Annotated in this window: 49 protein-coding genes and 5 pseudogenes (1 of these 54 only partly in view); 29 read left to right on the top strand and 25 right to left on the bottom strand. The window is 68.0% G+C overall.

The genetic code is table 11. The features are described 5' to 3' along the window. Positions 1-200: 200 nt before the first annotated feature. Positions 201-713 carry a hypothetical protein gene (locus ACF1BE_RS29820; RefSeq protein WP_392202103.1) on the top strand — a complete coding sequence of 171 codons (513 nt, stop codon included), beginning with the start codon at positions 201-203 and terminating at the stop codon, positions 711-713. A 16-nt stretch (positions 714-729) separates the two neighbouring features. Here the strand turns inward: ACF1BE_RS29820 and ACF1BE_RS29815 are convergent. Beyond that, positions 730-1,586, bottom strand: a pseudogene (locus ACF1BE_RS29815) (IS5 family transposase). A 927-nt stretch (positions 1,587-2,513) separates the two neighbouring features. On the opposite strand from ACF1BE_RS29815, the gene ACF1BE_RS29810 reads away from it, so the two are divergent. Next, positions 2,514-3,170, top strand: coding sequence for a hypothetical protein (locus ACF1BE_RS29810; RefSeq protein WP_392202102.1), 657 nt, complete (start codon positions 2,514-2,516; stop codon positions 3,168-3,170). Positions 3,171-3,367: 197 nt separating this feature from the next. On the opposite strand, the pseudogene ACF1BE_RS29805 reads toward ACF1BE_RS29810, so the two are convergent. The 6 genes and pseudogenes from ACF1BE_RS29805 to ACF1BE_RS29780 all read right to left on the bottom strand — a co-directional run. Then, positions 3,368-3,872 (bottom strand): annotated as a pseudogene (locus tag ACF1BE_RS29805) (transposase); the annotation flags it as partial. 231 nt (positions 3,873-4,103) lie between these two features. Next, a complete protein-coding gene (locus tag ACF1BE_RS29800; RefSeq protein ID WP_392202101.1) occupies positions 4,104-5,276 on the bottom strand; it encodes a ParB/RepB/Spo0J family partition protein in 1,173 nt (390 codons plus the stop codon). Then, positions 5,273-6,538, bottom strand: a complete 1,266-nt coding sequence (locus ACF1BE_RS29795; protein WP_392202100.1) for a ParA family protein — start codon at positions 6,536-6,538, stop codon at positions 5,273-5,275. Before ACF1BE_RS29795 ends, ACF1BE_RS29800 begins: the two co-directional genes overlap by 4 nt. A 998-nt stretch (positions 6,539-7,536) precedes the next feature. Then, positions 7,537-8,351 (bottom strand): annotated as a pseudogene (locus tag ACF1BE_RS29790) (transposase). Between the two features lie 184 nt (positions 8,352-8,535). Next, positions 8,536-8,907, bottom strand: a complete 372-nt coding sequence (locus ACF1BE_RS29785) for a VOC family protein (RefSeq protein WP_392202099.1) — start codon at positions 8,905-8,907, stop codon at positions 8,536-8,538. Positions 8,908-9,124: 217 nt separating this feature from the next. Then, a pseudogene (locus ACF1BE_RS29780) lies at positions 9,125-9,633 on the bottom strand (IS5 family transposase); the annotation flags it as partial. A 120-nt stretch (positions 9,634-9,753) separates the two neighbouring features. Between ACF1BE_RS29780 and ACF1BE_RS29775 the strand changes: the two are divergent. Continuing rightward, on the top strand, positions 9,754-9,954 hold the full coding sequence (locus ACF1BE_RS29775; RefSeq protein ID WP_392202107.1) for a hypothetical protein: 201 nt from the start codon (positions 9,754-9,756) through the stop codon (positions 9,952-9,954). Between the two features lie 476 nt (positions 9,955-10,430). On the opposite strand, the gene ACF1BE_RS29770 is transcribed toward ACF1BE_RS29775, so the two are convergent. Then, a complete protein-coding gene (locus tag ACF1BE_RS29770; RefSeq protein WP_392202098.1) occupies positions 10,431-11,009 on the bottom strand; it encodes a hypothetical protein in 579 nt (192 codons plus the stop codon). A gap of 393 nt (positions 11,010-11,402) precedes the next feature. Between ACF1BE_RS29770 and ACF1BE_RS29765 the strand changes: the two genes are divergently transcribed. Continuing rightward, positions 11,403-11,552 carry a hypothetical protein gene (locus ACF1BE_RS29765; protein WP_392202097.1) on the top strand — a complete coding sequence of 50 codons (150 nt, stop codon included), beginning with the start codon at positions 11,403-11,405 and terminating at the stop codon, positions 11,550-11,552. Positions 11,553-11,597: 45 nt separating this feature from the next. Here the strand turns inward: ACF1BE_RS29765 and ACF1BE_RS29760 are convergent, their stop codons facing one another. Then, positions 11,598-11,885 (bottom strand): hypothetical protein, encoded by a 288-nt coding sequence (locus ACF1BE_RS29760; RefSeq protein ID WP_392202096.1) that lies wholly within the window; start codon positions 11,883-11,885, stop codon positions 11,598-11,600. A 10-nt stretch (positions 11,886-11,895) separates the two neighbouring features. Between ACF1BE_RS29760 and ACF1BE_RS29755 the strand changes: the two genes are divergently transcribed. From ACF1BE_RS29755 to ACF1BE_RS29740, 4 genes are all read left to right on the top strand, one after another. Further along, positions 11,896-12,171 carry a hypothetical protein gene (locus tag ACF1BE_RS29755; protein WP_392202095.1) on the top strand — a complete coding sequence of 92 codons (276 nt, stop codon included), beginning with the start codon at positions 11,896-11,898 and terminating at the stop codon, positions 12,169-12,171. 119 nt (positions 12,172-12,290) lie between these two features. Then, positions 12,291-12,827, top strand: coding sequence for a hypothetical protein (locus ACF1BE_RS29750; protein ID WP_392202094.1), 537 nt, complete (start codon positions 12,291-12,293; stop codon positions 12,825-12,827). Positions 12,828-13,195: 368 nt separating this feature from the next. After that, positions 13,196-13,423 (top strand): hypothetical protein, encoded by a 228-nt coding sequence (locus ACF1BE_RS29745; protein ID WP_392202093.1) that lies wholly within the window; start codon positions 13,196-13,198, stop codon positions 13,421-13,423. A gap of 365 nt (positions 13,424-13,788) precedes the next feature. Beyond that, entirely contained in the window at positions 13,789-13,944 is a 156-nt protein-coding gene (locus ACF1BE_RS29740; RefSeq protein ID WP_392202092.1) for a DUF4158 domain-containing protein, read from the top strand. Positions 13,945-14,593: 649 nt separating this feature from the next. On the opposite strand, the gene ACF1BE_RS29735 is transcribed toward ACF1BE_RS29740, so the two are convergent. The 3 genes from ACF1BE_RS29735 to ACF1BE_RS29725 form a co-directional block, all read right to left on the bottom strand. Continuing rightward, a complete protein-coding gene (locus ACF1BE_RS29735; protein WP_392202091.1) occupies positions 14,594-14,905 on the bottom strand; it encodes a replication initiation protein, RepL2 in 312 nt (103 codons plus the stop codon). Next, complete coding sequence (locus ACF1BE_RS29730; RefSeq protein WP_392202090.1) at positions 14,902-15,354, bottom strand: MarR family transcriptional regulator; 453 nt, start codon at positions 15,352-15,354, stop codon at positions 14,902-14,904. Before ACF1BE_RS29730 ends, ACF1BE_RS29735 begins: the two co-directional genes overlap by 4 nt. Before the next feature lie 1,120 nt (positions 15,355-16,474). Next, positions 16,475-17,692, bottom strand: a complete 1,218-nt coding sequence (locus tag ACF1BE_RS29725; RefSeq protein ID WP_392202089.1) for an MFS transporter — start codon at positions 17,690-17,692, stop codon at positions 16,475-16,477. Between the two features lie 283 nt (positions 17,693-17,975). Between ACF1BE_RS29725 and ACF1BE_RS29720 the strand changes: the two genes are divergently transcribed. The 3 genes from ACF1BE_RS29720 (at position 17,976) to ACF1BE_RS29710 (ending at position 20,547) form a co-directional block, all read left to right on the top strand. Next, complete coding sequence (locus tag ACF1BE_RS29720) at positions 17,976-18,824, top strand: DUF5937 family protein (protein ID WP_392202088.1); 849 nt, start codon at positions 17,976-17,978, stop codon at positions 18,822-18,824. A gap of 338 nt (positions 18,825-19,162) precedes the next feature. Next, the gene (locus tag ACF1BE_RS29715) at positions 19,163-20,323 is read left to right on the top strand and encodes a DUF6236 family protein (RefSeq protein WP_392202087.1); all 1,161 of its coding nucleotides are present in this window, start codon (positions 19,163-19,165) and stop codon (positions 20,321-20,323) included. Positions 20,324-20,397: 74 nt separating this feature from the next. Continuing rightward, complete coding sequence (locus ACF1BE_RS29710; protein WP_392202086.1) at positions 20,398-20,547, top strand: hypothetical protein; 150 nt, start codon at positions 20,398-20,400, stop codon at positions 20,545-20,547. Between the two features lie 216 nt (positions 20,548-20,763). Here the strand turns inward: ACF1BE_RS29710 and ACF1BE_RS29705 are convergent, their stop codons facing one another. The 3 genes and pseudogenes from ACF1BE_RS29705 to ACF1BE_RS29695 form a co-directional block, all read right to left on the bottom strand. Next, positions 20,764-21,114: a MerR family transcriptional regulator gene (locus ACF1BE_RS29705; protein ID WP_392202085.1), complete on the bottom strand. Its 351-nt coding sequence runs from the start codon at positions 21,112-21,114 to the stop codon at positions 20,764-20,766. Then, a pseudogene (locus ACF1BE_RS29700) lies at positions 21,006-21,329 on the bottom strand (helix-turn-helix domain-containing protein); the annotation flags it as partial. The pseudogene ACF1BE_RS29700 and the gene ACF1BE_RS29705, both read right to left, overlap by 109 nt. Beyond that, positions 21,326-22,297 carry an SDR family NAD(P)-dependent oxidoreductase gene (locus tag ACF1BE_RS29695; protein ID WP_392202084.1) on the bottom strand — a complete coding sequence of 324 codons (972 nt, stop codon included), beginning with the start codon at positions 22,295-22,297 and terminating at the stop codon, positions 21,326-21,328. The pseudogene ACF1BE_RS29700 and the gene ACF1BE_RS29695, both read right to left, overlap by 4 nt. A 55-nt stretch (positions 22,298-22,352) precedes the next feature. Between ACF1BE_RS29695 and ACF1BE_RS29690 the strand changes: the two genes are divergently transcribed. The 5 genes from ACF1BE_RS29690 to ACF1BE_RS29670 all read left to right on the top strand — a co-directional run bounded on the left by ACF1BE_RS29690 (position 22,353) and on the right by ACF1BE_RS29670 (position 25,353). After that, positions 22,353-22,775 (top strand): MerR family transcriptional regulator, encoded by a 423-nt coding sequence (locus ACF1BE_RS29690; RefSeq protein WP_392202083.1) that lies wholly within the window; start codon positions 22,353-22,355, stop codon positions 22,773-22,775. Positions 22,776-23,062: 287 nt separating this feature from the next. Then, positions 23,063-23,212 carry a hypothetical protein gene (locus tag ACF1BE_RS29685; RefSeq protein ID WP_392202082.1) on the top strand — a complete coding sequence of 50 codons (150 nt, stop codon included), beginning with the start codon at positions 23,063-23,065 and terminating at the stop codon, positions 23,210-23,212. Positions 23,213-23,658: 446 nt separating this feature from the next. After that, a complete protein-coding gene (locus ACF1BE_RS29680) occupies positions 23,659-24,165 on the top strand; it encodes a hypothetical protein (RefSeq protein ID WP_392202081.1) in 507 nt (168 codons plus the stop codon). Between the two features lie 697 nt (positions 24,166-24,862). Next, the gene (locus ACF1BE_RS29675; protein WP_392202080.1) at positions 24,863-25,060 is read left to right on the top strand and encodes a toxin-antitoxin system HicB family antitoxin; all 198 of its coding nucleotides are present in this window, start codon (positions 24,863-24,865) and stop codon (positions 25,058-25,060) included. Continuing rightward, complete coding sequence (locus ACF1BE_RS29670; protein WP_392202079.1) at positions 25,057-25,353, top strand: hypothetical protein; 297 nt, start codon at positions 25,057-25,059, stop codon at positions 25,351-25,353. The genes ACF1BE_RS29675 and ACF1BE_RS29670 overlap by 4 nt, the downstream gene beginning before the upstream one ends. Here the strand turns inward: ACF1BE_RS29670 and ACF1BE_RS29665 are convergent. Further along, positions 25,307-26,140 carry a hypothetical protein gene (locus tag ACF1BE_RS29665; RefSeq protein WP_392202078.1) on the bottom strand — a complete coding sequence of 278 codons (834 nt, stop codon included), beginning with the start codon at positions 26,138-26,140 and terminating at the stop codon, positions 25,307-25,309. The genes ACF1BE_RS29670 and ACF1BE_RS29665 overlap by 47 nt on opposite strands. A gap of 446 nt (positions 26,141-26,586) precedes the next feature. On the opposite strand from ACF1BE_RS29665, the gene ACF1BE_RS29660 reads away from it, so the two are divergent. Beyond that, positions 26,587-27,348, top strand: a complete 762-nt coding sequence (locus tag ACF1BE_RS29660) for a hypothetical protein (protein ID WP_392202077.1) — start codon at positions 26,587-26,589, stop codon at positions 27,346-27,348. A 350-nt stretch (positions 27,349-27,698) separates the two neighbouring features. Beyond that, complete coding sequence (locus ACF1BE_RS29655; RefSeq protein ID WP_392202076.1) at positions 27,699-28,439, top strand: hypothetical protein; 741 nt, start codon at positions 27,699-27,701, stop codon at positions 28,437-28,439. A gap of 417 nt (positions 28,440-28,856) precedes the next feature. Here ACF1BE_RS29655 and dnaB read toward each other — a convergent pair whose 3' ends face one another. The 6 genes from dnaB to ACF1BE_RS29625 form a co-directional block, all read right to left on the bottom strand. Continuing rightward, on the bottom strand, positions 28,857-30,251 hold the full coding sequence (dnaB, locus tag ACF1BE_RS29650) for a replicative DNA helicase (protein WP_392202105.1): 1,395 nt from the start codon (positions 30,249-30,251) through the stop codon (positions 28,857-28,859). Positions 30,252-30,265: 14 nt separating this feature from the next. Then, complete coding sequence (locus ACF1BE_RS29645) at positions 30,266-30,883, bottom strand: DciA family protein (RefSeq protein ID WP_392202075.1); 618 nt, start codon at positions 30,881-30,883, stop codon at positions 30,266-30,268. Next, entirely contained in the window at positions 30,880-31,443 is a 564-nt protein-coding gene (locus ACF1BE_RS29640; protein WP_392202074.1) for a hypothetical protein, read from the bottom strand. The genes ACF1BE_RS29645 and ACF1BE_RS29640 overlap by 4 nt, the downstream gene beginning before the upstream one ends. Before the next feature lie 67 nt (positions 31,444-31,510). Further along, positions 31,511-31,954, bottom strand: coding sequence for a hypothetical protein (locus ACF1BE_RS29635; RefSeq protein WP_392202073.1), 444 nt, complete (start codon positions 31,952-31,954; stop codon positions 31,511-31,513). A gap of 110 nt (positions 31,955-32,064) precedes the next feature. Continuing rightward, complete coding sequence (locus ACF1BE_RS29630) at positions 32,065-34,518, bottom strand: hypothetical protein (protein WP_392202072.1); 2,454 nt, start codon at positions 34,516-34,518, stop codon at positions 32,065-32,067. Between the two features lie 833 nt (positions 34,519-35,351). Further along, entirely contained in the window at positions 35,352-35,651 is a 300-nt protein-coding gene (locus ACF1BE_RS29625) for a helix-turn-helix domain-containing protein (RefSeq protein WP_093545984.1), read from the bottom strand. Positions 35,652-35,765: 114 nt separating this feature from the next. On the opposite strand from ACF1BE_RS29625, the gene ACF1BE_RS29620 reads away from it, so the two are divergent. Beyond that, complete coding sequence (locus ACF1BE_RS29620) at positions 35,766-36,416, top strand: HAD family hydrolase (RefSeq protein ID WP_392202071.1); 651 nt, start codon at positions 35,766-35,768, stop codon at positions 36,414-36,416. Between the two features lie 4 nt (positions 36,417-36,420). Beyond that, the gene (locus ACF1BE_RS29615) at positions 36,421-37,260 is read left to right on the top strand and encodes a DUF1932 domain-containing protein (protein ID WP_392202070.1); all 840 of its coding nucleotides are present in this window, start codon (positions 36,421-36,423) and stop codon (positions 37,258-37,260) included. Between the two features lie 7 nt (positions 37,261-37,267). Here ACF1BE_RS29615 and ACF1BE_RS29610 read toward each other — a convergent pair whose 3' ends face one another. The 3 genes from ACF1BE_RS29610 to ACF1BE_RS29600 form a co-directional block, all read right to left on the bottom strand. Beyond that, on the bottom strand, positions 37,268-37,837 hold the full coding sequence (locus ACF1BE_RS29610) for a guanylate kinase (protein WP_392202069.1): 570 nt from the start codon (positions 37,835-37,837) through the stop codon (positions 37,268-37,270). Beyond that, on the bottom strand, positions 37,834-38,871 hold the full coding sequence (locus ACF1BE_RS29605) for an AAA family ATPase (protein ID WP_392202068.1): 1,038 nt from the start codon (positions 38,869-38,871) through the stop codon (positions 37,834-37,836). The genes ACF1BE_RS29610 and ACF1BE_RS29605 overlap by 4 nt, the downstream gene beginning before the upstream one ends. Positions 38,872-39,053: 182 nt before the next feature. Further along, positions 39,054-39,806: a GntR family transcriptional regulator gene (locus tag ACF1BE_RS29600; RefSeq protein WP_392202067.1), complete on the bottom strand. Its 753-nt coding sequence runs from the start codon at positions 39,804-39,806 to the stop codon at positions 39,054-39,056. A gap of 202 nt (positions 39,807-40,008) precedes the next feature. Here ACF1BE_RS29600 and ACF1BE_RS29595 point away from each other — a divergent pair, with 202 nt between their 5' ends. From ACF1BE_RS29595 to ACF1BE_RS29555, 9 genes are all read left to right on the top strand, one after another. Then, complete coding sequence (locus tag ACF1BE_RS29595; RefSeq protein WP_392202066.1) at positions 40,009-40,407, top strand: hypothetical protein; 399 nt, start codon at positions 40,009-40,011, stop codon at positions 40,405-40,407. 284 nt (positions 40,408-40,691) lie between these two features. Further along, a complete protein-coding gene (locus ACF1BE_RS29590) occupies positions 40,692-41,351 on the top strand; it encodes a hypothetical protein (protein ID WP_392202065.1) in 660 nt (219 codons plus the stop codon). A 318-nt stretch (positions 41,352-41,669) separates the two neighbouring features. Next, a complete protein-coding gene (locus ACF1BE_RS29585; RefSeq protein ID WP_392202064.1) occupies positions 41,670-41,855 on the top strand; it encodes a hypothetical protein in 186 nt (61 codons plus the stop codon). Between the two features lie 159 nt (positions 41,856-42,014). Continuing rightward, positions 42,015-42,326, top strand: a complete 312-nt coding sequence (locus tag ACF1BE_RS29580; RefSeq protein ID WP_392202063.1) for a WhiB family transcriptional regulator — start codon at positions 42,015-42,017, stop codon at positions 42,324-42,326. Between the two features lie 110 nt (positions 42,327-42,436). Next, positions 42,437-42,796, top strand: coding sequence for a hypothetical protein (locus ACF1BE_RS29575; protein ID WP_392202062.1), 360 nt, complete (start codon positions 42,437-42,439; stop codon positions 42,794-42,796). 240 nt (positions 42,797-43,036) lie between these two features. Further along, positions 43,037-44,758, top strand: coding sequence for a DUF2637 domain-containing protein (locus tag ACF1BE_RS29570; RefSeq protein WP_392202061.1), 1,722 nt, complete (start codon positions 43,037-43,039; stop codon positions 44,756-44,758). A 124-nt stretch (positions 44,759-44,882) separates the two neighbouring features. After that, positions 44,883-45,374: a hypothetical protein gene (locus ACF1BE_RS29565; protein WP_392202060.1), complete on the top strand. Its 492-nt coding sequence runs from the start codon at positions 44,883-44,885 to the stop codon at positions 45,372-45,374. Beyond that, positions 45,371-45,607, top strand: coding sequence for a hypothetical protein (locus ACF1BE_RS29560; protein WP_392202059.1), 237 nt, complete (start codon positions 45,371-45,373; stop codon positions 45,605-45,607). Before ACF1BE_RS29565 ends, ACF1BE_RS29560 begins: the two co-directional genes overlap by 4 nt. A gap of 374 nt (positions 45,608-45,981) precedes the next feature. Beyond that, positions 45,982-47,309: the 5' portion of an ATP/GTP-binding protein gene (locus tag ACF1BE_RS29555; RefSeq protein WP_392202058.1), read on the top strand. It continues 700 nt past the right edge of the window; only the first 1,328 of its 2,028 coding nucleotides appear in the window; it begins with the start codon at positions 45,982-45,984; its stop codon lies beyond the right edge, outside the window.

Raw genomic sequence — 47,309 nt, 5'->3', positions numbered from 1 at the left:
CCCACATGCACAACCTCGCCCTCGCCGCATGACCCGACAAGCCCAGCCTCTCGCTTCCGGCTGCTTGATCACGGCCTTGTGCAACACCCTTTAGGGTCCGTCTTCAAAGTGGATACCGGGTAGCACACACCGCCACCCCCATCCCTGCCGCGAACGGCTAGACGGAGCCGCGTCAGTGCGGATGGCGATAGGGTCCGGGCATGTCAGACGCGATAGCGACCGCGATTACTGCGGCGGCGGGCCTCGGTGGAGCGCTTCTCGGCTCGGTACTCCCGCAACGCTTCAACGCCCGCGAACGCGCCGCCGAGGGCGAAGTCGCCAACCGGAGAAGGTCCTTCGAGGAGCGGCGAGAGGCATACACGGCCATGAACCGTGCCTCCGAGCAATTCCACACCCTCCTCAAGGACGCCCTGCACCGCATCCGCGACGGCGTCTATGCCGAGGAGGACCGTACCCGTCTTGAGGATTCTCGCAGGGAGTACCGCGACAGCTACGCGGCAGCCCAAATGATCGTCCCCTTGCGGATCATGGAGGCCTCGCGAGAACTCAACAAGGTGCTCGCTGGGGTCGACGCGGCGGCCAAGCGCATTGACCGCGGGCTCGCGCGTGACGGCGAGACTGCAGAGCACCTACTCGTCGAGGTAAAGCAGGCGGAGCCCCGCCTGGTAGCGATGCGGACACTGATGAGGGAAGACCTGGGGATCCGGGACTAGAGATCGTGTTCAAGGTTCAGATCCAGAGCAGGATTGAGGCGATGGTGACGGCGGTCTGGAAGGACTCGCGGGTCTTGTCGTAGCGGGTGGCCAGGCCGCGCCATTGCTTGAGGCGGTTGAAGCAGCGTTCGACAACGTTGCGGAGACGGTAGACGGTCCTATCGAAGCCGGGCGGACGGCCGCCGGTCGATCCACGTCGTCGGCGGCCGGCGGCTTGGTCCTTGCGTTCGGGGATCGTGTGGCGGATGCCGCGCCTGCGCAGGTAGGTACGGATCTTGCGAGAGCTGTACCCCTTGTCGGCGATCACGTGGTCCGGTGTGGTGCGGGGACGGCCGGGACCGGTGCGAGGGACGTGGATCGCGGTCATGACCTGCTCGAACCGAGTGCAGTCGTTGGTGTTACTGCCCGTGAGAACGAATCCGAGTGGGCGGCCGCGTCCGTCGCAGGCGAGGTTGATCTTGGTGCTCAGTCACCACGGGATTGGCCGAGGGCGTGATCATCCGCTTCGTCTCGATCACCAGCCCCTTTTTGCCGCCCGCGGCGTGTTGGTGGGCCCGCACGATCGTGGAGTCGACCGACACCAGCCAGTCGATGTCGCTGGCCGCGTCCTTCTCCGCCTGGATCGCCCGCAGCATGCGACCGAACGTCCCGTCCAGGGCCCACCTGCGGAAGCGCGTGTACAGCGTCTGCCACGAGCCGTAGCGCTCCGGCACGTCCCGCCAGGCCGACCCGGTCCGCAGCTTCCACACGATCCCGTTCAACACCACCCGGTCATCCATCCGGGGCCGCCCAAAACCGGCAGGGCGGGAGGAGCCGGGACAGCACCTCCCACTCCGCATCCGAAAGCTCATGCCGACGCACCACACGCGACATGATCTCTCATCAGATGATCCACTTTTGAAGACGGACCCTATGGGTCGTGTGGTCCGAGGCGGTCACGCCTGGGCTTCCCGGCGCTCCCGCCACACGCGCATAAACAACGCTGCGGTTCACCACACCTCGCCCATGTGCGTGCCGCCGGCCTCGGCGCCCTGGCGGACCTCGGTTTCCGCGGCCTATAGATAACGACGTACTCACCCCCGTGGTCGTCACCGGCCTCACAGCTACCCGCGTCCCACAAGCTCACGCCCGGCCAGAAAGCCGCCAAATGGGTCCGCGTCACCGGACGCGCACCGGTCGAACACGGCGTCGCCCACCTCAAGAACTGGCGGACCCTCGCCGAACTCCACACCGACCCCGCCCGCGCCACCCACCTCCTGCGCGCCCTGCTCGCTCTGACGAACATGAACCTGGAGGTCAACCGCTGAGCTTCGACCCCGTCTGCGTCGTGCGGCGCGGACGGAGGTGCGAACCGAGGTGCGAACGGCGTCAACCCGATTGACGATCTGTCGGGCCCGTGTCCGCCTCGCCGGTAGCACACCGCTCCTGATCACGCGGAAGGGGAGAGTTGTTCGCGCTCCCATGTTGGTGTGTGGCTGACCCAGCATGACGACAGTCGGCATGGGCTCATCGCCTTCATTGGCTGCCCTCACCGTTGCCACGCTAGCCGAGTCACGTCAAATGTTGACCGGAAGCACTTGGTAGGCGCTGCGGCCCAACGGGACCCACAGTGGCAGGCAGTAATCGCAGCCCGGCCGCCAGTAGACGACCGGCCGGCCGTCAACCGTGTTTCGGCGTTCTGCCTGCAACGCACCGATCGCGACGGCCGAAGAGTTCAAGCGGTTCAAGCGGTTCAACCAAAGGATCATTGCACCGCTCTAACCAGCTGGACAGTCACGGCATCGAGAGGGGAGACGGGGCATGCACGCACCCGTACAAACACGGCCGCTCAGGCCCAGTTTCGCGGCAGCTTTGCTCTGCCTGGTCACCGTGTCCTGCGGCAGCGGCGGCAGCACCACGCCGAAATCGCCTGCGTCCCGTACCACCGCCGAACGTGGCTACGAAGCGGCGTACGACGCCGGATGGCGTGAAGGCAAACAGCTCTTCAATGATGGTGGAAAGGGCGCCGCGATCCGCGAGGTGGTGTGGGGAGGGTGCGTCCGCCGGTCACTCAAGGCTGAGCCGCAGGACGTCGTGGAGAGGGACCGCGGGGCTTGGGTGTTGGGCTGCAAGCAGGCCGTGGGACGGAAAGCGGATCGACATCCGCCGACCGGACGGGTGACACGCCGCGAACCGGATCCGGACCTTCTGGCCCGGTTCCGCTCCTGGGCCGCTGCGCACGGAACGAAGCAGCCCGCGTGGCATGCCAGTCAGGTGGTCCTCGTCCACCTCGGGCAACAGGATTACGACGTCGAAGTCGCCACCAACTGCTCCGGTACGAGCGCGAAAGCCGAAGTGAAGGAGTTGGCCGACACGTTCGTGACCTGGTGGGACGGCGACGATGGCGACAACGCCAGAGCGTGGAACCTCATCGTGTCCGCCCGGGACGGCGAGCACCTGATCACCCGTAGCCTCTGACAGCGAAGACGATCCGGTCAGCTTCGTCTCGGCAGCCGCTGGCGTCGTAGATCCGCTTGAGTTGCTGTCGAAGTACGAGGAGTAGGACGTGTCGTCCGCGTGTCCGCCAATTCGCCAGCCGTCGGTGTCCCCGATGACTGGTATGAAGGGGTCACCGGAGGTGCCTGGGACGTAACCGTCTCAGTCGATCTGTGGGAGGTCGTGCTCTTCGGGCCACGCCAGGAGATGGTGGCTTCGCGCGTGAGACGGCGGGCCATGAGGTCGGTCCCCATCAGGTGAATCATGGCTTCGGAGCGGGCGGGCAGGACCTCGTAGTCGCGGGCCAGGCGGCGGCTGAGCATGAGCCATCCCTGGGCCCGCTCGGCTGCCCACCGTTTCGAAATCGGGGTGAAGCCCCTGGTCCCGAGGTTGCGGGCGGTAATCTCCAGGTCGATGCCGAGGGGGCAGCATGTTCGGCAAAGTGCTTGCGGTACCCCGCGTCGCCCCAGACCTGGCGGATGCCGGGGTGGTCGCAGCGACCTGCTCGAGCAGCTGGGTGCCGGCCACGGAGTCCTAGACACTGGCCGCGGTGGCCAGCATCGTGAGCAGGAGGCCGGTCGGTCACGATGCTCCGCTTTCGGCCGGTGATCCTTTGCGCGTCGATCACGCAGGCCGACGGGCTCGCGGATTCCGGCCCTCCTTCGGCCGCACCACCCGGCGCACGCAGGCGGACGGGGCAGTCTCACTCCCAGGTGTTCAACGCAGCGGCAGCACCACGCACGCGAGCCCCCCACCGATCCGTTCGGTAGGGGGCTCGGGCGACCCAGTCAGCTTGCGTTGCACTGCCAGCGCTGGTTGTGCCCGTGTGGAGGGCTGCTATGGGTGTCGTCCCGGGCTGTTCCGGACGTAGGTATCTCACGCTGCGCCGTGTTCACGAGTTCACGAGGCATGAGATCAACCGACCCGTTCGGCCTGGCCGTTCCTGTGCTTGATGAGCAGGTTTAGCATCTTGTCGAACTCCTCTGGCGCCATTTTGTGGATGAGGAAGTACGCCGCGTCCGCGCCGTTGTCGTAAGGGAACTTCTTCGGCTGCCGGCCCCCTGCACCAGCCGTCACATCGGGGGCTGTGGCCTGGAAGGGAACAGTTGGCGGGTCCTGCCCTGCTTCGTTGGCAGACGCCTCGTCTCTTAGGGTCGGTGATGTAGGACCCGGAGGTGCCTCGGCGGGGGCTAGTTCCTCCGGTGCTGAGGAAGGCTTCACAGCCCGCTTGCTGCTGTCAGAGGCGTCCTCGTCGTGCGTACTGCTGTGGGGGACGGTGGTGATTACGTCGTAATCACCACCGCGATTGTTCTCTGTGCTGCCTGGGTGTCTATCGGCAGTCTGCTGGTGCTGGACCTTGGCTGTGCGGGTCTTCTCTTCCTCCCGTCGGGTCCGTTCCGCCTTCAACTCCTCCAAGGCTGCCGCCTGCTGGTCGGCCGGCTTATTGCCGACGGCGCGCAGTAGGTCGATGGGCTCTTCGCCGATGCGGGCCTGCAGTTCGGGAGTCAGATTGAGCAGGGCGAGGCGTTGAGACACCCAGCCCTGTGAGCGGTGGAGGCGCTTGGCCAGGGCTCGCTGACTTCCGTGAATGGCCAGCAGCCGTTGCAGAGCGCGGGCTTCGTCGATCTCGTCGAGGTTTTGCCGGTGGATGTTGGCGACGAGGGCGGACTCGAGGAGTTCCTCGGAGGTGGCTCCCATGTCGTCGCTGACCATCACCTTGAGAGTGGCAAGTCCTGCTTCGCGAGCGGCGGCGAGGCGACTGCTGCCGTCGACCACGACGTAGGTCGTGTCCGGCTCAAGGGCGGATTCCTGGCCCGGGTTGGCTTTCACGTAGGCGTCACGGTTCATGACTGTGATCGCCTGCTTCTGTCCATGGGTCTTCAGGCTGCCGGCAAGGTCGGTCAGGTCTCCAAGAGTCGAGCGTGGGTTGTCGGGGTTGGGGCTGATGCGGTGGACGGGAAGTTCCGTGGGGACTGCAATGCCTTCGGTGGGGACCCCGGTGGCAGCGGCCACGGCCTGGCGGCGTGCGCTGACCGGGCGCACTCCCCCGCCGAAACGACCGCTGCCCAGTTGGTCAGCCTTGCTCACAAGACCTCCCTGGCCAGAGCCCGCATGCCGACGGCCTGCTGCGATTTTGGCGCGTAGGACAGCAGGGGCTTCTTGACTCGGACGGCTTCCTTCTGTTCCTTGAGGTCGCCAATGAGGCCGACGACCCGTGGATCCTTTATGTCGACCCACCCCTGCAGCGACGAGGTGGCGATGTAGCCGCGGCGGGAGTCGTAGAGGTTGACGACGATGCCGAGGTAGTCGATGTCGATTTGGAGATCGCCGCGAAGGTCGTCGACCTGGGTGGTGAGTAGCTCGTAGGCGTCTGCGGAGCTGTCCTCGGCCTGGACGACGATCAGGGCGCCGGACTGGCCAGGCTTCTCACCATCACGGCGCCGGCCGTAGTAGGCGGCGGCGTCCATGCTCAGGCCCAGGCTGGGTGGGCAGTCGACGATGATTACGTCGTAATCGGTTTCCAGGGGAGCGAGAGCGCGCTCGAGAGCGGCTTCTCGGGCGCGTACTGCGGACAGACGTACGTCGAGCAGGAAGGCGTCATTGCAAGCGGGCAGGAGATGGAGCCGGCCACCGAAATTGTCGTCGTCAATGGAGACGATGAGGTCGCGGAGGTCGCCCTTGGCGTCCCCCGCCATGTGGTTGGTGAGGCTGTCACCGCTCATGGGGAGCGGCGTGGCTCCCAGCTGGTTGGTGAGGTGGCACTGTGGATCGAAGTCGACGAGCAGCACCTTCAGGCCCGGGCCGGGAAGGCTTTCGATGTCGAGCGGGTCGTCTGCCGCCGGTGCTTCACCCGAGTGCGCTTGACTCTCCCTCAAGGCTTTGGTGAGTGCCTTTGCCACACGTACAGGGTGCAGGGCGTCGGAGTCCTCAGCCAGGGCCTCCCCGAGTCCTGCAGTGATCGCCGTCTTGCCAACACCGCCTTTCTGGTTGCAGACGACGATGCGCCGGGTGATCTCCGGCCGTTCGACTTCCGGGGCGGGGTTGGCGTCAAGCCACAGCTGGACGGACTGGGCAAGTCCTTGAATCAGTGAGACCCGTCGGTCGGTTGTGATCTGCCGGAACTCCTCCCACTGCCCGGAAGGCAGGAAGGTGGAGAAGGAGTCGGCGCCGGCGGTGTCGATGGTTGCGACGGCGGAGGCCAGGCCGCACCAGTCCCTGATGCCTTGTTCGACTGCGGCCTGGATCTCAACGCCGTGCTGGGCGGCTCTGACCTTGAGGCTTTGCCGGAGCCAGCCCGGCAGTTTGGAGACGACCTTTTCTCGGTCGCTGGAGGAGGCGGGTGAACTCATGATGACACCATACTAACGTTCATGATCATTCGCTGCATTGACACGTTAGTTTGCACGACTTGTTGTTGCGTCAGCTCTGATGATGGGCGATTACGCCGTAATCACCGACCACTGACTCCCCCGTGCCCACAGCCACTCAAGTAGTTTCCACGTATGAGGCATAAGAGGCCAGAATAGAAAATTTCGGGCATTGGTGGCACGCGGACCAGGCGGCACCTCGGCTACCCGCCCCCTCCTCGCTGCGCGAATGATTACGTCGTAATCACCACTCGTCGCCTTGCGGGCCACCGCGCAGACCGCATCGACCCGCCGGTACCCCTGTTCTGGAGCGAACCGAGCTGACACAGGCAGAGTCCACAACCGCACTTCGGCCAACAGTCGACGGTTGAATCGGGCGGGGTATCGCAACACGACCTCAGCTTGTTCTGCAACCTGCCAGCCGTTGTAGGGCGAAGAGGGTCTTCTCCCGGCAGGCGGTTTGCCCACGTCATAGCGGGGTGCCTGGTGTCTGTTCGGGGTGCCGGGTGGTCGTCCGGGTCCGGGCCGGTGGGGTTTCCGTGCTCTGGCGGGGCAGGGCAGGTGCTGACGGAGGTTCCCAAACGTCAGCTGGACCCGGGCGGGTGTGAGCCGGTGCGGTGCCGCCGGCCTCTCCCAGGGGTGCCGCAGGTCGCGGGTGAGCGGGCGGGCGAGCCGGAGCTGGGTATAGGCGGCGATGATCAGCCACGTCCACCGGTCCGCTGCCTCCGACTCCCGAAGGTTGGGGCGGGTCCAGCCGAGGGTCTGCTTGAACAGGCGGAACGTGTGCTCCAGGTCGAACCTGCGCAGGACCGCCTGCCAGGCCCGGTCGACGTCCGCACCGTCGACGCCGTTCTTGGAGGACCACAAGCACACGGCAGGGGCCGCCCGGTCCTTCGACAGGTGCTCGACTTTCAGCCGGATCAACGTGCTCTGATGTATCGGGAGTCCGCCCTCGTGTTCCAGCCAGGCGGCCCGGTGGGTCAACCGCGGATGTACCCGGTCCCATGCCTGTGTGACGGCCTTGCCGTAGTTCGCCGTGGCCGTGCGGGTGGTGACGGAGGGCTCGAGCCAGGTCTCGGGCTTGGCCAAGTGGAGTTCCGGCCCGTGCTTCGGCGGCCGACCCCCTTCGGGGAGTGAGCCCGTGGCAGTTTCGCCAGCCGCGTCACGCGGTCACCGCGGACGCGCCCTACCAGCTCGACGGGCACGTCCCGCAGAATTCCCGCCAGGCGGGTGACGTCATAGCCAGCGTCGGTCACGATGACGATGTCGGGCTCGCCCGGCGTCCCCTGGCCTGCCGCGACCAATCGTTCGACGTCCCGCCGGAGTTGGGTTGCAGTCACCGCAGTGGCGTCGTCGGCCGGACCGAGTCGGACCGTGCCCAGGACCTACGTCCAGGACGTGACGCCCATCTCCAGCACGGCGACGAACGAGTACGGCCAGCCTGGGAGAACTGCGAGGCCGTCTTCGCCCGCCCGTAGACGTGGCAAAACAGCCGGTCCGGCGAGCACGGAGCGTCCAACCGCAACCACGGTGATACGTCGACGGCCAGGACCAGGCGCCGGTCGGGGAACCCGGGGCGGCGGCAGGCCGGCAAGCCGTGACCGCAGTCGACGCCCTGATGCGTTCCTGGTTCAGGCCGGCGTATATCGCTCCGTGCCCACGTCGATGCTCTGGCAGGAGCGTGACCTCGACTGCCGAGTGCACCGCACCCGGCGTACACAGCACCGCGTCCGCCAGCTCGAACAGCTCGTCGCCCGGAACGGTCAGACACGCGTACAACTCGTCCCGGAAGCATGACGCTTTCGCGAACGCTTCCCCAGGAACGGCTTCAGGCAGGAGACTTATCCTCACGGCCTTCGTTCTGATCGGTGCACCTTGGTCGGAGCACATGATCAGACGAAGGCCGCCTCAGCGCCGGAGAATGCCCAGGCCAGCGACCCAGGTCGAGTCATTTTCGATGCCGGACCCTAACGGCAGGGTCAGGCTCCCTCGGGAGTGATCAAGCAGAAGGGATGGCCGACGGGATCCTCGTAGACGCGGTAGCCGATTGGCTTGTCCGAACCATCCAGAAGCGTCGCACCGAGGGCGAGCACCTGGGCCTCAGCCGTATCGAGGTCCGTGACCATTACGTCGATGTGCATTTGCTGAGGACGCGCGGAATCTGTCCACCGCGGCGCGCGAAAACCCTCCACCCGCTGGAAGGCGACCACCGGGGCGCCCGCCGCGCTCTGGAGCACGACGAAGTCGTCGGTGTCCGCCTGCCGGGAGAGCGACAGCAGCTTCTCGTAGAAACCGGCGAGTTCATCCGGGTCGGGACAGTCTATGACAACGGTGTACAGGCGTCCGATCATCCGGCTTACTCTGCCACTGGCCCTTGAGCGGGCCAAGCGGCAGGGGCCCAGCCCAAGGTTAAAGAACTGCTCTGTCCACTGTGAGCAATGGCGGCCGGAACGGCGGGTGCCGCTGGCGGTGTGATGGGGAAGGCACCAGGTTCAGTGGCCGGCGCTGGCATTGTGCGCTGGCTCACGGGATGAAACAACGGGAGAAAACGACCTCTAACTGATCGTTTCAGAATGAGGTGCGGAGTCGTCTCAAGCAGATGATGTTGCAGGCGAGTTGGAGCAGTGCGAGGTGGAGATCGGCTCGTATCTCGTAGCGGTTCCGAAGCTGCTTGAACGGGTGCAGCCATGCGAAGGTGCGCTCGACGACCCAGCGGGTCTTGCCCAGGCCGGAGCCGTGGGATGTGCCTTTGCGGGCGATCTTTGGTGTGATGCCGCGGGTCCGGAGAAATGCGGCGGTACTTGTCGTAGTCGCAGCCGCGGTCGGCGAACAGCCGGCCCGGCCGGTGACGCGGCCGCCCGCGGACCCCACGTATGCGGGGTATCGCGTCCAGCAGGGGCATGAGCTGGGTGACGTCATGACGGTTTCCGCTGGTCAAAGAGACAGTGAGGGGGGTTCCGTGCCGGTCGACGATCAGGTGGTGCTTGCTGCTGGGACGGGCCCGGTCGACCGGCGAAGGTCCGGTGTGAGCCACCTTTGAGGGCTCTGACATGCGAGCCGTCGATCACGGCCCGCGATGAGGGCGGGTCACCAGTGGTGTCGGCCAGCGACAGCCCGCGGTCGGCGGCAATGCGAGCGAGGGTCGGCTCTCCCACGCGACGAAGCCAGATTTGATGGAGCCCGTACAGGCTGACTAGGTGGCGCAGCGCCATCCGTTCGTCAGGGCCGGACGCATCGCGCAGGGCCGCATGACCCTGCCGAAGGAGCAAGGGGAGGAGGGCGCCCACGTCCTGATATCGGCCCTTCGGCTGGGTTTCGTACACCTTCCACGCGTCGGCGACGTCCTCCTCGAAGTCCTCGACGGACACCGAGCCGACTGCGGTAGCGAGCAGGGATGAGGGCAGAGACAACGCGCTGCGGATCTCGGGAACGTGCTCGTGCTCTGTGTCCAAGCCCGCGCCGACGCCGGACAGGAACCCGCCCGTGATGTCTTCAAGGGAGCAGCGCAGGACTCTTGCCAAATCGAAGAGCAGCGAGAGCTTGTCGATCGGGATCTGCTCGTCCTCTGCCTTGTAGACCCAGTTTTCCGTGCGGCCGATCAGCTCGCCCCAGGAAGGGTCTCTCTGACCTGCGCGTTTATGGTTCGTCTAGTGTGGTCTGGTTCTCGAACCTGCCTCAGACGGCACAGCGTCCAGCGGGTCGTCCGGTGGCGATGGTGCCGTCGGGCCGGTTGTAGACGTCGTCGGCGAGGGTGAAGTCTGGCGTTCGGTCGAGAACGTCGCATCCTGGGAGGAGGGTGTTGACTGCGCAGGACTGGTGGGTGTGTGTGGGTTGCGGTGCGGTTTCCTCGTCGGACGGCATCCGGAGGGCACCGCTACTCCCCCAGCCGGTTGTCGGCGGCCGGGTGTGAACCGCCGTCCAGGTCAATGCGGTTGACGCCTGGGGCGGTAACGATGCTCCCGGCGCCTGCCGCCTTCTCCGGGCCCGTGGAGGTGAGCCCCAGGGACTGGGCGGCGCCTTTGGTGATAGCCATGCGAGCGATGGCGGCCCGGAAGACGGGCACGTTCTCCTTGGCCATCTGGTAGGCGATGTTCTTATGCCAACTCGGGTTGTCCGGGTCCCACACCGGGCTGATGGGGGCGCTGGTGCTCTCCGGCCACCAGCCCTCGCGTACGCCGCGAGGCATCGCGCGGGACAGCGCGACGGTCGGCCCGTTGAGCTTGCCTAGCACCTGGCGCAACTGGTCGGCGTCGATGTAGCCGTCGCCGTCGACCACGACCATCTCGGCGAACCGGCGGGCGCCGGTGGGGAGAGAACGGAGGTAGCGTTCGGCGCGTTCGACGGTCCAGCCGACGTCGACGGTGGCGACGGTCAGTTCCGCGCCCTCCTGCGCGGCGAGGAGGAGCACCTTCTCGGCGAACTCCTCGCTCGCCCCCTCAATGGTGATTTTCACTGGAGCCTTCCGTCAGATTCTTACCCGATTCTCCGGGTTCTCCACGGCGAGTGTGCCCGCCGGACACCGCTCCGTCTAGACTCCGGCGCATCCGGCCAGAATTGTGCACATAATCGGGTGAATCGATGGAACGACGCATCTTGCCTCGGACATCGGACGAGGTTGGTCGAACCACTCGACATGTCGAATCGCTCGTCACTAGCGTTAGGGGACAATCGGTCGACGCTCCTGGGAGGAAGAGACGAGGAGTGCCCGAGTATGAGGGAGCGCCCCCCGTGACCCGGCCGAGGCGATGACCGTCGGCGTATCTGCGGAGTTGGCCGCCCTGCTTCGCGGCTGGGCGGAACGGCGCGACCGGCTGCCCGCCCGCGCCGACCTGATGGCCGCCGCCTGGTGGTCCGGGCACCGCAACGTCGCCGCGCTCGCCCGGGCGGCCGAGGCACCCGCGACACCGCCTACACCGACCTGCGCGCCCGCGGCATCGAGCCCACCGACAAGGACGTCCCGGACTCGCACACCCCGCAGTACTGGCCACTGACCTGACCGCCGAGGGGATGGACGAGCTCACCGCGCTCAGCAAGAGCGTCATCACCCCGGCGTGCTCGGCCCGGAGCCCGACCCGCTCGCCGAGACGGCGTGGGCTGTGTCGGCCGCGCTGGAACGGATGGCCGACCTGCTCGCCCTCGACGCCGGCGCGGACCGGGCCGCCCGCCCGCCCTCGACTGGGGACGCACCGAACTGGCCTGCGACCTCGCCGCCCGGCTGCGCACCGCCCTGTGCCATGCGGAGGCCGTCGCCGCCGGTGTCGGCCGCGCCGAGCTCGCCGCGCGCAGCATCGACCGCCTCGTGGACCAGCTTGGCCGACGGGTAGGCCATGATGGAGACCGTGACCGTCAACCTGTTTTGGCCCAACGACGGCCGCCCCACGGCCCGGATTGGGACCGCCGGATTCCACCACGAGATCCCCTCCGGCTGGACCGTGGTGCATTCAGCCCGGCCGAGCCCGGAGCTGACCGGCGCCCAGCGCCCGGCCGTCGAGGACGCGTTCGCAACGCGGGCCGAAATCCTCGGCCCGCACCCGGGCGCCGACATCTTCGACTCCGGCGAGACGCGCGAGGACACCAACCGCACCTCCCGCCCAGTCCCCGGGGAGCCCCGATGACGGACACGTCCCCACGGCGCCGGACAGGAAGCCGAACGCTGCCGATCAGCGAACTGCGCAGAAGGCACGGGCCGCTCCTGAATCTGCTGAAGCGCGCACTCCGGGCTCGGTGGTGGGTCATGGCGGGGGTGTTCGCGCTGTGCGTCGGCATCTCGGTGGCCTTCGCCGTGGGCGACGACGACCAGCTGCGCATGTCGGACGACTTCGCGGCCATGACCTCGGCCGCCCTTGCCCTGCTGCTCACCCTCGGGTTCCTCGAGATGGAGCGCTCCGTGAAGCAGGCCCAGAGCATGGCCGATGCCCAGCTCGCCGCCGCCCGGTCCGGCATCCCGCTGCCCCAGACCGACGAGGTCCTGGCGCCTGAGACCAGGAACGGCGTCACGCTGGGGGTGACTATTCTCCTCATCTGGCTGGCGGCGGCCGTGCTGATGGGCTCCGCCCTGGTCCTGATCTTCCTGTGGGCGGCCATCGACGGGCACGGCCCCGCCCGATGGCTCGCCTGGTATGTCCTGGTCAGCATCTGCCTGGGACTGGGCGGACTGCTGGCGGCGACGGTCGCGAAGGTGATGCACGACCTCGGGACCCTGAAGGACACCTATCTGAGCAGCTTGGGCGCGCATGCCATCCGTAGCACCCGTCCGGGCAGCGGCGAATGACGTCCGTTCGGCCCGACGCCCTGCGACAGCACCATGGCCGGATGCTGTCTGCCGCAGCCGGGCGACATCCGGCGTCCCCTTCCGCCGAGAGGACGTAAGTGAGTACCGACCTGGGACCCGCTCAGACGGTCGGCCGTGAGGTGGCCGATGCCGCACAGACCGCCCGGAGCCCGGCGGCGGCGTATGACCCGGCGACAGCCGCTGTTCTCGGCTGGTGGGCTCGCATGTTGAGGTGACGCGTATTCCAGCTCGGGTCGCCGCGATTGATCACGTTGGGGGATGAGGGCGATGTCCAGGGTCTGGCTTGGAGTAGGTATGTTCGTCCGGTGGCGCGACCGAAAGCGCTTCGGGGAGGGGGCAGACTGCCGGTGGACGTCATCGCGATCATGGAAGCGCTGGCTGAACAGGGCGTGACGGTGCTGTTCAAGGCCGACGCCGAGCGGATGGCAGAGAGGCGCAAGCCTTGGACCTTGGTCGCCAATGGGGCCCCGTTGCGTGAGGACGTCCTTGTGCGAAGCGATGCTGCGTCGGTGGAGCAATGCCTCGCAGTGTGCTTGCCCCGCCTGCGGGAGCTGGGCTTTTCGCTCCCTGAGTGAGAGCGTCGTCGTGGTTCACCGTGTGTGGTCGCCGGGCGGGTATCGGCTCCGGGTTCCGCCGGCTTCGGTGGCGAGGCGGCGGGTGGTGGTTTTGTCGTGGTAGCCGAGTCCTTCGCGATGACGGTCGCCGGGGCTTGGAGGACGAGTTGTCGGATTGCGGAGGTCCTGCCGCGCGAAGGGACTCGGATCTCCCGTAGGTGAACTGGAAGGCTGACTGGGTTCATCGGTTGTCCGGGCTGGCGGCCGGGGAAGAGCCACTGTGAGCTCCTGCTGCTGGCGTAGGGCAGTTGCTGGCGGGACTGGAGTAGGCCCGCATCAGGTCGGTGAGAGGCTCGGGCAGCGGAAATGCTGGGTCTCCCAGACGGGTGGAGGCCCGGTTCCCGGAGGACGCCGCAGAGATCCCGACGTTGGCGGTGTCGTACGTCGCCCAGCAAGTGAAGGTGGCCGCGGAGGAGTGGGCCGTGTACGACTGGTCGCGACGGGCGATCAAGCGGCACCGCATGGAGATCCGGCTTCCGTGAGTGCACCGCGGACGACCAGGCCCAGCTCGCCGAGTGGCTGGCGGTTGAGCCCTGCGGGGTGGAGCTGAACCGGGACCGCTCGCGGAGGCGGTGGTGACCCGCTGCCGCAAGGGGACTTCCCGCACATCGGTCGGAAGTACATCAAAGCCGCGCCGAACCAGGAGGTGATCGCGGACCAGGTCGCCAACGCCACGCGGCGGTCCGCGCGGGCGTGCAGGGCGCGGTCGACGAGTGCGAGGCTGGCCAGACGCAGGGAGGCGGTCGTCGCCCGTGAGGCCGACAAGCTGGAGTGCCTGGTGCAGGCCGGCGAGTACCGGGAGCGGGGCTCCAGCCCTACCCAGGACTGGTTCGACACCAGCCTCGCGGCGCTGAAGACGCTTTCGGTGAAGGCACTCGCCGAGAGCGTCTTGCTGCCGATGCCGTCACTGGAGTGGCAGAACAACTTCCTGCTCTCCTGCCGCCGCGCAGACGAAAGCCCCCGGCGGCTGCTCGTACGACGAGCGCCGCCGGGGGCCTTCTGCATACCTGCTCGCGCCCTGTTGTGTCCGGCGTCCAGTATCTCGGGACTCATGTACGTGAGGTCGATGAGTACCGATCCCCGGATCGGTACTCATCGACCTCACGTACATGAGCTGTTCCATAAGCAGTCTCAGGTGGCGCGGCGCAGCGGGACGACGACCTCTTCGCCAGTGCACTTCGGGCTGAGCCGGTAGTAGCTGATATGCGCGAGCCGCTCGGTTTCCTCCAGCCACCCCGCCTCTACGACTTGGCGCCGGGTGCGGGAGAAGACCGTCGGGGACATGCCGACGAGCTTAGCGAGGTTGGCGCCGGTCTCGATGACGGCACCGCCGCGGTGGGTGGGGTGCATCGCGTAAAGCATGACGACCAGGCGCTGGTTGGCGGTCATGCCGGCGCTTCGCTGGAGAATGTCCAGGAGCTTACGCTTGTCGTCATTGTTCACTGGGCCTCCCACCGCGAAGGGATCGTGTTGTCGAAGCCGGGGATGTCCGGCGGGTTGCACGTTTTGATCGCTTCCCGTTGTTCGATGCCGGTCCCGTGGAATGCGATGTAGGGGCTGATCCGGTAGAGCCTGTAGTTGCCGATACGTCCGCGCTCGATCAGGATGCGTCGTTTGAGCAGTTTCCTGTTGATCTTGCCAACGGCATCGGCAGTCATTCCGACCTTCTTGGCGATGTCCGCACCGGTCGCCCTCAGGGGCTCCATACCCGCGGGTGAGACCCCGATCCACCAGAGCACCATGAACTTCTGGCTCGGGGTGAAGTCCCTGCTCTCAGAGATTGCTGCGACTCTGGCTTTGTCGACCTGGATGTGTTCGCCCGAGAAGGCATAGGGCGCGTAGGGGATGGCCTCGCCCGTGTCGGCATCGACCAGTTTGCGTACTGCTCCCAATCGGGCCCTCCGTGGCTGGGCATGTCCTCAACGTCAATGAGCAGCGACCCTCAGGGCCGACCAGATCAACTTAGCGTACATGAGCACAGAGTTCATGAAGTGCGCCTGCGGGGCGTGTTGCTCGACCCGGCGTCGATGCTGTTCCGCAACTGCTCCGCTCCAAGGCAGCGCCTGCTGATGTACTTGACGTCAATCTGATCAGATCCTGCAGGCGTGCTTACGGTCCTCACAGCAGGAGCATCACAGTTCTGGAAGCTTGCTGCCCCGATCCTGAGCACTGCGTGGGTGATGCTCAGAGCTGGGTGCCAGATCGTCAGATCCGCATGCAGCGGACATCCTTGCAGCTCACAAGGCATCTGAGGCCGGCGCCCTCTCTTACTAAAGGACACGCCGTCACCTGTGCCGCTTACCCCACGCACCATGCCCGGGGGCAACCGGTCGCGCCCTGTCTCGCTTAGTACGCGCTCCTGGGCGCGCACGCTCCCGCAGTTGCTCCGAGCAGTCGACGAGAAGAACCTCCCCGACCCATCCCGTCATCAGCCGACGAAAGCACGCCACAACATGCCTGCAGCCGACGCATCACCCGTCACGTGTGCCTCGCTCAGCCCCTTCCGGCCCCAGCCACGCTGCTCTGGACACCCCAAGCCGCGGTCGCCTCATCACCGGTCAGCCCCGTCGGGCACCGTAGGCCCCCCAGGGGCCGAGGATGCACCGACCCGTAGGCGCCAAGAGCCGCAGCTTGGCCGCGCTACGGTCGACTCCACCCTCACTCGCTATACCAGCATCGGGATACGCCTCGCTGTCATGCTCGCTGACGGTGGTGAGGAGGACGACGTCCAGGCTGAGGAAGACGCCCGTTTTCGTCGATGTCGATCACCGTGCCATGCTCCGGCCCCGCCGGAGGCCGAGCTGAGAAAAGGGGGCGCGACTCGAGGTAGTAGCGCTAGGCAAGTCCCTGCTGGCCTGCGGCGTAGCTTTTCCAGCTCAGCAGGTGGACGTCGCGGTTGGCGGCGGAAGACATCTGCCGGGTCGACTTCATCGGTGCGGGAGCGGGCACGGCACAAGGCGCTGAGGTACCTGGGCGACCGGGAGGAACTGGATAGCCCGGATCCCCTTGTTGTCAAGACCTCGATCTGAGCACTCGGCCCAGCAGCGCCGTGCAGAGCAGGGAGGCCACCGCCGCCATGGCGACACCCACCGACGGCTGCACCGTCTCGGCGACCACCCCGGTCAGGCCGGCGGCGATTCCCTGGCAGGACATCAGGCCGGAGGTTGCCAGCCCGAAGGCCTGGCCACGTGACTCGACGGGGACCGCGCTCATGAACGGACCTTGAAGGCAGAGGCTGTAGCCGAATCCGACACTGGCCAGCGCCGCCAGTCCAGTGGCCACGGCGATACCCGGCTGCGCGGCGAAGAATAGGTACGGGGCTCCCAGCAGCACGGACAGCGGTAGCGCCCAGCGGTTGCGCTGGCGTTGGGTGGCGAAACGGCCGACCAGGATGTCACCGATCAGCATGCCGACCGCAGCGGCGGCGAGTAGCGCGCTGACGGCCCGAGGGCTGCCGATCTCGTCCGCATACGAGATCATGAGTGCCTCCGCGCCGACGATCCAGCATGCGGGCAGGCACAGCGCCAGCAGCAGGCGGCGCACCCGGAGGTCCGCCCACAGCATCCGGTTGACCGACCATGTCGTGGCAAGGGCTCGTGCTGGGGTGATTGCAGCACTGTCCGTCCCCCGCGGCGGACGGATCCGCAGACCAAGACGGAGTAACACGGCGGACAGCAGGGCTCCGCCACAGACCACCCAGAGCGTGCCGACTGGACCGAACAGCGCGAGCAGACTGCCGCCGACGGCGAAGCCAGTGATCTGTGCGGCGCCGACCGTGATGTTCATCAGGGACTGTGCCGGCACGAACCCACGGTCGCCCGTGAGTTCCGGGAGCAGGGCCGTCTTCATGGCTGCGGGTACAGGGTCGAACAGGCCGTACAACATGCTCAGAGCCAGCACCCCAGGCACCGGCAGCACGTCGAGAGCCAGCACCAACGCTCCGACTGCCCGGGCCACGTCCCATCCGGCCATCGTCAGCCGGGGCGAGAGCCGGTCTGCCAAAGAGAGCAGGGCGGCGCTGCCCAACACCTGTGGCAGCAACCCCGCCACGTAGGCGATGCCGGACAGCAGTGGGGAGCCGCTGCGACTGTAGACGAGCGCGGACAAGGCGAGGGCCTTCATGACCTCGCCCAGATTGAGCAGCGCGTGCGCCGCCCACAGTGCCCGGAAGTCCCGCTCCCGGAACACCTCCCGGTATCCCGGGGGCTTGGTGTCGTCCCTGACGAGCATGGTGCTTCTCCTAGGACAGGGGGACGGCACGGTGGCGGTTCCCTCATGGCTGGGAGATAGCACCTTGGCTACGCAGGGGTGGCGACCACTAGCGTTTCGCTCACCAACGAAAGGTCGCGATGTGACACTGCGTATCGAGGTGGGGGCTGGTGACCTCGGGGCCAGTCGTTTCGCGATATCCCCGATCACTCAGGTCGTGGCGGCTCTGCTGGTCCTGTCCGGTCGCATTTCCTCGTGGACTGCGCGCCCATGGGTGGACCGCAATCGGGGGCGTCTGCACGCGATGTGTGAAGCCGAGCCCGACCTGGAGACTCTGATATCCGTCCTCCGTGCTCGCGGCTACAACCCGGACTTCATCGCCCCGCCTCCTCAGGGCAGCACGTCGACGTTCCCGCAGGACCTGGCTGCGGTGCGGGAGACACCAGTGGCGCAAGCCCGTCAGGAAGTGGAGCGGGTCCTCGAAGGACGCGAGCTGCCCGACGAGGTGGCCCGCATCTTCGACTCGCCCGACCCCATGGCCCGCTTCACACACGCCCTCAGCCTGGCCTGGGAGGAGTTCGTGGCCCCGGACTGGGACCGGATGCGCACCATCTTGCAGCGCGACCTCGCCCACCGCGCCGACAAGCTGATCACCGAGGGCTGGGACGGAGTGCTCAGCGAGCTGGCACCCACGGTCCGATGGCGCACCCAGGTCTCCGGTGCCGTCATCGAGGTCTCCGGCATGCCGTACGAGAGACGGGCCCTCCGGAGGGGCGGCATCCTGTACCTGCCCAACGTGTTCGACGCCCTCTGGGTTTGCCTGGACGAACCCTGGCGTAACGCCGTGGTCTACCCGGCCGATGGTGCTGCCGCCCTGTGGCCGGCGGCTGCCTCATACCATCCGGCCGCCACTCACCTGATCCCGCTGATCGGCCGGTCCAGGGCTCTGATCCTCACCACCATGGACGGACCGATTACCACCACGCAGCTCACCCGCGCCCTGCGCATGAGCCTTGGCACAGTCGGCGACCATCTGTCCGTGCTCCGGAAGTCCGGTCTGGTCGAGGGCACCCGGACGGGCCGCGCCGTCGTCTACCGGCGTACCAGACTGGGCGACGCCTTGCTCGCGGGGCCCGCCGCTGACGTGAGATAGCCGAGGAATCGGCCGCCGATGACGAAGTCGACGTTCTCATCGATCGCCCCGTCCACATCCCACGGATCGGCCACGGGGCCTCCGCCTCCCCGACCGGCGTCTTCCCCCCCGAATCAACGTGGCAGGCAGTGACCGGATTTGCACCTCTTAAGAGGTGAATACCGACCCGGGCAGGGCGGGCGGTGAAGGTCGGCCACTCCAGGTCGGCGCCCTGCGGGGGTGCTTGTTCTATCGCAGCGAACCTTGAGTGTTCTCACCGAAGTCTGGTGACCGACCCTTCCGCCGTGAATGTGAGCCAGACTGAACATCGGAAGGCGTGTTGAGCAGCCGGAGGGGAAATGGCATCGATCGCTCTGTACTACCCGTGGATGCACTTCCAGGACACTGACTGGCTCAAGCTCTCGCTGCTGTCGTGGGAGAGGATCGTCAGGCTCCGTCCTCGCACGGTCGATGATCGCGACAGCGAGGTGGTCCGGGAGATCCGCGGGGAGAGTGATCTGCTGCAGGAAGTCACTCCGAGCAGGCGCGATCTGGAGACAGTGGCCGACGCCTTCTTCGAACTCCTCGGGCACGAGAACTTGGTCTGGGAGCTGAACGCTTCGCGCTTAGGAGCGTCGGATCTCACGCTGGGTGTCTCTGAGGACCTGTTCCCGCCGCTCAGCCAACGGATGACAGAGACCGGGCACCATCCGGCCCTGCTGTGGATCTACTGCGGCGGAACCGGCACCAAGATGTCCTACCTGTTGCGGCACCAACTGATCGAGGTCGGCCTGGCCGTCCAAGTCGACAGGCACGATCCATGGATCGGCCTCCAACCCAGGCTGGGCACCGTCTACCTCACCGCCCTGGCCGACACCGTCGCCCGTCACAACGCACTGTCACCCGTGACCGACGACCCGCGGATGCACCATGCGGTGGGCGCCCTCGACCGCCTCGCCGATCTGCTCAACCTGCCTGTCACCCCAGCCCTGCAGGACACCCGGGCCGCTTACGCCCATCTCTCGCTCCGCGCGGTGATCCGACCCGAGAGGATCGCCGCCGTGCCCGTGTCCCGGCTGGTGGCCTTCCGGCAAAGGTGCGCGCCCGAGCTCGCGGCCTTTCACGCGCACATCGATTCTCTGGCAACCGAACTCGAACAGATCGCCGGTGTCGAAAACGCCGAAGTGGCCCAAGCCCACCTGCAGACGCTCTACGAGCGGATCACCAAACCGCAACTGGACGAACTACGCCGTGGGCTGCGCGCATTCGGTGTCGAGTCGACGCTGAGCACGTTGAGCTTGAAGGTGGACCTTGGGGCTGTCTCCGGCACGGCGCTGGGCACCCTGGCCCTTTCCGGAGGACACCCGGCTATGGGAGCCGGGGCAGTCGCTCTCACCGTCGTCCCGTACATCGCGGGCCGCCTTAAAGTCCGCCAGCAACAGAGAACGGGCTCTCCCGTTGCCTACCTGCTCGCCGCGGAACAGATGTCGAAGCGGTCGCGACTGGGCTTTCCTATCTGACTGCCACACCGGACCCGACCAACTCCCTCCGCCCCGAACAGAGCCTGGAAATCTACGGCGCATCGAAGGCGGCGGTGCGCAACCTGGTGCGCAGCTGGGCGCTCAGCGCGAAGGAATGGAAGTTCCGGGTGAGATGTGTCTACGTGGACCCGGACTTCGCCAACACGCACGCCGAAGCTGTGGCTTGGGGTAAGTGGGTGCAGGACAGCATCGCCAGCCTGTAGTCAACAGCCTGCACCGTGGCGTCGCCACCGGCACGAGGCCGCTTGGCGACGAGACCGCAGTGTTCAGCCGTTACCGGCCGCGTTCCTCCGGCCACCACGGGACGTGACCGATCGCGTTGTTTCGACGGCCTCCGGATACGCCTGGGGCTTCCCGTAGCCAGCCAGTGCCGGGTAGATGCCGGACAGGTCGGGGCCCCACCCCTCGCGACGGGTTGATCAGTCCTGCGCCACGTTCGCCGCGGTCACATTCTCGATCACGCGGTCGAGTTTGGTCTTGGCCCGGGTCAGGTCCTGGATGCGTGCGGTGATGCGGTCGCCTTCGATGATGAGTTGGTCGAGCATGGCGGGGGTTGCGACGCCGGTGCTCACGCACGGCAGGAGTTCGATGACGGTCCGGCTGGAGAGGCCGGCCGCGAAGAGGTCCTGGATGAGCTGGACCCGCTCCAGGGCTTCGTCGGGATAGTCACGCTGCCCACCGGGCAGCCAAGCTCGGCCAGCTCGTGGGTGATCCGCTGCGCGGACCACTTCTTCTGGCGTCGCCAGGATTCGATCTTCTCGATGACCCATGCCGGGGTCGCACGCGGGATGTGGTGTGGGGTCGACGGACGGTCGAGCAGACCGAGGTCACCATGACGGCGCCACCGGTTGACCCACTTCGAGGCGCACGCCCGAGAGATGCCCATCTCAGCGGCGACGTGCGCGATCGGGCGGGCGCGGCAGCGTTCGACGAGGCGACGCCGGCCTTCGATGGTCAGTGGTGCGTTGCGGTGTGGCGGCGTCATCGGATGATCGGGGCGGTGCCGGTCGCGGCGATGGACAGGTCCCACAGCCGTGCGGCTGCATCGGGGTCGATGGCGTAGGCGCGGACGCCGCCGTCGTCCATGGGCGCTTCGGGGGCGGAGATGCCGGCGATGTCGCAGTCCTCCAGGTAGAGGCCGCCGCAGTCGGCGAGGAGAGGGGATGTGGCGGCCCACAGGCCGGTGGCGGCGCCCTGGGAGGGGGTCTTGAAGTCGGTGGCGATCACGTTGCGGTGCTCGTCCACCCACCCGCGGTCGATCTGTTCTTGGAGTGCCATTTCCCGCTGCAGCCCGGTGATGATCTTGCCTGGATGAAGTGAGAAGGCCCGGACGCCGTCGCCGCGCCCGAGCGTGTCGAGGTGTACGGCGAAGAGGGCGTTGGCGGTCTTGGCCTGGCCGTAGGCCAGCCATTTGTCGTAGCCGGTGCGGAAGTGCGGGTCGTGCCAGCGGATGTCGGTCAGGGTGTGGCCGGCGGAGCTGTTGACCACGACGCGTGCACCGTCGGCGGCGGCCAGGAGCGGGTAGAGCTCGCAGGCGAGGGCGAAGTGCCCGAAGTGGTTGGCGGCGAGCTGGCCCTCCCAGCCGGGTCCCATGCGCCGTTCGGGGGTGGCCATGACTCCGGCGACGGCCATGAGCAGATCGAGCCTGGCCAGGTACTCGCGGATGTGTGCGGCGGCGGCCCGCACGCTGGCGAGGTCGGTCAAATCCATGGGGATGACCTCGCAGCCCTTCACATTCGCGAGTGCTGCCCGCGCGATGTCAGGCCGGCGCGCCGGAACGATGACGCGGGCTCCGGCGGCCGCGAGGGTACAGGTGGTTTCCAGGCCGAGCCCGGAGTAGCCCCCGGTCACCACGGCGTTCGTGCCGGACAGGTCGAGGCCCGCGGTGACGTCCTCGGCAGTGCTGGTGGCGGAGAAGGGCGAGCCGAGCGGCTGTTGATCAATGCTGGTCATGCCGTCGAAGCTACGATCTAGAGCGAGGTCTAGATCAAGTCCTAGACTGCGACGCATGGCTGACACCGGGACTCCTGCAACGCCACTGAGCATCGGCGACGTGGCCGAGCAGACCGGACTCAGCGTCCACGCGCTGCGCTTCTACGAGCGCGAGGGACTGCTCGTCGGACCGGTCCAGCGAACCTCCGGAGGCCGGCGACGGTACAGCGCGTTCGACGTCGACTGGCTGCTGATCTGCGTCAAGCTACGGGAATCCGGGATGCCGCTGGCCGACCTCAAGCAGTTCGCCGAGCTGGTGCGGCACGGTCCGGGAAACGAGGCGGAACGCCTGCAGCTTCTAGAAGCCCACCGGCGGCGCGTCGACGCACAGATCCAGGCACTGGAGGAGTGCCGGTCCGTCATCACCTGGAAGGTCGGCGTCTACGCCGACCACCTCGCCCGCGGCAAGGCCGAAGGACTTTGGGACCCCACGACCTGAAACCTCACCGGCAGCGTCAGCAACCTTCCGCCCCGCAACATCTAGGTGCCGCACGGTCGCCAGCAGGGTGGCGGTCTGTCGGGCGACCTCCAGGCGCTTGAGCGTCGGTGCCTTTGAAGTCAGCCTGTAGCGGGCCAGCCCGGTCATCCGCGCGGCTGGGATCCGCCCGGCGTCGACTGCGCCGGCGCCCAGGCCCCGTACCTCACGGGCTCGGTCCAGAGCCAGCTGCATGGCCTTGCGACGAACTCCAGCCCTGGCGGGCGGCCTCTCACCTGGAAGAACTCCTCATGGCATGCGGAGTCCTGCCTGCGGTCGACAAGCACCTCTGTTCCTTCCAGCGCTGGCTTCCCGGCCAACTGGCCGACATCGCCGAACCCGAGCACGGCAAGACGATCAGGCTCTTCGCGATTCGGAACTACAGCGGTACCACGAGCTGACGCAGGAGCAGCGGGACAACCCTCTGGGGATCACGGAAAGTCACTCACCACGCTCAGCATCACCGGCAACTCGCGACAGTTGAATACGCGAGCCCACCAGTACCAAGGGCCTACCCCTCCGAAGGGCGGGGTAGACAGAGCGTGCCCGCTCCCATACAGTCCGTATCGGGGCCTGCTAATGCGGGAAAAAGGGGGCAAAAAGCATGTGTAACTGCTGTATTCCATGCTATCCCGCGCTTTGGCGGACTTTTCCCTTCGCGGCCACGGGAAGCCGATCACGGACCCGGTAGGGCCTTTCGGTTCGCCCAAAGGCTCCCCGCTGCGACGCGGTATTTCTGACGGAAATGTCCCTCCGCCCTCGCCATCACATCAGCGCCGCGAAATCTGCCGACGACGGCGCTCATCCATCTCGTCCGCGATAACTCCAGACGGAAGGAACGGCCAACATGGCTTTATCGGAAGCCGACCTCGTGAAGCTCGGAGACACTCCGATCACGATCCAGTCGGCGCACTACCCGAAGGTCTACCTGCGTATGGACGGGACTGGCGTGACCGCCCCCAGCGATCCCGGCAGCGGTAAGGTCAACTGTCAGTACGGCACCGGCGCCTGGACAACGTTCAAGATCCGGCCGCAGGTCGACGGCTCGTACGCGTTCGAGTCGGTGGCCTTCCCCAGCGTGTTCCTGCGCATGGACGGGACCGGGGTCCCCACCAACATGAGCGGCGGGGGTACGGTCAACTGCCAGTCCTTCATTGGCCCCTACGAGAAGTTCCGTGCGCGCGCCCAGCCCGACGGTTCGTTCTCCTTCGAGTCGGCGACCTTCACGAACATCTTCCTGCGCATGGTGACCGGCAGCGGGGTCACCGCCGCCACCGGCCCCGGCGGAACGGTGAACTGCCAGTACAACGCCAACGGCGGCAGCGACGAAAAGTTCTTCCTCGACAAGGCATAGCTTGATCCCTTCGGCCTTGTGCTTCCGCATTGGGCCGGAAGGGATCGTTGGAGCGGCGCCCCCCTGGGGTGGTGTACATACGCCACGGGCCGCCCATTCCAGGAGGGCTGGTCGAACTCGCGCAGGGGCTGCCGATGGTCTGCACGCCGAAGGCACGGATGTCGTCTCGGACTGCTTTCTCGTCCCAGCGCGAGAGGCTGAGCAGGCGATGGACACCGTCCGGACGGAGCTGTCCTACCTGCTCCGACAGTGCAGGCCGGCTTCTGGCGGTACACGTCGGCGTTGTACTGCTCGGTGCTCACGTTGTGAAGGGTCTCCTGGTGGCACTGGTTGGTCGTCAGCGGGGATCGGGTGGTTGCGCCTGGTCTCTCCCTGGTGTGAGTTGTGATCTTGGCTGTCATGGGGTGACCAGGCTGCCGTCATGAGGGGGCTAGCAAGATGGGTGGCTGTCATGGACTGCCCATTCCTGTGTTCGTGGCTTTGGCCGCGGGGTGTGCTGGTGGGTCCGGGCGAGGGTGGAGCCGGCGAGCAGCAAGACAGTCGTGCGGAGGTCGAGCGGTCCGTTCATGCGGCCGCCCGCCGCCCTCGGGAGCGAACGGCCTGCTGGGCTCGGACCGCTGCCTGATCGCCCTCGCTGGCCAGTCGATGCACGCGCTTCTGCTTACGACACCAGCATGTGGTGGCTATCCTTGCCACCATGTCTGTCACCACGATGACCCTGCGCGTGCCCGATGACCTCGCGCCCTCGATCAGGGCGGCTGCCGCCAAGGCCGGCCTCAGCGTCAACGCGTACGTGGTGCGCGCCGCGCGCCGGGCCGCGACCCTGGACGCCGCGCAGCAGCTCGCCGCACTCGGCCTCGGCGACGACCTGGCGGGCGAGGGCGACACCCTGTGAAGCGCGGTGAGGTCTGGACGCTGCCCGACGGCCGCCAAGTCCTGATCATCAGCCTGACCGGCCTGGAAGAGGCCTACGGCGCCGTCCTGGTCATCGTGCTGCACGACAGCGGCCGGTTCCCCGACACCGCCATGTCGGTGGTGATCGACACCCCGATCCCGTGCACCGCCGTCGCGGTCAACATTGTCCAGCTACGGACCAGCCGGTTCGACGGCGCCAAACTCCTCGGCCCCGTCGACTCCGCCGTCATGGCCCGCGTCGACCAGGCCCTGCGCGCCGTCCAAGATCTCTGAGGCGCACCGGCAGGGCCTGCTTCACGGCCTGGAGCGCGGTAAAGGCGAGCGCGGACGCTGCCAGGACCGGGTCCGCGTCCAGCGCGCCCGGCTCCATGAGCTCCAGGAAATCCTGCCGGGCCCGCTCGATGTCGGCCTCCAGCGATGCCCGGACGTGGGCGGCGACGGCGGCGACGGCGGCGACGTCGTCCAGGTCGGCCGACCAGGTCGCGGCGATGAGCCCGGTCTCCACGATCGCCGCCTCGGTCCGGCGCCTAAAACCGCACGCCTCGCACAGGCCGGCCGACCGCTGAAGCCCGCAGTCCTCGCACGGCAGAGCCTGAAGTACCGCGTCGGCGGCGGCCGCGGCCTGCTGCTCGCGCTCCGCCCGCTCCTGGGCAGCCGCACGGGCCGCATCACGGCGGGCCTGCTCCGCGCGGGCCTGCTCCCGCCGCCGCACGAAGTCCTCCGCCTCGATGGCCGCCTGCTCCCGCAGCCGCTCCTCGAGGACCCCGTGGCGCTCGCTCTCGGCCAGGCTGGGCAGCTCCCGGTCGACCTCCGCCGCGATCTTCGCCCGCCGGGCCCGCCGGATGTGCACCACGTTGCCGCAGTTCTCGCACTCAGCCCCCGTGTCCAGCCGGATCCCGTCATCGCACCGGCGGTCCGGGCACGCCTGACGCTGTACCAGGCCACGCCGCATCAGCCACGGGAACGGGCGGTCGACCAGGGCCTCGCCGCCGGTCTCCTCCAGCCGGTCGGTGAACCGGCCGGCTATCAGTCGTAGCGCCATCTCCGGACGCTCCAGCATGCCCGCCAACCTGGGGACTCGGGCGCGGACAACCGGCTGGCGCGGCCAGGCCTCGATCGTCCTCGGCTGGTTCCTCACCAGCACCGGCATGGACCGCGCCGTCAGAAAGCGCAAGTTGACAGCGCTGCCTGTGCGTGTGGCTTCCGGTCGGCGACTATGTCCGGGATGCGCCTGATCGAACGCGGTCCACTTGGGCGGAAATCCTGACGGCAGCAAGGGGCGGCCATATAATCACCACGCTCATAGTAGATGGCAGTGAATTGGAGGTATTGGTGCCGAACGCAAGTGAAGACTCGTTACCGGACAACGGAGTAATCGGTGCAAGTCCTGCAGGCGGCGATACCACGGGGGGCGAAGACGATGGTGAGCAGACTCCCTCACCCGACCGAGACGCAACCTCTGAGAGCGCGAAACGATGGCGAGAGCTAGTACTGACCTTACCGGGGTTGATAGTCACCACGGTGGTCCTCGGTTTGGTCTCCTGGGCCGTCACGTACTTAACGACGAAAGCGGAGTCCCTCACCCAGAGCGACGAACCGCTTGTGACCGTTTCCGTTGAAACGAATCCAGCGCTGGTCGGTGCATTCGAGGACAAAGCGATGATGGGAGTCGTCCCGGTGGGCACGCGATCGACCCGCGGCCCAGGGACGGGGTGCCAGGCTTTCCACGACTGGCTGATAAGCATAGGTGGGGTGGACGCGGGCGACAGTAAGCTGCAGGTCGCAGTTCAGGGAGCCGCATCGCAGCAGGTTCAGATAAATAACATGCGGGTCATCCTCCTGAAGCGGGAGAAGCCCACTCCCTCGGTTGGGTTGAGCTGCCCGTCTGCGGGAGCCGCGAACCTCCGACCCATCACCATCGACCTTGATCAGGCGGTGCCTCGCGCTCGGTACCAGGCCAAGGGGCGCTTGTTCGGTTTCACAGTAAACAAGGGTGACATAGAAACGTTCTTGGTGACGGCCACCGCGAAGAAGGCTCGCTATACGTGGTACCTGGAACTTGACGTAGTCTCCCAGGGCAAGAAAGCCACCGTTCGCGTCGACAATTACGGGAAGCCTTTCATTACCGCTCCCGCCCCCGAGTCCCTCGGGTGGTCGTGGAACTACAGTGACGCATGGTATCCGGACGACGGTTTTGATAGGAGCCGAAGGCTGGCCGCAGGTGGCCCGTTCATTGAACCTCCGACTGCGGCGAGTAAGGTTCGGTGAAGCCGGTGACGAACTCTAAGTCAGTTTGCGGAAGGTTTGTCGTTCCGTTTGTCTTACTTTTCGCCATCATGCTGGGAGCCGGTGTCGCCCTGCTGCAGCGGGGCGGGACAAGGCATCACGCCGATGGACAGGAGCGACCACCAAGGGTGCAGGTTCGACTGAGTGAGCTGTCGGCTATCAACGGGGGACGGATCACGGATGTCGCTGCAGCCAGTGACAAACTGTTCGTCGTAGGCACGCCCACCGGGAAGGTTTACGCAGTCGACACGAGTACACGCTCCGCGCCGACCCTCCTGACCACTATGCCTGGCAGGATCACGCACCTTCGGATGTCCGGTGACGGTAGGGTGGTGGCTATCATCTCCGACGCCGGACTGGTTCGAGTGATGTCGGTACGCGGAGGAAAAAAGACCGACTTCACTCTTCGCGACCCCCTGAACCCCTCCTATGTGGTCAGCCGCTATCGCGTCCCCGGTTCGCTTGATCGGTCTGGGCGTTTCTTCGTTTATGGAGAATTCGAGCTCACACTCGTGAACCTGCGCACCGGCAGCGTACGCCTGTACCAAGAATACAGCGGAGGAGTGCCGAGTTCCGAGTACGACGACTGGTCCATCACTACGGACCACCGAATCGTGGCAGCCAAGTTCGAAGGAATTGATATCCGACATGTCGCCGACACCGAGCACGCCAGTCAGTCGGTAACCTGTGAATGTGCCCCGGCGGCCGTATCTCTCAGCCCCAGCGGCCGGTTTGCGGTCTTCGGTACGGCCGATGGACACATGGTGGCGATCGACCTGAAACGCGGATCGCGGGCGGAGAAGACGATCACCACTGAACCCGGGGGTGGCATCGGTGAAGTGGCAGCATCCGATTTGGGTAGATTCTTTGCCGCCGTCACGCCAAGAGGGCGTCTCACAATCTGGGACGTCAACGGCGAGCATGTCACCTTTCTGCGTACATTCCATGGGGAGAGCGTAAGGAAGATCACCGCGGTACCGGGCGGTGAATCGTTCCTGGTCCAGACGACCCCGAACCGGGCTGATGGCGAGGACAGGGTCCGCTCCTGGCTCGTCCGCGAGGAGAGATCCTAATTTTCCAGGAGGAGTTCGGCCTGCCGCCCGGTCCCTTCGTCCCCGTCTTTGAGGCGGAGCGCGGCCAGGCCCCGGCCTTTCCATACGCCGGGCAGGACGCCGGCTTCGTCCCGGGCGGCGCGCAGTGGCGTGCCCGCGGGGCGATGGCCGTCGCCGGCCATCATGCCTCGGAAGAGGTAGCGCCATCCTAGGAAGCTTAGAGCACCACCTTCCGCGCCAGCACCAAGCAGGACACCTTCGCCCGACCACGTTGTGGAATTCCTCAGCCGGGTCTCCCGCGCACTCTGGAGCTTGGCCGACTCGGCTGACCACGCGGCGAAGCTGAACCGGCTGACCCCTCTGAGGCTTGAGTTCGACAGCTGACTTCCCTGCCGTCGGCCAGCCGGTCGCCTGACGGTCGGGCAGCGGAGGTCAGGGCTACGTCTGGGCCATGTCGACGAAGCGGGAGTAGTGGCCTTGAAAGGCGACGGTGATGGTCGCGGTAGGTCCGTGACGATGCTTGGCGACGATGAAGTCGGCCTCACCGGCGCGGGGCGAGTCCTTCTCGTAGGCGTCCTCGCGGTGCAGCAGGATCACAACGTCGGCATTGTCCTCGAGGGCGCCGGAGTCCCGAAGGTCGTTAATCATCGGCTTCTTATCGGTGCGCTGCTCGGGGCTGCGGTTGAGGGTGGAGATCGCGACGATCGGCAGACGGAGCTCCTTGGCCAGGAGTTTGAGGCAGCGGGCGATCTCGGAGATCTCCTCGTAGCGGGAGCCGAGGGGCCTGGTGCCGTAGGTGAGCAGGTGAACGGCGTCGACGACGATGAGCTGTACGCCTGCGCGGCCCCGCAGGTAGCGGCAGTGGGCGCGCAGGTCGTGGACGTTGGAGTAGGCGCCGTCCTGGATGTAGATCGGGGCGGCGCTGACGTCGGGCATCCGTCGGGCGAGGCGGGTCCAGTCCTCGTCAGTCATGGTGCCAGAGCGCATGTGGTGCAGTGCGACGCGGGCTTCCGCGGACAGCAGGCGCATGCCGATCTCGTTGCGGTCGGCTTCGAGGGAGAACACGGCGCTGGGCATGGCGTGTTTGATGCTGGCGCTGCGGATGAAGTCGAGGGCGAGGGTGGATTTACCCATGGCGGGGCGGGCGGCGATGACAATGAGTTGGCCGGGGTGGAGCCCGCCGGTGAGGGAGTCCAGGTCGGTGAAGCCGGTGGGGACGCCGGGCAGGGGTGCGTTGCGGCTGCCGGTCGCCTCGATCCAGTCGAGGGTGTCTTCTATGACGTCGCCGAGCGGGCTTGCTGGTGGGAGCAGGGGGCGCCGGGTGGTGGCGGTGAAGATCTCCGCCTGTGCCTGGTCGGCGATGCGGTCGACGGCGTCCGGGTCGGCGTCGGAGGCCAGGTTTTCGATGTGGATTGCGGCGATCTTGGTGCGGCGCAGCATGGCCGCGTTCTGTACGCGGTCGGCGTTGATCTGCCAGCTCCGGGCAGAGGAAGGCCCGTTGACGAGGGCGGTGATATAGGCGGAGCCGCCAGCCTTTTCGAGGTGACCCTGCTGGGTGAGCCGGGCGGCTACGGCGAGCGGGTCGGTGGTCTCTGCCTGTCCGTACAGGTCGAGGATCGTCGTGAAGATCAGTTCGTGGGCGGGCCGGTAGAAGTCGTGCCCGTGGAGGGTGTCGACGATGTCGGCGATCGCGTCCTGGGACAGCAGCATTGCCCTCAGCACCCCCTTCTCCGCTTCAAGATCGTGCGGATGGTGCAGTACGGCGTCGTTGTCGTCGCTGGTCACCCCGGGTCCCCTCCCCCATGCCCTTTTCCCAGGCCCCGCCGGCCGCAGGACGCGGCATCAGGTCAGCGTAGCCGCGGCCCGGCCCGCATGATCACGCTTTCGCTCCCGTTCACTCCCGCGAGGACGAACTGAGCTTTTTCGCACGGGAGTTGCCGTGCCTGACGGTTCAGGGCGGCCTCGATGGCGGGGTCGGACGGCATAGTTGTCGGCTCCGGCTGTGGCGCGCGGGGGCTGTCCGGCATCGGCGGCAGCAGAAGGAGTGTGGACGGGTCCCTCTTCACCAGTTGGAATTGGCGCACCGTGCCCGCACCGAGGACGTCATTGAGCCCTTGCATCAGGCGGTCAGCCAGGAGCCGGGTGTTGGTCAGCCAGGCCACAGAGGTCCCCGCCAGGGTGAGCGTCCCGGTCTCGGAGTCGAAGGCGGTGGGCACCACGTGCTTGGCGAAGGGGCCGGCCACCGAATGCCAGGCCGGCAGCGGCGAGACCTCGGACACAGCGAAGAGGTCAAGCAGGGCTCGTGCCAGGCGGACCGGCGGGGTCCGCCCCCGCACACGCGGGCGGCGCGCGGCGGGGGCGCGCTCGCTGAAGCGGCCCCGCCGGGCGTCCTCGCGAGCCCGGCGCAGAGCCAGCAGCGCCAGATCGATGCGTGCCTCGGTGTCAAGGTTCTGCTGGCCGTTCAAAGTTCGACCTGGCGAAGCGCCGGGGTGCCCCAGACCCGGACGACGTCGTGGTCGGTGAAGGCGTACACCAACCGGTAGGCCGATGCGGCCTCCGGACTCTGGTACTGCTGACTCAGGTACTGCTCGGCTTCCTGCTTGCTGCGGCGGGGAGTGCCGCACATCTGCCAGGACTGCCCGTTCCACATCTCGGGGATCCAGCGCTTCTTCGGCTGCGGCTGCTCCTCCCGGATCCTGTGGGTCGAAGGGACCCGCATCGACGACGCATCGTCCTCCCCGTCGGCGGAGCGCGGAATCGGTGCGCGCGTACCAGATCGTCGGCGAGTCTCGCACAGCAGACACAGGTCGGCGGCGTCCGGGTCGACGGGGCCGCTCGGGTGCTCGGGACAGCGGGTGGTCGGTTTGGAGGTGCTGACCGCGTCTTCCAGTAGGGCCAGGGCCCGCTCGAGGTCCTGGCGGATCTCCTGGGTGTTGCCGTCGGCGACTTGGTCTTCGAGCCGCTGCCCGTGCTCTCCGGCAACGCGGAGGGACCGTCCCAGGGCGATGAGCTGGGCATGGTTCATGTGGTTCTCCTTCATACAACACCAAGAAGGCAGGGGCTTGCTGGCCCGCGGCAGGCAAGTCGGCCAGTCATCTGGATTCCGGTGTCCGGGCCAGTCGCAGCCGCATGGCCCTCCACAACTCGCCGGCGCCGCGGCTGCTGGTGGGCTCGACGCGGTGCACTCCGGGACAGCAGGCATCGTGGACGACCTTGGCACTGCCGTAGTCGCGGTGGTGAGGGCCTGGCCACGCGATCCCGCCGGCCAGGTGGTAGACCTCGGTATCAGCGAAAAGCCGGGCCGGGTAGTCCCCCGGCACCAGCGCGATCCACGCCACCTCAGCCTCGGGTTCCCCGCCCTCACGGACGCGGGCAGGATCAGGGCCAGCCTGCGGCCGGTAGACGTTCACGCCGTCGTAGTCCATGGTGCGGTGGCGATGCGTGGCCAGGGTGCAGCGCGGGCACGGCACCGTCAGCTGGCGCCCCCACACCGGCACCAGCTCATCGTCCGGCCCGTGCGGCGAAGGAACAGACACGCCCGCTCAGCCTCCGATGTGTTCCAGCCCCTGTCCGGCCGACGTGTACCAGGCACGCCACCGGGAGTAACGCGCAGATTACCGGCAGGAACTGACATACCAACAGCCCACTAAGCGGCTTGGTGGTGGGCCCGGCCAGCCGCCGCCCGTGCCCGCACCACCTGCAGCTGTCCCAGCCGGCTGCGCAGCAGGTAGCCCGCGGCACGGCGGCAGGCGTCGTCCGCGGCGGCCTCCGCGGCCTCGACAGCTCGCGGACGCTGGCGCAGCGCCGCCTCGTACGCGGCGTCGGCCTCCGCCACGGCTTCGTCACTCCCGGCCAGCCGACGCAGGGCGGCGGCCCGGCGCTCGTCACGAACCCGTTCGGCGACCTCCTGCGCCGCGTACGCCACCCAGACCTCATCGCCACCGCGGCGCCGGCACACCTCAGCGATCAACGCCCGGGTGTCGGTCTCACACCGTGCCGTGAGCTGCGCGACCTGCTGCACATCGTCCAGGTCAGCCCTCACGGCGACCGCCAGGTTGACAGCCTCCTGCATCAGCAGATCCGTACGTCGGGCGTACGAACACGGCGGGCACAGTCCCGCCGCATCCGGCAGCCCGCATTCCGCACACGGGGCCGACCGCCGAGCCCGCTCAGCGGCTACTTCCCGTTCCCGGCGTTGTGCCGCGGCCGCCCGCCGCCTCTCCACCTCGACGACTACACGGGCGTGCCGGAGCCGGGTGCGCTCTGCCTCCAGCACGGTGTGCTCGTGCAGCCGCCGCTCGCAGGCGGCCCTCAGCTCGGCAGCACCCGCGCCCGGCAGGTCCGCCACCATCTCGGTGCGGACCCGGGCCCGTACCGCGCGCCGATCCGCGAGCAGCGAAGCACACGAAGCACAGTCGCCACCGGTGTCCAGCCGGATCCCGTCATCACACCGACGGTCCGGGCACGCCTGACGCTGCACCAGGCCACGCCGCATCAGCCACGGGAACGGGCGGTCGACCAGGGCCTCGCCGCCGGTCTCCTCCAGCCGGTCGGTGAACCGGCCGGCCATCAGCCGCGGCGCCATATCCGGCCGCTCCAGCATGCCCGCCAGCCGGGTCAGCTCCGCCTGCGCCGCCGCCTCCACCTGGCCCTGCTGCCAGCCTGACAGCCGCGCCCACAGCCCCGCGACCGGCCCCAGAGCTACCCGCAGACCAAGATCAGCCGGAAGGCCCACCCTCCGCTGCTGCTGCGCCTTTTCCCACCCCACGGCCTTCAGTCGGTCACCGGCCACAGCCCCGGCAGCCCGCTGCCCATCACGCCCTTCGACCGGGGACTCTTCCGGCTTTTCCCCGCGCAGCGGGCCGTCCTCGGCCACCAGCGGCGAAGACTCGGCAACGGCGGCCTGGCCGTCAGCGGCCCGGTCCTCGCGCACGCACGCGCGCTCCGGCTGACCACCGATCCCACCACGGCCTTCGCCGGAAAAGCCACCAGAGAGCGCGAGAGAACCACCGGGAGTAACCACAGAAGCGTGGAAAGCGTGGTGCTGTGCAGTTGCGGCGAGGTCTGCCGATCCGGCCATCTCGCCCTGCCCGGCGCCCTCGATCCCAGCCGTCACAAGGGCCTCGCCCGTCTCGCCGGACTCAAGATCTCCGGATGTAGTATCGGCGAGGTCTGAAATCAGAGACTTGGCGACCCGGCGAGCCTCCCGCACGGCCACGCCGTGGGCCTCGGCAACCGGCACCAGGCGCACCCGCGACTGCGCGTTCAGGCCCGAGCCGGCCTCCTTGCGCACCACCTCCGCGACGCCGTACTCCTGGAGCCGCTTCAGCACCTTCGCCCCAGCCGCCGCCGTGCAACCCAGCAGCCGCCCGACCGTCGCCGCCGGACGCCCACGGCCGGTGTCCACCGACCCGGGACACAGCTGCAGCCAGCCCGCCGAACCCGTCGTCAGCACCATCAACAGCAGCCCGAGCCGGTCCGTCGCAGCACCCCGGCCCGTACGACCGGCGAGCAGCCCGGCCGGGACCGGCGCCTTGTCCTTCGGCGCCCACCCCGGGCCGAACAGCACCTCGCACAGGCTCAGCAACACCGCCAGCTCCGAGCGGGACAGCGCCAGCGGGTGCCGCCGGTCGCCGGCCTTCTGCGCCCGGTACATCGGGATCACCCAGCACTCCAGGCCCGTCGCGTGTCCGAAGGCATTCGTCGCGACGTTCGAGCCGAGGAACCCGGCAGCGCGCAGCTCGGGCAGTACGGTGTGGGCGACCGTCGACTGCGACACCCCCAGCCACCGACCGAGCTCCGCCGCCCAGATCGACGCCTGGTAGTCGTCGGCCACCTTCGACTTCGCCGTCAGCACCACCGACGCCAGCCGCGCGCCGTCCGACGCACCGGCCAGCGCTGGAGACGTCACCAGCGCACGCACCGCAGCGAGCAGCCGGGCCCGCATCGACTTCCCCAGCTGGAGCGGGTTGCCCAGCTTCGGCGGCACAGCGGGACCGGCCTGCGCCGGAACCGCCCGCAGCCGACGGCGCGACGTCTCACCGGCGAACTTCGTGCGCGGGCGCGGGAGCACGGCGGCCGACGCCGCCACGGCGCTCATCGGCCCACCCGGACGGACGAGAAAGAGATCATCTCGGCAACCTTGCGCAGGTTGCCTGTGGACAGATTCCGAGCAGCGGCGAGACCCCTGGTCCCTCCCGCCCGGCGGGCAGGGACTTCGGATTGCGTCCCGCCCCACGGGACGGAGCTCCGGAGCATCGCGGCGGCCGGCGCCGCCGGGAGGACATGGGTCCCCCTCTCGGTATAGGTGCGCCGGGCCGTGGGCGTGTGACGCTCCGACCCCATGAATCTTCGTGATTAATGCCGTGAACAGGGCAAACAGGGTGTGCGAATCCCGTCACGCGGGAAAGGCGGGAGGCTCGAACCGGTGTGAATCGGGCACAGTCGAGCTGACAAGGGGACACCAGGTCGTGCACTATGACGGGGACACCAACTTCCATATGCGAGTCGGACCGTCCCGCGCGAAACGGGAAGGGCCGGCGAGTGGATGCGGGTGGCAGCCCCCTCCGTGAGGAGCGGGCGCCGGACGATGAGGGCCTTCTTGGCCTTCTGTCGGACGGGTGATGCGGACAGCCCTCGGGCTGGTCGTGTGCGGTGATCTCCCTTCGGGGCGGTTGCTGTGTGGTTCCGACGGCCTGCGAAAGCCGCCGGAACCGGGTGCAGAAGCCCCTTTGCGAGAGGGGCGACTGCGGTAGTGCTGGTCCTTACGGACCGTGTGTGAGATGAGCCAGCTCGAGGAGCTGGAGCCCAGAGCCGGGTGCGAACCGGAGACTGGGCGGCCGACGCGGGTTGCGAATCCGTTCGGCGAGACGGGCCGCGTGGCCACGGTGGATTGCGAGTCCACTCCTTGGCGCGCGGCCGGTGGCGGCTACGTCACCCCGACCCCCTTGATTCCGAGGCCGGCGTCGGCATGCCTTCATCCGGCTTCGCGGCTTCGGGATACCGCTCCGCGAGCCGGTTGAGCAGATGCAGGTAGACAGCGCGGTGCGGACGTCGGGGGTGGGTCTGCCCCAGCTCCCAACGAGCCACGGCAAGACGCTTCACGCCCACGGCCTCCGCGACCTCCTGCTGTGTGAGGCCGGCCGCGAGGCGCAGTTTCGCGCGCACAGCTGGCGGCGGCAGGACGTCGTCCACGAGGGCGTCGACCCGCTTCAAGCGGTCCGGGTCGGTCATGGCGCAGCCTTTCAAGATCGATGGTTCCCTGAAAGATGCACGATGTGATCTCCGTCGGGGAGGGACCGGCACCGTGAGCTGCGTGCCACCGAGGGCCCGGTAGGGTCCGCTCCCGTGACCCGCCTGGTGTTCTTCGATCTGGATGGCACGCTGGCCGACCGACAGTCGGCGCTCAGCGACGCGCTGACTTGCCTGTGCCGCTCCCGTGCGCTCTCCCCAGATGCCGAACAGTGGCTGCGCGCTGCGCTGGCCGACCGCGCGACCGCTGGCGACTTCGCCCGGCTGCGCGAATCCTTCCGCCTGGAGGTGTCGGCCACTGACCTGTGGCAGGAATACGTCGACCTCATGGCGGCCGCCGTCACTTGCCGCCCCGAGGTCCTCGAGGGCTTGGCCCGCCTGCGCGCGGCCGCGTGGACAATCGGCGTCATCACCAACGGGGCCGGCGACATCCAGCGCGCCAAGCTCGCCGGGACCGGCCTCGCCGACCTGGTCGACGGCGTCGCCGCCTCGGGCGACCTGGAGATCCGCAAGCCGGGCCTGCGCCTCTTTGAGCTCGGGGCCACGCGGTGCGGCGTCAGCCTCGCGGATGGCGGCTGGATGGTCGGCGACAACCCGACCGGAGACATCGGTGGTGGCCACCAGGCCGGCCTGCGCACCATCTGGCTGCGCGGCCGCCCTTGGCCCGAGGGACTCCCCGCCGCGCACCACGTCGTCGACGACGTCACCGACGCCATCACCATCCTGCTCAACGAGACCTGGGAGTAGCACCGTGGACCAGCCGACCGTCGGCATCCTCCACCCCGGCAGCATGGGCGCCGCCGTCGCCGCCTGCGCCGCGACCAACGCAGCGGAGGTTCTGTGGTGCGAGGCCGGGCGCAGCACCGCGTCTGTGGAGCGCGCCACCCGGTTCGGCCTGACGCCCGTAGCCGAGCTGGCCGAGCTGATGGAACGCAGCGACATCGTCATCAGCCTCTGCCCGCCGGCCTTTGCCGAGGACCTGGCCCGCGACGTCGCCGGGCGCCGCTTCGCCGGGGTGTACGTGGAGGCGAACGCCATCAACCCCAGGCGCGTGCAGCGAATCGCCGCGCTGCACGAACACGGCGCGACCGTCGTGGACGCTGGTGTCGTCGGCTCCCCGCCGGTCGGCGGCAAGACTCCGACCCTGTACCTGTCCGGCGCGGTCGCCGCGACCGAGCGCATCGAGGCGCTGTTCGCGGGCACCGCCGTCCGGACGGCGGTGCTGGGAACGGAGGTCGGGAAGGCATCCGCGCTGAAGCTGGCGTACGCGTCGTTCCAGAAGACCAGTCGGGTGCTGGTGGCGCTCGCGATCGGGATGGCGCGCGAGCACGGCGTCGACCAGGAGCTCATCAAGGTCGCCTCCCGACGCACCGACTCGTACCTCGCGGAACCGGAGTACGTCGCCAAGACCGCGGCCCGCGCGTGGCGTTGGGGTCCGGAGCTGGAGGAAGCTGCCGACGCGCTCGAGGTCGCCGGCCTCCCGCCGGAGATGCTGCGCGCGGCCGCGTCCACGCTGGCACGGTGGCACGACGCCAAGGACGACGGCGAGCTCACGCTCACCGACGCCTTGGACCGACTCGCCCAGCCGTAGCCCGCACTCATGCCGTCGCCGCTCCCGCCCGCTGCGCCAGCAGCTGGTCGATGAGCCGTGCCGCGTCCTGCGGCGACGCCGCCGTGGTGTCCACGGTCAGGTCCCAGACCATGCCCGGGTGCGCGTCCAGGTCCTCGCGGGTCGCGTCCCACGCCGCCAGACGCGCCGCGGTGTCGCTGTCACCGCGTCCCGCCGACCGCTGCTCGGTCACCTCGCGCGGGCACCACAGCAGCACCACCGACCAGTCGGCCGGGTAGCCGTCGACCAGCGCCCGGATGCCGTCGACCTGACCGAGGTGCACCACGGGCACCCCGGCCGCGAACGCGGCGTCGACGCCGGGACGGTCGATCGCGTACGTGTTGCCGTACCGCGCGTTCGCGTAGACGATGCCGCCCGCGGCCTCCAGCTCGCGCAGCTGCTCCGCCATGCCCATCCGGTAGCCGTCCGACTTGCCCGTTCCGACCTTGAGCCGCGCGAACTGCGCATACCTGGAATCGAGTTCGCTGAGCGCGCCGGTGACGGTGTCCTTGCCCGAGGCTGGCGGGCCGTAGAGGATCACGCCTTGCTTCTCCGTCACGTGTACATCGCCCCCATCGCCTGCCGGGCCTGGTCCGCGAGCGTCACTGCGGTCCCCAGCCGGTTGTCGACGACCAGGTGCGGCACCGCTGGGCGCAGGTCGAGGTCGATCGTGGCCATGTACTCGTTCCACCGCTGGAGCTTCCACGCGTCCCGGGCTGCGGAGCGGAATCCGATGTACTCGCGCATTGACTCTTCGTCGCAGCGCACCCACACCGGGAAGACGTCGACACCCATCGAGCCCGCGCGGTTGGTCAGGCGCTGCATCCAGGCCGGGTCGGTCATCTCCGCGATGAACGGCGCGGTCAATACGGTGGAGATGCCGCACTTGATGTTGGCCATGGCCGACTGCATCAGGCAGTCGTACTCCACGGCGCGGACCTTTTCGCGGTAGAGGTCGGTGTGCCTGTCGTTCGCGTCACCGCCCAGGGCGACCAGGAGGCGCTCCACGAGTGGGCGGGTAAGAGGGTCCTTGTCGAGGAGCGGCCAGCCGGTGAGCTGGACGAAGAAGCGGGCGAGCTCGGTCTTTCCGCTGCCAGCGAAGCCGCCGACCAGAATGAGCACAGGGCGGTGGGGGTCGCCGCCCGTGTGCCTGCGCTTCCACGCGTCGATGATGCGCTGCTGCAAGTTGAAGTGGTCGGCCTCATCCGAACTCGGGGCAATGCGGTGAATGGCCCGCTCAACGGCCAGGACATGTGCGCCGTTGAGGCGGTCGTCCATCGGCGTGAGCTTGAAGGATGTCTCCTCACCAGGCAGGGCGTTGCGGAAGCCCAGGTCAGGCTCGGTAGCCCGGTACAGGAGGCAGTAAGCACGCCGGTAGTGGGGGCCGGGATAGACCTCGCCCTGCTCGTGCTGCCAGAGAGTCTGCGGATTCGCGGCGGGGATGCCCCTGAGTTTGGCCTGCTCAGCGACCTGACGGAGCCGTTCACCGGCCTTCTCCAGGGTCAGCCCGTGCGCCTCACGCTGCTCGCGTAGCTTGTCCGGACGCCAGCCCGCTCGGTGCTTCCCCACCCTGTCACCCTCCGTGATCGTCATGACTGTGAGCCTAGAACCAGGCCCTCAAATGTCATGTGTACGTAGACGTTGAAAACCCGTGAATGCCGGTGCGCACGAGCTTCGACAAGCCGCTGTGATGTTGAGTTTCGAGTGTCGCGAGTGTGATGGCCCCCACAAGACCTAACGATCAGGGGGTGCACACAGTGGCTGGAGCTCGAAGTTCAAGCGTTGCTGTGCCACATCCCTGGACGAAGGACGTCCTCCCAGACTTCCAGCGGGCCGTCATCGTCGGAGTAAACAGTGCGCAGCACCAGCACCGGCACCGGCACGTCAGGCGGTACTTCGATGCCGAATTCGCTGAGCTCGTTGTCGGAAGCGAGGCGTGCGGTGCTGCGCTCAGGACCGGCGGTGACGCTCTTACCCGTCCGCTCCGCGTACAGGTCGTGCCTGAACTTCTCCATGGGGTCGGTCTGAAGAAGCTCCGGGAGGACGATCAGGGCTCGCATATGGATCACATTCAGGGCGAGCACCGTGGGCTTGTCCTCTCGGACGAACGTCCGACTTCTGAGTACCACCTCGTCGTACAGGTCGATGCCGAGAAGATCCGCGATCTCTGGGTCCGCGCACGACCGCAGGACAGCGCGCGAGTTCACGTAGTCCTCGCGAGGCGCGAGAGCCCGGCCCGTGCGACGGAGTCGCTCGAGGCGAGCCGCGCCGGTGATGGTACTCAGAGGCGCACTGTCGGGTCCCAGGACAGTCGTGCCGCTCCCTTGCAGGGTGCGTACGAGCCCTTCGGCCTCCAGCGCTTGATAAGCGCGGTGGACGGTCGCAATGGCGCCCCTACCTGCATTGACCTGAGCCTGGACGGAAGGCAGCCGGTCACCAGGTGCGTAGGCGCCACCAGCGATCTGCGCCGCGATCTCATCGGCAAGTTGACGCCACTTGGGTGGCTGCTTCGGGGCTGCGGGAGGCACTGGCAGCTCCTTCCTGTCGGACATTACTCAGTCAACAGCATTCTAGAAGACCTTGACAAGTCTTCTAGAAGACTTCATTGTCGTAGTCATCAGCGGCGCTCCGAACTAGGAGGGACGCCGAAACGGCGCTGATTTTGCCTGCCCGACGCACTTGATCGATGCATCTCGCCCCGGCGGGACCGTTCTCGAATGGATCACCCAGATGAACGCCTCCGCTTCCTCCGCTGGCCTTTCCGAACAGTTCGACAGCGAGACCCTCACCCTGCTCGACGAACCGAACGTCGAGATCTCCGAGTTCGGTGGGGTCGACCTGGACGTCGTCTTCGGCACCCCGCTGGAGATGTACGAGCCCGCCGGCACCCGGCGCGAGATTCGCGCCTACGCCGCCGCCATCGTGGTCGCCCCGAGCCGGAGCTACGAGCTGTCGCTCAGCCACGGGGCCGAGGGCCAGGCCCGTGTCGACGCGGCCCGCGACATCCTCGCCGACGATCCCACGATCACTGCCCGGGTTCGTGAGCGCCTGGTCGATGTGCTCCTCCCCTACGCCGCTCAGCTGCGCACGCCGCCGGTCACCGCGGCGCCCCTCTTGGTCGCAGCCTGAAGCCAGCGCCGCCGGGTCTTCGGACCCGGCTCCCCCACCCGGAACCGTCCCTAGGCGGCGCCGGATGAGGGAGCCGGACCCACGGTCATGCACCCCCACAAACCTTCATACGTCTGGCTGTCCGTGCTTACACGCCGGCCGGGGTGACGAGTACGACGCGGTCCCCCGAGAGCACCAGCCAGTTGCGCCACCCGCAGCCGTTGCGTTGCCTGTCCGTCACAAACCGCCCGCCTTCACGGGGATGGCCTGCGGCGGGCGGAGAACGCAACAGCAAGGGAGACGACATGCGTCACAACGGACGTACCCCCCTCAAGGCCAGCCAGATGCGGCCCGAGCACCTCAGCCTCCGCGAGAACGAACCCCGCCTCGCGGTCTGCCCCGACTGCGACACCTGGCACCGCCTCAAGAGGTCGATGATCCTGCCCCACCGCGACGGCACCCCCGTCGAGAAAACCGAGCGCCGCTACTTCGGCAACAAGCCCTCCGGCGGCCGCCGCTGTGACGGCAGCGCACAGCGCATCGTCATCGACATCACCCCCGAAGAGTGGGCCGAACGCCTACTCGCGGCCGAGACCACGGCCGCCGGACGCCGCACCGCCCGCCCGATCCGCAAACCCCGCCCCCAGGCCGCGCCCGCGCCGGTCCAAATGCCCGCCGCCACCCGCCCGCTGCGCGAGCAGCTCGCCGAACACCTGCAGAGCGACTGCCCCCGCTGCCGCGCCGGCAGCTGCGTCCGGGTCATCGAACTGCGCCAGCAGATCCGCCGCACCGCCGAGATCGCTTCCGCCCCGGCTGTCCCGATCTACGGCCAGCTCCGCACCGCCTTCCGGGAGCACCGTGCCTCCTGCACACCGTGCAAGAACGGCACCCCGTGCGACGCCGGCCGCAAGCTCGCCGCCCGGATGACCAACATCGCCCGGGAACAGCTGGCCCGCACCGCCTAACCACGGACGATCACCCACGGCCGTCTCCACCGTGTCTCCCTGGTGGGGGCGGCCGTGGCTGCTCGTACGACCAGCCTGAAAAACACGACAGCCCCGGCGACTTGAGACCCCCGGGGCTGTCCAGGACCCGTATGGAGGACCTGATGCACACCAGCATCGCACAGCACCCCACCGACTCCGACCCGGACATGGACGAGGCCCTGCGCCGGGTGCGGGGAGGCAAGTGATGAAGGCGATCACGAACCTGACCGACGAGGAGCGCGCTGAGCTCTCGCGGAAGAACGCGGAGCAGAACAAGAGGTCGGAGCAGAACCGCCGATGAGTGCCCGCCCGACCGATGACCTGTTCGTCCGCTACATGAAGGCGTTCGAGGACTCCACCAAGCACACCGCTGACTGCCCGGCCTGCCAGGGCGAGACGCCGTGTGCGCAGGGAGCGCCGATTCACGAACGGTTCGCCCGGCTCCAGGACGCCTACACCGCACGCCAGAAGCAACAGCGCTGATCCCCCGGCATTGCCCGTCGTCCCCGCCTCATGCCAGGCGGGGGCGGCGGAGAGCGCCGGGAGCTCACCCCCGCTCCGGCCGTTTGGCCGCAGACACACGAACAGCCCCAGGGAGTGCGCCCCTGGGGCTGTCTCGTACGGACCTTCTAGGAGGCCCTGATGAATCGCACGTCCATCGTACGCACCAACTACGCCCCCGCCCCCGACCTGCCGGTCAACACCAACTGGCGCAAGGACGGCGCCTGCACGCGGGAGGACCCCGAGCTGTTCTTCCCCATCGGCAACACCGGCCCGGCACTCCTGCAGATCGAGGAGGCCAAGTCGGTGTGTCGCACCTGCCCGGTCCTGGAGCGCTGCGCCTCCTGGGCGCTGGAGATGGGCGAGGCCCACGGCGTGTGGGGTGGCATGAGCGAGGCCGACCGCAGCCGCATCAAGCGCCGCGCCGCCCGCAACCGCACCAAGGCCGCCTGATCCGATCTGGCGGCTGCCTGATCCGCCCGCACCGGCCGCTGCACCACGGCGGCCGGGACGGGCGGTGACGGGGAGCCGGACAGCCCGGACCGACAGCCGAGGGAGGCCCCATGGCCACGACGATGACCCCGCTCCAGCCCGGCACGGAAGCCGCCGCCCAGGCCGCCGCGTTCGCGATCTTCGGCAGCGACATCCCGCCGATCGACCCCGACGACTACGACGGCAGTTGGCGCACCACCCTCCACGTCATCGCGGAGGAGTGGGTGGGCGAGGGCCGCTTCGAGCGGCACGCCGCCCGCACCGCGACCGCGCTCAACGACCTGCTGAACACGCAGAAGCTGTACGGCGTCGGCTCGCCCGAGGCGCGCGGCGAGGGCGCGCGGATCCAGCCGCTGATCGACCGGTGCCGTCACTTCGGCATCACCACTGCCGACCTCCGCCGGCACGGCGCGCAGTTCCCCGAGAGCTGACTTCGCGCCCGCCCGGCGGGAGCCGCATCGAGTTTCGAGCCCGCCCCGCGACGCTTCGAGAGACCGGCCGCCCACCCCCCGGGCCGCTGGCCGTTCCGTGCGCCCGGAGCGGGTAGAGCCGGTGCCAGTTTCGTGATCAACCGACCGCACCGACCGCCGCTTCGGGAACGCGCCGCCGCGTTTCGGGAGCAGCCCCCGCCGTTTCGCGCACGCCCTGAACGACCCCCTCCGGAGGCCCCCATGACGATCACCGACTGGCCGCACACCGCGGTTGAACCTACTCCCGAGACGGCTCCACCGGCCGCCGTTTCGGGAACCCCCAGGCTGGTTTCGCGGACGACCGGCGCCGTTTCGGAGACGCCGGAGTTCGTTTCGGAGACGGAAAGCGGAACCGGAACGAACCACTCCCCGGCGAAGCTGACCGGCACCCAGAAGTGGACGACCGGAGCGATCGTCATCGCCGCGCTCGCCCTCGCCGGCATCGGCCTGTACCTGTCCTTCGAGCACGTCGCCCAGTTCGCCCACGAGGAGCTGCGCTTCGGCTCGCTGGGCAAGGGCCAGCTGTTCGCCGTCGGCGTCGACGTCGGCATCATGGTGATGATCGCGGTCGACCTGCTGATGGCCTGGCTCAAGCGGCCCATCAGCTGGATCCGCTACCCGGTGTGGCTGCTGACCGCTGCGACCGTCGTCCTCAACGCCGCGTCCGGCGCCCCGGAGGGCGCCTGGAAGCTGCTCGACTACGTCGCGGCCGGCGCCCACGGCGTCGTGCCGGTCCTCTTCATCACCGTGGTGGAGCTGGGCCGTGACGCCATCGACCGCGTGGTCCGCCCTGAACAGGCCGAACGGGACTCCATCCCGTGGCTGCGGTGGGTTCTCGCTCCGGTCGCGACGGCCCGGATCTTCCGCCGGATGCGGCTGTGGGGCGTCACCTCCTACCCGGAAATGATCCGCCGCGACCAGCAGCTCATCGCCTACGAGCAGTGGCTCAAGCGCAAGTACAAGGGCGACATCACCAAGGCCACCGAGGACGAACTCCTGCCGATGAAGATGGCCCCCTACGGCTACACCGTCGCCCAAGCCCTGGCCATGCCCGAAGAGCAGGAACAGGCAGCCCAGGAACGTGAGGAAGAGGCCGAGCGCCGCCGCCTGGACGCGGAAACCCGCAGCGAGGTCGCCAAGGCGGAGTCCGAAGCCGAGCGGCTGCGCGCCAAGGGCAAGGTGGAGGCGGTCCGCGCGGAGGTCGACGGCCGGACCGGCCAGGCCCGCGCCCACGCCCGAGCCCAGGTCAGCGCCGCAGAGCGGGCCGCTGAGCTGGAGCAGCAGGCCCTCGACACCGCCGTGATCGCCGAAGCCCGCGCCCGTGAGGCGGAGGCGGAGCGCAAGGAGGCCCAGGAGCGCGAGGCGAAGGCCGAAGCGGATCTCCGCGCGGCGGAGCTGGAGCGCCAGGCAGCCGAGAAGCGGAAGGAAGCGGCGGAGGCCGACCGGGTCGCCGCGGCAGAGGCTCAGGCGATCGAGACCCAGACCATCGCCGAAGCCCGCGAGGCCGCTGCCGAAGCGAACCGGCGTGCTGCCGAAACGGAGAGGGCCGCTGCCGAAACGCAGCGCGCCGCCGCCGAAGTCGCTCGCAAGAAGGCTGAGGAGGAGCGCCTCGCGAAGGTCGCTCTCGCTGATGCTGCGCGTGCCGAGAAGGAAGCCGCCGAAGCCGAGCGGGCTGCTGCCGAAACGCGGCGGGCCGCTGCCGAAATCGAGCGGCGCGCGGTCGAAGCCGAGGACGTCGCGAAGCTGAAGCCGCGCGAGCGGGCGGTCCGCCGGGTCGCCCGGATGATCCTCGGGGCTGGCGGCGACGCCGACCGGCTGCCGCTGGCCGACATCCAGCACGAGCTGGCCGTCACCTCCCCCGGCACCGCCTCGGAGTACCGCCAGGAGGCAGCCGAGCTGCTCGCCGGCGGCTACCGCCCCTGATCCACATGTCCGGCACACACCAGTGAGGGCCAGCCCACGGCCATTGGGCTGGCCCTCGCTGCGACTGCCGGAAGCAGTCAACAGCCCCCCGAGTACAGCAGATCCGACCCCCACGGAGGACCCCGTGAGCACCGAAGACAAGCCCTTCTTCGACGACCCGAACGCGGCGCTGCGCGAGATCGCGCAGAACCCGGCCGCCTACGCGCACTACCTCGCGGACTTCCACCGGGTCGTGCTGGACATGCAGGCCAAGCTGGAAGTCCTCCAGCACGAGACCCGCGTGCACTGCCGCGGAACCCGCGTGGAGGGCGACAAGTGGAAGCAGGCGCAGCTGCGCTCTTTCCCGGTGGAAAAGTCCCTGAACGACGTCATCAAGCACCTCAAGAAGGCGACTTCAGGGCTGGAAAAGAGCGCCCATAAGCGCCATGCCCACGACGAAAAGGTGAAGGAGGTCAGGAAAAACCGAAAGGAAAAGGAGCGGCTCAAGGCGCGTAAGAACAACCCGCCGCTCCAGGCCGCCCCGGAAAACTCCGGGCAGCAGGGTGCGCAGAGCCTGAATATGGGCTATGGTGGCCCCACGTCGATTTACAACCTGGACCGCAGGGAGTCGGCGTGAGTGCAGGTCGCCCGCTCACGAGAGCAGAGCGGAAGGATTTCAACCGTGCGGAACACGAGCGGAAAATCAAGCAAGAACTGATCGCTCAGCACGGTGAAGAACTCGGCACCTTCTACGCCTGGCTTCGGATTGTGAATATCCGAGGCACACAGGCTTATCGCGCAGGGAACACGGACTTCATCCGTGAGGTGACGCTCGCCCTGCACAACGTCTACAGCCGCCACGGCCGCTAGCTCCCCGCGTCCCGCACGAAGGGCCGTCCCCGATCCCCGGGGGCGGCCCTTTGGCGATCCCAACGCGTGCCGCGCGTGACGCGTGCCGCGCGTGACGCGCACGCGTGTACGCGAGGCAGGTGCCGACTGTCAAGCCCAGGAGGAGGGGTCGCGTGTCCGACGACACCGACAGCAACGTGATTAACCTTCCCGCCCGGGGCGGCGATTCTGGCGGAATGCCGGACGCTCCCGACGGCGGGGATCTCTTCTATTCTGAACCGCCCGACAGCGGAGCGGGCGGCGTCGTCCCTCCGGAGTCCCCGGCGGAGACGACAATGGAACTCCCGCCTATTCGCGGGCCCATTTCCCCGGAAACCGCTTTGCGGGAAACGGGAATGCCCGACACTCCGGATTCCGACGATGGGGAATACGAGGAAGGCGAATACGAGCAGCCTCGATCTCTCGCCGATCGCCTCGGTGACTGGCTGGAATACCGGCTGGAAGTGGCGCGGGACCGGCACGCCGGAGAAGCGCCCTTCCGTGAGGCTGAAATAGCGCGCAAGGCCGCGCTTTTGGAGGCCCGCACCGCCCAGGAAACAGCGATGATGGAGCAGAACGCCAAGCTCCACACCGCGCAGATGAAAGCGAAAGCCGACAAGGCGGCGGCGCGCGGCAAGGCCGACGCGGCGCGGTCCTCCAGCTCCGGCCTGGGCGCCGACAAGGGCGGCCGCTCGAAGGCCGGCGGCGGGGGCGGCTCACGCGGAGGCGGCGGCAGCTCCGGCGGCTCGGGCCGGGGAACCGGCGGCGGCCGGGGCTCGGGAACGAACGGGTCCGGCAGCTCCGGGCGAGGCTCTGGGGGCAGCAACTCCCCCAAGGGCGCCGGGAAGGGCTCTGATCGCTCCGCTGGCGGCCGTGGAGGCGGTTCGAAGGGCAATGAGTCGTCCGGGGGGTCCAAAGGCCGCCAGAACGGCTCTGGTAGCTCCGGTGCGGGCAAGGGCAGTTCGGGCGGCTCCGGCGGCAAGAACGGCTCGGGCAGCTCCGGCTCCGGCAAGGGCGGCTCGAAGGGCGACGGCGGCAAGTCGAAGGACTCGCCGGCCTCCAGCCCCCGGGCCGAACGGGCCCGCGGCCGCCAGGAGCGCGCCGCCGCCCGCCAGGCCGCCCGGCAGCAGCGGCGCAGCGCGAACCAGGCCGCCAACCTCGCCGACCGCAGCAAGGACCGCGACCAGGACCGCGCCGCCCACCAGGCGGCGCGCGAGGAACGCCGCAGGGCGAAAGCCGAGCGGAAGGCCGCGAGGAAGGCGAAGCGGGAGGCAGCCAAGGCCGCCGACGACCGCACCACCCTCGGTGCGGCCGTGGCGGAAGAAGCGCAGCGCCGCTGGGACAAGCGCCGCGGAACCGAGAAGGACAAGGCCGCGAAGGACGGCAAGGCCAAGGACTCCACCGGCGACAAGGCCGCCAAGGACTCCGAGGCCACGACCAAGAAGATGCCCAAGGACGGCCCTGAGTCGTCTTCTGACAGCCCGAAGGACGGCTCCGCGACCAAGGAGCCGGACGACGGCAAGAAGGGCGCCGAGAAGCCGTCTGACAGCTCCGGCGACAAGGATGCGAAGGACGGCACCGGGACGGACGACGGCCCCAAGCCCGACGACGTCAAGGACCCGCCGGGCACGGACGACAGCGGCGACGGCCGCTCCTTCAGGGAGAAGATCAAGGACTTCTTCGT

The organism is Streptomyces sp. NPDC014991 (assembly GCF_043080665.1).
Taxonomy (GTDB): Bacteria; Actinomycetota; Actinomycetes; order Streptomycetales; family Streptomycetaceae; genus Streptomyces.
The sequence above is the reverse complement of the archived record's forward strand: the minus strand, read 5'-3'. Positions and strand labels throughout refer to the sequence as shown.

What these genes read in the sequence shown, in the direction of transcription:
- ACF1BE_RS29630 (WP_392202072.1), bottom strand. Translation starts at nt 34,518, where the DNA reads ATGAGCGCCGTGGCGGCGTCGGCCGCCGTGCTCCCGCGCCCGCGCACG.
- ACF1BE_RS29715 (WP_392202087.1), top strand. Translation starts at nt 19,163, where the DNA reads ATGGCATCGATCGCTCTGTACTACCCGTGGATGCACTTCCAGGACACT.
- ACF1BE_RS29605 (WP_392202068.1), bottom strand. Translation starts at nt 38,871, where the DNA reads ATGACGATCACGGAGGGTGACAGGGTGGGGAAGCACCGAGCGGGCTGG.
- ACF1BE_RS29685 (WP_392202082.1), top strand. Translation starts at nt 23,063, where the DNA reads ATGGCATGCGGAGTCCTGCCTGCGGTCGACAAGCACCTCTGTTCCTTC.
- ACF1BE_RS29705 (WP_392202085.1), bottom strand. Translation starts at nt 21,114, where the DNA reads ATGGGTCATCGAGAAGATCGAATCCTGGCGACGCCAGAAGAAGTGGTC.
- ACF1BE_RS29760 (WP_392202096.1), bottom strand. Translation starts at nt 11,885, where the DNA reads ATGGCCTACCCGTCGGCCAAGCTGGTCCACGAGGCGGTCGATGCTGCG.
- ACF1BE_RS29720 (WP_392202088.1), top strand. Translation starts at nt 17,976, where the DNA reads ATGTGTGAAGCCGAGCCCGACCTGGAGACTCTGATATCCGTCCTCCGT.
- ACF1BE_RS29680 (WP_392202081.1), top strand. Translation starts at nt 23,659, where the DNA reads ATGGCTTTATCGGAAGCCGACCTCGTGAAGCTCGGAGACACTCCGATC.
- ACF1BE_RS29585 (WP_392202064.1), top strand. Translation starts at nt 41,670, where the DNA reads ATGAGTGCCCGCCCGACCGATGACCTGTTCGTCCGCTACATGAAGGCG.
- ACF1BE_RS29795 (WP_392202100.1), bottom strand. Translation starts at nt 6,538, where the DNA reads ATGAGTTCACCCGCCTCCTCCAGCGACCGAGAAAAGGTCGTCTCCAAA.
- ACF1BE_RS29575 (WP_392202062.1), top strand. Translation starts at nt 42,437, where the DNA reads ATGGCCACGACGATGACCCCGCTCCAGCCCGGCACGGAAGCCGCCGCC.
- ACF1BE_RS29695 (WP_392202084.1), bottom strand. Translation starts at nt 22,297, where the DNA reads ATGACCAGCATTGATCAACAGCCGCTCGGCTCGCCCTTCTCCGCCACC.
- ACF1BE_RS29625 (WP_093545984.1), bottom strand. Translation starts at nt 35,651, where the DNA reads ATGACCGACCCGGACCGCTTGAAGCGGGTCGACGCCCTCGTGGACGAC.
- ACF1BE_RS29725 (WP_392202089.1), bottom strand. Translation starts at nt 17,692, where the DNA reads ATGCTCGTCAGGGACGACACCAAGCCCCCGGGATACCGGGAGGTGTTC.
- ACF1BE_RS29750 (WP_392202094.1), top strand. Translation starts at nt 12,291, where the DNA reads ATGGCGGGGGTGTTCGCGCTGTGCGTCGGCATCTCGGTGGCCTTCGCC.
- ACF1BE_RS29640 (WP_392202074.1), bottom strand. Translation starts at nt 31,443, where the DNA reads ATGAACCATGCCCAGCTCATCGCCCTGGGACGGTCCCTCCGCGTTGCC.
- ACF1BE_RS29595 (WP_392202066.1), top strand. Translation starts at nt 40,009, where the DNA reads ATGAACGCCTCCGCTTCCTCCGCTGGCCTTTCCGAACAGTTCGACAGC.
- ACF1BE_RS29590 (WP_392202065.1), top strand. Translation starts at nt 40,692, where the DNA reads ATGCGTCACAACGGACGTACCCCCCTCAAGGCCAGCCAGATGCGGCCC.
- ACF1BE_RS29785 (WP_392202099.1), bottom strand. Translation starts at nt 8,907, where the DNA reads ATGATCGGACGCCTGTACACCGTTGTCATAGACTGTCCCGACCCGGAT.
- ACF1BE_RS29690 (WP_392202083.1), top strand. Translation starts at nt 22,353, where the DNA reads ATGGCTGACACCGGGACTCCTGCAACGCCACTGAGCATCGGCGACGTG.
- ACF1BE_RS29570 (WP_392202061.1), top strand. Translation starts at nt 43,037, where the DNA reads ATGACGATCACCGACTGGCCGCACACCGCGGTTGAACCTACTCCCGAG.
- ACF1BE_RS29810 (WP_392202102.1), top strand. Translation starts at nt 2,514, where the DNA reads ATGCACGCACCCGTACAAACACGGCCGCTCAGGCCCAGTTTCGCGGCA.
- ACF1BE_RS29665 (WP_392202078.1), bottom strand. Translation starts at nt 26,140, where the DNA reads ATGCTGGAGCGTCCGGAGATGGCGCTACGACTGATAGCCGGCCGGTTC.
- ACF1BE_RS29675 (WP_392202080.1), top strand. Translation starts at nt 24,863, where the DNA reads ATGTCTGTCACCACGATGACCCTGCGCGTGCCCGATGACCTCGCGCCC.
- ACF1BE_RS29820 (WP_392202103.1), top strand. Translation starts at nt 201, where the DNA reads ATGTCAGACGCGATAGCGACCGCGATTACTGCGGCGGCGGGCCTCGGT.
- ACF1BE_RS29580 (WP_392202063.1), top strand. Translation starts at nt 42,015, where the DNA reads ATGAATCGCACGTCCATCGTACGCACCAACTACGCCCCCGCCCCCGAC.